This is a genomic window from Pseudomonas sp. FSO-7 (assembly GCF_059579345.1).
Genome location: NZ_CM184193.1, coordinates 6335923 through 6391676 on the forward strand (window position 1 = coordinate 6335923; position 55754 = coordinate 6391676).

The 55754-nt window shown below is 62.1% G+C and carries 55 protein-coding genes and 3 pseudogenes (2 of these 58 only partly in view); 24 read left to right on the top strand and 34 right to left on the bottom strand.

The window, feature by feature from the left end:
- A protein-coding gene (locus tag AC515T_RS27910) for an FTR1 family protein (RefSeq protein WP_496530780.1) crosses the window boundary here: on the bottom strand, nucleotides 1-1620 show its 5' portion. The gene continues 285 nt to the left of window position 1, outside the view; 1620 of the gene's 1905 nt are visible here — the first part of the coding sequence; the start codon lies at nucleotides 1618-1620; its stop codon lies beyond the left edge, outside the window.
- 314 nt (nucleotides 1621-1934) lie between these two features.
- Between AC515T_RS27910 and AC515T_RS27915 the strand changes: the two genes are divergently transcribed.
- The 4 genes from AC515T_RS27915 (at nucleotide 1935) to AC515T_RS27930 (ending at nucleotide 5207) form a co-directional block, all read left to right on the top strand.
- On the top strand, nucleotides 1935-3329 hold the full coding sequence (locus AC515T_RS27915) for a COG3014 family protein (RefSeq protein ID WP_496530781.1): 1395 nt from the start codon (nucleotides 1935-1937) through the stop codon (nucleotides 3327-3329).
- Nucleotides 3330-3347: 18 nt separating this feature from the next.
- Nucleotides 3348-3719 carry a YcfL family putative periplasmic lipoprotein gene (locus AC515T_RS27920; RefSeq protein WP_496530782.1) on the top strand — a complete coding sequence of 124 codons (372 nt, stop codon included), beginning with the start codon at nucleotides 3348-3350 and terminating at the stop codon, nucleotides 3717-3719.
- Between the two features lie 153 nt (nucleotides 3720-3872).
- The gene (lpoB, locus tag AC515T_RS27925) at nucleotides 3873-4460 is read left to right on the top strand and encodes a penicillin-binding protein activator LpoB (RefSeq protein WP_003177333.1); all 588 of its coding nucleotides are present in this window, start codon (nucleotides 3873-3875) and stop codon (nucleotides 4458-4460) included.
- A 3-nt stretch (nucleotides 4461-4463) separates the two neighbouring features.
- Complete coding sequence (locus tag AC515T_RS27930) at nucleotides 4464-5207, top strand: penicillin-binding protein activator LpoB (RefSeq protein WP_496530783.1); 744 nt, start codon at nucleotides 4464-4466, stop codon at nucleotides 5205-5207.
- Nucleotides 5208-5419: 212 nt separating this feature from the next.
- Here the strand turns inward: AC515T_RS27930 and AC515T_RS27935 are convergent, their stop codons facing one another.
- The 3 genes from AC515T_RS27935 to AC515T_RS27945 form a co-directional block, all read right to left on the bottom strand.
- The gene (locus AC515T_RS27935; RefSeq protein WP_496530784.1) at nucleotides 5420-6052 is read right to left on the bottom strand and encodes a LysE family transporter; all 633 of its coding nucleotides are present in this window, start codon (nucleotides 6050-6052) and stop codon (nucleotides 5420-5422) included.
- Nucleotides 6053-6195: 143 nt separating this feature from the next.
- A complete protein-coding gene (locus AC515T_RS27940) occupies nucleotides 6196-6777 on the bottom strand; it encodes a mechanosensitive ion channel domain-containing protein (protein ID WP_496530785.1) in 582 nt (193 codons plus the stop codon).
- Nucleotides 6777-8687, bottom strand: coding sequence for an ATP-binding cassette domain-containing protein (locus AC515T_RS27945; protein ID WP_496530786.1), 1911 nt, complete (start codon nucleotides 8685-8687; stop codon nucleotides 6777-6779). Before AC515T_RS27945 ends, AC515T_RS27940 begins: the two co-directional genes overlap by 1 nt.
- Nucleotides 8688-8737: 50 nt before the next feature.
- On the opposite strand from AC515T_RS27945, the gene AC515T_RS27950 reads away from it, so the two are divergent.
- Nucleotides 8738-9202 (top strand): TIGR02444 family protein, encoded by a 465-nt coding sequence (locus AC515T_RS27950; RefSeq protein ID WP_496530787.1) that lies wholly within the window; start codon nucleotides 8738-8740, stop codon nucleotides 9200-9202.
- On the opposite strand, the gene AC515T_RS27955 is transcribed toward AC515T_RS27950, so the two are convergent.
- Entirely contained in the window at nucleotides 9199-10353 is a 1155-nt protein-coding gene (locus AC515T_RS27955; RefSeq protein ID WP_496530788.1) for an AlgP family protein, read from the bottom strand. The genes AC515T_RS27950 and AC515T_RS27955 overlap by 4 nt on opposite strands.
- A gap of 191 nt (nucleotides 10354-10544) precedes the next feature.
- On the opposite strand from AC515T_RS27955, the gene AC515T_RS27960 reads away from it, so the two are divergent.
- Nucleotides 10545-11210, top strand: coding sequence for an FKBP-type peptidyl-prolyl cis-trans isomerase (locus AC515T_RS27960; RefSeq protein ID WP_496530789.1), 666 nt, complete (start codon nucleotides 10545-10547; stop codon nucleotides 11208-11210).
- A gap of 58 nt (nucleotides 11211-11268) precedes the next feature.
- Here the strand turns inward: AC515T_RS27960 and rsd are convergent, their stop codons facing one another.
- The 7 genes and pseudogenes from rsd to AC515T_RS27995 all read right to left on the bottom strand — a co-directional run bounded on the left by rsd (nucleotide 11269) and on the right by AC515T_RS27995 (nucleotide 17717).
- Nucleotides 11269-11727: a sigma D regulator gene (gene rsd, locus AC515T_RS27965; RefSeq protein WP_496530790.1), complete on the bottom strand. Its 459-nt coding sequence runs from the start codon at nucleotides 11725-11727 to the stop codon at nucleotides 11269-11271.
- 175 nt (nucleotides 11728-11902) lie between these two features.
- A complete protein-coding gene (locus AC515T_RS27970; protein WP_496530791.1) occupies nucleotides 11903-12445 on the bottom strand; it encodes a disulfide bond formation protein B in 543 nt (180 codons plus the stop codon).
- Nucleotides 12446-12732: 287 nt separating this feature from the next.
- Nucleotides 12733-13980, bottom strand: a complete 1248-nt coding sequence (locus tag AC515T_RS27975; RefSeq protein ID WP_496530792.1) for a heme biosynthesis protein HemY — start codon at nucleotides 13978-13980, stop codon at nucleotides 12733-12735.
- Complete coding sequence (locus AC515T_RS27980; protein WP_496533202.1) at nucleotides 13977-15110, bottom strand: uroporphyrinogen-III C-methyltransferase; 1134 nt, start codon at nucleotides 15108-15110, stop codon at nucleotides 13977-13979. The genes AC515T_RS27975 and AC515T_RS27980 overlap by 4 nt, the downstream gene beginning before the upstream one ends.
- A gap of 36 nt (nucleotides 15111-15146) precedes the next feature.
- A pseudogene (locus tag AC515T_RS27985) lies at nucleotides 15147-15893 on the bottom strand (uroporphyrinogen-III synthase); the annotation flags it as partial.
- The gene (gene hemC, locus AC515T_RS27990) at nucleotides 15890-16831 is read right to left on the bottom strand and encodes a hydroxymethylbilane synthase (protein WP_496530793.1); all 942 of its coding nucleotides are present in this window, start codon (nucleotides 16829-16831) and stop codon (nucleotides 15890-15892) included. The gene hemC and the pseudogene AC515T_RS27985, both read right to left, overlap by 4 nt.
- Before the next feature lie 139 nt (nucleotides 16832-16970).
- Complete coding sequence (locus AC515T_RS27995; protein ID WP_496530794.1) at nucleotides 16971-17717, bottom strand: LytR/AlgR family response regulator transcription factor; 747 nt, start codon at nucleotides 17715-17717, stop codon at nucleotides 16971-16973.
- Between the two features lie 462 nt (nucleotides 17718-18179).
- Here AC515T_RS27995 and argH point away from each other — a divergent pair, with 462 nt between their 5' ends.
- Nucleotides 18180-19574 carry an argininosuccinate lyase gene (argH, locus tag AC515T_RS28000; RefSeq protein ID WP_060740099.1) on the top strand — a complete coding sequence of 465 codons (1395 nt, stop codon included), beginning with the start codon at nucleotides 18180-18182 and terminating at the stop codon, nucleotides 19572-19574.
- Between the two features lie 130 nt (nucleotides 19575-19704).
- On the opposite strand, the gene AC515T_RS28005 is transcribed toward argH, so the two are convergent.
- On the bottom strand, nucleotides 19705-20364 hold the full coding sequence (locus tag AC515T_RS28005) for a glutathione S-transferase family protein (RefSeq protein ID WP_496530795.1): 660 nt from the start codon (nucleotides 20362-20364) through the stop codon (nucleotides 19705-19707).
- A 124-nt stretch (nucleotides 20365-20488) separates the two neighbouring features.
- Between AC515T_RS28005 and AC515T_RS28010 the strand changes: the two genes are divergently transcribed.
- The 3 genes from AC515T_RS28010 (at nucleotide 20489) to AC515T_RS28020 (ending at nucleotide 24217) form a co-directional block, all read left to right on the top strand.
- A complete protein-coding gene (locus tag AC515T_RS28010; protein ID WP_496530796.1) occupies nucleotides 20489-20773 on the top strand; it encodes a hypothetical protein in 285 nt (94 codons plus the stop codon).
- 187 nt (nucleotides 20774-20960) lie between these two features.
- Entirely contained in the window at nucleotides 20961-21209 is a 249-nt protein-coding gene (locus AC515T_RS28015; protein ID WP_496530797.1) for a TIGR02647 family protein, read from the top strand.
- 167 nt (nucleotides 21210-21376) lie between these two features.
- Nucleotides 21377-24217, top strand: a complete 2841-nt coding sequence (locus AC515T_RS28020; protein WP_496530798.1) for a class I adenylate cyclase — start codon at nucleotides 21377-21379, stop codon at nucleotides 24215-24217.
- Between the two features lie 13 nt (nucleotides 24218-24230).
- Here AC515T_RS28020 and rnk read toward each other — a convergent pair whose 3' ends face one another.
- The 3 genes from rnk to cyaY all read right to left on the bottom strand — a co-directional run bounded on the left by rnk (nucleotide 24231) and on the right by cyaY (nucleotide 25383).
- Nucleotides 24231-24641, bottom strand: coding sequence for a nucleoside diphosphate kinase regulator (rnk, locus tag AC515T_RS28025; protein ID WP_122567528.1), 411 nt, complete (start codon nucleotides 24639-24641; stop codon nucleotides 24231-24233).
- A gap of 186 nt (nucleotides 24642-24827) precedes the next feature.
- Nucleotides 24828-25046, bottom strand: coding sequence for a DUF1289 domain-containing protein (locus AC515T_RS28030; protein WP_496530799.1), 219 nt, complete (start codon nucleotides 25044-25046; stop codon nucleotides 24828-24830).
- 4 nt (nucleotides 25047-25050) lie between these two features.
- Entirely contained in the window at nucleotides 25051-25383 is a 333-nt protein-coding gene (gene cyaY, locus AC515T_RS28035) for an iron donor protein CyaY (RefSeq protein WP_496530800.1), read from the bottom strand.
- A 185-nt stretch (nucleotides 25384-25568) separates the two neighbouring features.
- Between cyaY and lptM the strand changes: the two genes are divergently transcribed.
- The 6 genes from lptM to AC515T_RS28065 are packed head-to-tail and all read left to right on the top strand — an operon-like array spanning nucleotide 25569 to nucleotide 30170.
- On the top strand, nucleotides 25569-25739 hold the full coding sequence (gene lptM, locus AC515T_RS28040; RefSeq protein ID WP_041024539.1) for an LPS translocon maturation chaperone LptM: 171 nt from the start codon (nucleotides 25569-25571) through the stop codon (nucleotides 25737-25739).
- A 9-nt stretch (nucleotides 25740-25748) separates the two neighbouring features.
- The gene (gene lysA / locus AC515T_RS28045; protein ID WP_496530801.1) at nucleotides 25749-26996 is read left to right on the top strand and encodes a diaminopimelate decarboxylase; all 1248 of its coding nucleotides are present in this window, start codon (nucleotides 25749-25751) and stop codon (nucleotides 26994-26996) included.
- A gap of 4 nt (nucleotides 26997-27000) precedes the next feature.
- Complete coding sequence (gene dapF / locus AC515T_RS28050) at nucleotides 27001-27831, top strand: diaminopimelate epimerase (RefSeq protein WP_496530802.1); 831 nt, start codon at nucleotides 27001-27003, stop codon at nucleotides 27829-27831.
- Nucleotides 27832-27844: 13 nt separating this feature from the next.
- Complete coding sequence (locus AC515T_RS28055; RefSeq protein ID WP_176688937.1) at nucleotides 27845-28567, top strand: DUF484 family protein; 723 nt, start codon at nucleotides 27845-27847, stop codon at nucleotides 28565-28567.
- Nucleotides 28568-28569: 2 nt separating this feature from the next.
- Nucleotides 28570-29469: a tyrosine recombinase XerC gene (gene xerC / locus AC515T_RS28060; protein ID WP_060740088.1), complete on the top strand. Its 900-nt coding sequence runs from the start codon at nucleotides 28570-28572 to the stop codon at nucleotides 29467-29469.
- Nucleotides 29466-30170, top strand: a complete 705-nt coding sequence (locus AC515T_RS28065; protein WP_496530803.1) for an HAD family hydrolase — start codon at nucleotides 29466-29468, stop codon at nucleotides 30168-30170. The genes xerC and AC515T_RS28065 overlap by 4 nt, the downstream gene beginning before the upstream one ends.
- Nucleotides 30171-30394: 224 nt before the next feature.
- Here AC515T_RS28065 and sutA read toward each other — a convergent pair whose 3' ends face one another.
- From sutA to glnK, 4 genes are all read right to left on the bottom strand, one after another.
- Nucleotides 30395-30718: a dormancy-specific transcriptional regulator SutA gene (sutA, locus tag AC515T_RS28070; RefSeq protein ID WP_092204737.1), complete on the bottom strand. Its 324-nt coding sequence runs from the start codon at nucleotides 30716-30718 to the stop codon at nucleotides 30395-30397.
- A gap of 102 nt (nucleotides 30719-30820) precedes the next feature.
- Nucleotides 30821-31246, bottom strand: a complete 426-nt coding sequence (locus AC515T_RS28075; protein ID WP_053127118.1) for a secondary thiamine-phosphate synthase enzyme YjbQ — start codon at nucleotides 31244-31246, stop codon at nucleotides 30821-30823.
- A 212-nt stretch (nucleotides 31247-31458) separates the two neighbouring features.
- Nucleotides 31459-32793, bottom strand: a complete 1335-nt coding sequence (locus AC515T_RS28080) for an ammonium transporter (protein WP_496530804.1) — start codon at nucleotides 32791-32793, stop codon at nucleotides 31459-31461.
- 33 nt (nucleotides 32794-32826) lie between these two features.
- Nucleotides 32827-33165, bottom strand: a complete 339-nt coding sequence (gene glnK / locus AC515T_RS28085) for a P-II family nitrogen regulator (protein WP_002555808.1) — start codon at nucleotides 33163-33165, stop codon at nucleotides 32827-32829.
- 416 nt (nucleotides 33166-33581) lie between these two features.
- Here glnK and AC515T_RS28090 point away from each other — a divergent pair, with 416 nt between their 5' ends.
- On the top strand, nucleotides 33582-33842 hold the full coding sequence (locus AC515T_RS28090) for an accessory factor UbiK family protein (protein WP_496530805.1): 261 nt from the start codon (nucleotides 33582-33584) through the stop codon (nucleotides 33840-33842).
- Between the two features lie 36 nt (nucleotides 33843-33878).
- Here the strand turns inward: AC515T_RS28090 and AC515T_RS28095 are convergent, their stop codons facing one another.
- Nucleotides 33879-34331: a sensor histidine kinase gene (locus AC515T_RS28095; protein ID WP_496530806.1), complete on the bottom strand. Its 453-nt coding sequence runs from the start codon at nucleotides 34329-34331 to the stop codon at nucleotides 33879-33881.
- Nucleotides 34286-34810 (bottom strand): hypothetical protein, encoded by a 525-nt coding sequence (locus tag AC515T_RS28100; RefSeq protein WP_496530807.1) that lies wholly within the window; start codon nucleotides 34808-34810, stop codon nucleotides 34286-34288. Before AC515T_RS28100 ends, AC515T_RS28095 begins: the two co-directional genes overlap by 46 nt.
- Before the next feature lie 215 nt (nucleotides 34811-35025).
- Here AC515T_RS28100 and AC515T_RS28105 point away from each other — a divergent pair, with 215 nt between their 5' ends.
- A complete protein-coding gene (locus tag AC515T_RS28105) occupies nucleotides 35026-36519 on the top strand; it encodes a YifB family Mg chelatase-like AAA ATPase (RefSeq protein ID WP_496530808.1) in 1494 nt (497 codons plus the stop codon).
- 6 nt (nucleotides 36520-36525) lie between these two features.
- On the opposite strand, the gene AC515T_RS28110 is transcribed toward AC515T_RS28105, so the two are convergent.
- The 3 genes and pseudogenes from AC515T_RS28110 to AC515T_RS28120 all read right to left on the bottom strand — a co-directional run.
- Nucleotides 36526-37740, bottom strand: a complete 1215-nt coding sequence (locus AC515T_RS28110) for an aldose 1-epimerase family protein (RefSeq protein WP_496530809.1) — start codon at nucleotides 37738-37740, stop codon at nucleotides 36526-36528.
- 436 nt (nucleotides 37741-38176) lie between these two features.
- On the bottom strand, nucleotides 38177-40153 hold the full coding sequence (locus AC515T_RS28115) for a methyl-accepting chemotaxis protein (RefSeq protein WP_496530810.1): 1977 nt from the start codon (nucleotides 40151-40153) through the stop codon (nucleotides 38177-38179).
- Between the two features lie 186 nt (nucleotides 40154-40339).
- Nucleotides 40340-40708 (bottom strand): annotated as a pseudogene (locus tag AC515T_RS28120) (LysR substrate-binding domain-containing protein); the annotation flags it as partial.
- A gap of 1 nt (nucleotide 40709) precedes the next feature.
- Between AC515T_RS28120 and AC515T_RS28125 the strand changes: the two are divergent.
- Nucleotides 40710-40934: pseudogene (locus AC515T_RS28125) on the top strand (NorM family multidrug efflux MATE transporter); the annotation flags it as partial.
- Nucleotides 40935-41041: 107 nt separating this feature from the next.
- On the opposite strand, the gene AC515T_RS28130 reads toward AC515T_RS28125, so the two are convergent.
- On the bottom strand, nucleotides 41042-42712 hold the full coding sequence (locus AC515T_RS28130; RefSeq protein WP_496530811.1) for a putative bifunctional diguanylate cyclase/phosphodiesterase: 1671 nt from the start codon (nucleotides 42710-42712) through the stop codon (nucleotides 41042-41044).
- 272 nt (nucleotides 42713-42984) lie between these two features.
- Between AC515T_RS28130 and rep the strand changes: the two genes are divergently transcribed.
- Together rep and AC515T_RS28140 are read left to right on the top strand one after the other, a co-directional pair.
- Complete coding sequence (gene rep, locus AC515T_RS28135; RefSeq protein WP_496530812.1) at nucleotides 42985-44994, top strand: DNA helicase Rep; 2010 nt, start codon at nucleotides 42985-42987, stop codon at nucleotides 44992-44994.
- Between the two features lie 55 nt (nucleotides 44995-45049).
- Nucleotides 45050-45622: a xanthine phosphoribosyltransferase gene (locus tag AC515T_RS28140; RefSeq protein WP_122567547.1), complete on the top strand. Its 573-nt coding sequence runs from the start codon at nucleotides 45050-45052 to the stop codon at nucleotides 45620-45622.
- A 107-nt stretch (nucleotides 45623-45729) separates the two neighbouring features.
- On the opposite strand, the gene AC515T_RS28145 is transcribed toward AC515T_RS28140, so the two are convergent.
- The 6 genes from AC515T_RS28145 to dadA all read right to left on the bottom strand — a co-directional run bounded on the left by AC515T_RS28145 (nucleotide 45730) and on the right by dadA (nucleotide 51873).
- On the bottom strand, nucleotides 45730-47664 hold the full coding sequence (locus AC515T_RS28145; protein ID WP_496530813.1) for an acetyl-CoA hydrolase/transferase C-terminal domain-containing protein: 1935 nt from the start codon (nucleotides 47662-47664) through the stop codon (nucleotides 45730-45732).
- A gap of 135 nt (nucleotides 47665-47799) precedes the next feature.
- Nucleotides 47800-48213, bottom strand: a complete 414-nt coding sequence (locus tag AC515T_RS28150; protein WP_072406052.1) for a c-type cytochrome — start codon at nucleotides 48211-48213, stop codon at nucleotides 47800-47802.
- Nucleotides 48214-48396: 183 nt separating this feature from the next.
- The gene (locus AC515T_RS28155) at nucleotides 48397-48945 is read right to left on the bottom strand and encodes a cupin domain-containing protein (protein WP_003206841.1); all 549 of its coding nucleotides are present in this window, start codon (nucleotides 48943-48945) and stop codon (nucleotides 48397-48399) included.
- A gap of 128 nt (nucleotides 48946-49073) precedes the next feature.
- Complete coding sequence (gene alr, locus AC515T_RS28160) at nucleotides 49074-50147, bottom strand: alanine racemase (protein ID WP_496530814.1); 1074 nt, start codon at nucleotides 50145-50147, stop codon at nucleotides 49074-49076.
- A gap of 96 nt (nucleotides 50148-50243) precedes the next feature.
- Nucleotides 50244-50597: a RidA family protein gene (locus AC515T_RS28165; RefSeq protein ID WP_496530815.1), complete on the bottom strand. Its 354-nt coding sequence runs from the start codon at nucleotides 50595-50597 to the stop codon at nucleotides 50244-50246.
- Complete coding sequence (dadA, locus tag AC515T_RS28170) at nucleotides 50569-51873, bottom strand: D-amino acid dehydrogenase (RefSeq protein WP_496530816.1); 1305 nt, start codon at nucleotides 51871-51873, stop codon at nucleotides 50569-50571. Before dadA ends, AC515T_RS28165 begins: the two co-directional genes overlap by 29 nt.
- Nucleotides 51874-52029: 156 nt before the next feature.
- Between dadA and AC515T_RS28175 the strand changes: the two genes are divergently transcribed.
- Entirely contained in the window at nucleotides 52030-52518 is a 489-nt protein-coding gene (locus AC515T_RS28175; protein ID WP_003206849.1) for an Lrp/AsnC ligand binding domain-containing protein, read from the top strand.
- A 153-nt stretch (nucleotides 52519-52671) separates the two neighbouring features.
- Here the strand turns inward: AC515T_RS28175 and AC515T_RS28180 are convergent, their stop codons facing one another.
- The gene (locus AC515T_RS28180) at nucleotides 52672-53025 is read right to left on the bottom strand and encodes a YkgJ family cysteine cluster protein (RefSeq protein WP_003206850.1); all 354 of its coding nucleotides are present in this window, start codon (nucleotides 53023-53025) and stop codon (nucleotides 52672-52674) included.
- Between the two features lie 145 nt (nucleotides 53026-53170).
- Here AC515T_RS28180 and AC515T_RS28185 point away from each other — a divergent pair, with 145 nt between their 5' ends.
- Entirely contained in the window at nucleotides 53171-54484 is a 1314-nt protein-coding gene (locus AC515T_RS28185) for an NAD(P)/FAD-dependent oxidoreductase (protein ID WP_496530817.1), read from the top strand.
- A 140-nt stretch (nucleotides 54485-54624) separates the two neighbouring features.
- Here the strand turns inward: AC515T_RS28185 and AC515T_RS28190 are convergent, their stop codons facing one another.
- Entirely contained in the window at nucleotides 54625-54870 is a 246-nt protein-coding gene (locus tag AC515T_RS28190; RefSeq protein WP_053126531.1) for a DUF1127 domain-containing protein, read from the bottom strand.
- Between the two features lie 179 nt (nucleotides 54871-55049).
- On the opposite strand from AC515T_RS28190, the gene AC515T_RS28195 reads away from it, so the two are divergent.
- Nucleotides 55050-55754: the 5' portion of an aminotransferase-like domain-containing protein gene (locus AC515T_RS28195; protein WP_496530818.1), read on the top strand. It continues 729 nt past the right edge of the window; the window shows 705 of its 1434 coding nt (coding positions 1-705); it begins with the start codon at nucleotides 55050-55052; the stop codon falls past the right edge of the window.

Below are 55754 nucleotides of genomic sequence, written 5' to 3' on the forward strand. Positions count from 1 at the left end.
GGCCAACCCCACCAGCAACACCAGCGCCGTCGCGCCGCCGGCCAGCACGGCGTCATGCCCGGCAGGACCCGCTTGCAACCACAGGGTTTCGTAGAACAGGATCACTTCGAACAGTTCGCGATAGACCGAGAAGAACGCCAGGATCGCAAAACCAAAACGACCGCCGCCACCCACCAGGCTGCTCTTGATGTAATCCTGCCAGGCCGCGGCGTGACGACGGTCGTGCATCCAGACGCCCAGCCACAGCACCATCACGCTGGCGAACAACGCCGTCGCACCTTCGAGCAGCTCGCGCTGGGCGCCGCTGACGTCGATCACATACGCCGCCAGCCCCCAGGTTGCCAGGCCGGCCAGCAGCGCCAGGCCCCAACCGACGTTGACGCTGCGCACCGCCGACTGCTGGCCGGTGTTGCGCAGGAAGGCCAGGATCGCCGCCAGCACCAGGATCGCTTCCAATCCTTCACGCAGCAGAATCAGCAACCCGGAGATGTAGCTCAGCGACCAGCTCAAGCCATCGCCGCCCAGCAGGCCGGCGGACTCCTTCAACTTGGCCTTGGCCGCGTCCAGGCGCTGTTCGGCCTGCTCCACCGGCAAACCATCCTGCAGCGACTGACGGTAGGCCATCAGGGCCTTTTCGGTGTCCTTGCGCACGTTGGCATCGACGTTGTCCAGCGAGCTTTCCACCAGCTCGAACCCTTCCAGGTAAGCCGCTACCGACAGGTCGTAGGCCTGGTCGTGGTCACCGCCGCGATACGCCGCGATACTTTTATCCAGAGTGGCGGCCGTGTAGTCGAGCAACTGCGCCGGGCCACGTTGCACCTGCGGCGGCTGGGCGCGCTGGGCGCGGAATGTCGCCGCCGCTGCGGGGCCTTGCGCGGCGAGCACCTCGGCCGGGGTCTGGCGCGCCAGGTCAGCGAGATTGAAGACCTGTCCGCTTCCACTTTTGGCCGCGGCCGGGTCGGCGCTGAAGCTGGCGATGTAGGTCGCCAGGTCCCAGCGCTGACGGTCGTCGAGCTGATCGGCGAAGGCCGGCATGTCGGTGCCTTCGATGCCCATGCCGAGGGTGTTGTAGATCCCATAGAGACTCAGGCGGTCCAGGCGCTGGGCGTCGCGCAAGTTGGCGGGCGGCGGTTCCAGGCCAACACCGGCAGGTCCGTCGCCGGCACCGTTGGCTCCGTGGCACACCGAGCAATTCTGCGCATACAGCGGCGCGCCGCGGGTGGGATCGGGGGTAATGACCGGTGCCTGGCTGACTTCATACGCCACCGCCAGCCTGGCCCCCAGTTGCCGCGCCAGGCGGGCGACATCACCGCCGTCCTGGCGCTGGGTGATCGCCGTGCGCAAAGTACCGATGCCTTCGACCAGCTCAGTCTTTTCCGGCTTGGCCGGCAACCCGGCGACCAGCCCTTCCAGCGCCTGGGTGAATTCCAGCTGCTCGCGGTATTCCGCCTCGTCGATGACCTTGCCCATCTCGACCGTCGCCGGGTAATCCGCCCCGATGTAATCCAACAAATGCAGTGCCTGGGGGGCACTCTCGAGGGTGTCGGCCAGCAGCGAAGTGCTGCACAGCGCAAGCAATGGCAGTACAAGCCAGGCCAGGAAACGGAACGGCGCAGTCATGAATGACTCTCAGTTGGTAATAAGAAGTAACACATTGTTCACTTCCAATGGCTTCGGCTCAAGGGCGGATGTGGCTTGGGGGTCGATTTTCATCGGATTTTCATGCTTTGGAAGTGATGTCACAAAAACAACATTTAGGCATTGAAAAGCCATTACATAGCCAAGCGCCATGTTTATAATCCCGCCGCCTCTTATCATTCGATGGCATAAAAGCTCCTCTTTTTATGAGGAACCGACAGCGTCCCGACGCTTGTCCGTGGGATCGCTCCAGCCCGACCCGCACACCCCGGCTGCTATCAAGGAAGAAAATGTTCATGGCATCCCGTGCCGTTCTTTCGGTCGCCCTCGGCGCGATCACCTTGTTGTCCGGCTGCTCGGCCTTTCGCAACTACGACAGCGAATTGGCCCAGACCAACCAACAGTTGGCGTCCGGCAACGTCGACGGCGCGTTGACCCTGCTGGAAAAGAACAACGCCAGCCAAGATAAAGACCTGCTGTATTACTTCGAGAAAGGTGAGCTGCTGCGTGCCAAGGGCGACTTGGCCGGCAGCCAGACCGCCTGGAACAGCGCCGACCAGCAGGTGGGCCAGTGGGAAGATGCGGTCAAGCTCGACTCGGCCAAGTACCTGGCCCAGTTCGGCAGTTTTCTGGTCAACGATAAAGTCCGCCGCTACAAAGGCTACGATTACGAAAAGGTCATGCTGACCACGCAAATGGCCCTGAATCTGCTGGCGGTGAATGACTTCGACGGCGCGCGGACCCAGATCAAGAAGACCCACGAACGCGAAGCGGTGATCGCCGACCTGCGGGACAAGGAATACCTCAAGCGCGAGGACGAAGCCGAGAAACAAGGGGTCAAGACCGAATACAAGGACCTCCAGGGGTATCCGGTGGCCAGCCTCGACGCCCCGGAAGTGGTCAGCCTTAAAAACAGTTACCAGAGCGCGTTCAGCCATTACCTGGCCGGTTTCGTCTACGAAGCCCTGGGTGAAAAGGATCTGGCCGCACCGGGTTATCGCAAGGCCGCCGAATTGCGCCCTAACACACCGTTGCTGGAACAGGCCCTGCGCGACCTCGACAAGCCCGCCGCCAAGAGCGATGACAGCGACATCCTGATCGTGGTGCAGAGCGGCTTGGCGCCGTCCCGGGACTCGATCCGCATTCCCCTGCCCTTGCCGATCAGCGGCAACCTGGTGATCACGCCGTTGTCGTTCCCGCTGATCAAGCCGGACACCTCCACGGCCACCTTCGGCCAGATCGGTGTCGACGGCCGCCAGTTGGACCTGACCCAGCTCAACAGCACCACCGCCATGTCCCGCCGGGCCCTGCGCGACGACATGCCGGGCATCATCCTGCGCACCACCGTGCGCGCCGTCACCCGTGGCGTGGCGCAAAAGCAAATCAACGAAACCAACCCCCTGGCCGGCCTGGCTGTCGGCCTCACCTCGGCCGTACTCGAAGGGGCTGACACCCGGACCTGGCGCACCCTGCCCGACTACACCCAGGTGGTGCGCCTGCGCCTGAAGAAAGGCGAGCACCAGGTCACCTTGCCAAGTGCGGTGGGCGGCTCGGTGGTCAAGGTCACGGTCGACCAGCGCTACCAGGTCATCAGCCTGCGGGCGGTGGGTAACCAAGTGTTCGCTGGCGGCCTCGCGGCCCAGGTGATGCCAAGCGCCAACCCGACCGCCATTGCCCTCAAGCAACCTTAAGAACGGAGTCTTGTTCACATGCGTTTAAAACTGATCGCCATCGGCGCCCTGGCCTTGCTGGCCGGTTGCGCCACCCCGCCGCCACCGGAGCCGGGCAGCGCCGCCAGCAAGGTCGTGGCGATGGGCAAGACCAAGAACATCGTGGTCGGCGCCATGCGCGTGGCCCGGGAAAACGGTTACCTGACCGTCAATGTCCAGTTGAGCAACACCAGCTACAACAACAAGACGATGTATTACCGCTTTGCCTGGCTGGGGCCGGAAGGCTTTCCCATCGCCGAGGAAGAAACCTGGAAAAGCCTGACGCTGTACGGCGAACAGACCAGCTTCCTGCCGGCCATCGCACCGACACCCAAGGCTGTGGATTTCCGTTTGGAAATCAATACCCCTTGAAGACGCAAAAACTGTGGGAGCGAGCTTGCTCGCGATAGCGCTGGATCAGCCAGCCATGATGTGACTGACACACGGCTATCGCGAGCAAGCTCGCTCCCACAAAAAGCGCCCGAGTGACGCGTTATCCCTTTTTCAGTTTTCGAGAGCACCCACATGTTCGTACGCATTTCATCCCTCGCCCTCGCCGCCCTGCTGGTCAGCGGCTGCGCCAACAACTCGCCGGTCCTGGGCAACAAGAACATCAGCTACGGCGATACCAAGGCCGTGGAAACCGTAACCAACGAGTTCGGCTCCACCGACCTGCAAATGATCGCCGAGTCCATGACCCGCTCCCTGGCCCAATCCGGCATCCTGCAGGGACGCCCGGTGGTCCAGGTCTATGACGTGAAGAACAAGACCAGCGAATACATCGACACCCGCGAAATCACCACCAGCATCAAGACCCAGCTGATGAAGACCGGCGCTGCCCGTTTCGCCAGCGACAACACCGCCATGGACAGCCAGGTCGACCAGCTCAAGCTGCAGAACCAGAGCGGCCTGTACAAGAAAAGCACCGTGGCCAAGACCGGCAACATGATCGCTGCCAAGTACCGTCTTGAAGGTTCCATCAGCTCGATCGTCAAGCGCAGCAGCGACTACAAGGACGTCTTCTACAAATTCAGCCTGCAATTGATCGACGTCGAGAGCGGTCTGGCCGAGTGGATGGACGAAAAAGAAATCCGCAAGACCACGGAGCGCTAAGCCATGCGCACATGGATAGGCATCATGGCCCTGGCCTGCGCATTCAGCGCGCAGGCGGCCCCAAAAGTCGCGGTGACCGACCTTGCGTACCAGGAGCGGGTGGAGGAATACATCCACACCGTTTCAGCGCAGAGCAACTTCCAGGCGAACCCCTACAGCGCCAGCGCTTCCTCGAGCTACGACGAGATGGAAGCCACCAGCAGCTACATCGAGCAGGGCGAACTGCGCAAGTTCACCGGCGACATCAAGGGCGAGATCCTGCGCAGCGGTATGTTCCAACTGACCCAGGGCACGCCCCACACGGCGGCGTCCAATGGCGACGTCTATGACGTGATCAAGCGCATCAAGGCCGGGAACTTCAAGGGTGCCGACTACGTGCTGTTCGGCACGGTGTCGGACATCGACTTCACCCGCGACATCAACGAACTGGCCAATACCGACAGCTACTCGGCCGTGCTGGCACTGACCCTGGTGGCGGACTTCAGCCTGATCAACACCAAGACCTACGAAATCACCTCGGCCTTTACGGCCATGGGCGAAGGCCAGGACACCAAGTTGTTGAATCACCGGGACGTGCGTATCAGCCTCAACCGACCACGGGTGGTGCGCGAAGTGTCCAAGGCTCTGGGTGAAGACGTGGCACGGCAACTGAGCGAACAGCTTGGTGGCCCGAGCTACGAACAGCCCCGCGAGCCGGTGCAGCGCAACAATCTGCCGCGCGATACCGCACCGGTGATCTTGCGCTGAGTCATACCGTCAGGTAGCTGTTTAGCTGCTCTTTGGGCGGGCTGGATGTTTTTGCTTCTGTGATGAGTTGGATGCTTTTGTGGCGAGGGAGCTTGCTCCCGCTCGGTTGCGCAGCGACCGCAGGATATTGGGGCCGCTTCGCGGCCCAGCGGGAGCAAGCTCCCTCGCCACTAAAGCCAGCTACAAAAGCGACCCCGCTCCAGGCAGTTTGCTTACGCCGTCGCCTTGCGAATCGTCGCGAGCAAACCCGCCGCGCCAATGAACATACCCGCGAAGGCGCGGTTCATCCGCCGTTGCTGTTTCGGGGTGCGCAACAGGCGCAGGACTTTGGACGCCAACCCGGTGTACCCGGCCATGACGATGAGATCGACGGCGATCATGGTGACACCCAGGATCAGGTATTGCTGGATCAACAGTGCATGGGGATCGATGAACTGCGGCAACACCGCCAGCATGAACACCAGCGCCTTGGGGTTGCTGACATTGACCAGAAAGCCGCGAAACACCAGTGCCAGGGGCTTGCCGATGGGCCGCGGGGCCGCATCGTCAGTCATGTCACCGGGAATGGCTCGCCACTGTTTGACACCCAGGTAAACCAGGTAGGCCACGCCGAACCACTTGATCGCATAGAACGCGGTGGCCGACGCCGTGAGAATCGCGCCAACACCGGCGGCGACGATCACGATTTGCAACGCCAGGCCCAATTGCAGGCCCAAGGCGTTCCAGTAACCGCGCCAGAAGCCATACCGCAGACCGCTGGACATCGATGCAATGGCACCGGCACCTGGGGAAAGACTGATCACCCAACAGGCGGCAAAAAACGCCAGCCATGTCTCCAGCAACATTGCACACCTCGGCTCGGATTCGTCGAAACGACTAAGCTAATGCGCCACCACGTCGTTGACCACCGTTTTTTTTGCACAAGCACTTAAGCGGGCATGAACCGTGGCGAGGGAGCTGGCTCCCGCTGGGCTGCGTAGCAGCCCTTCTATTCGACGAGCCCACCCACCGGAAACGCTTCGCTGCCACGCCAGCGCCGCACCGAACGCTGGAAGAACAGGCTGTTGGGCACTTGCACCATCGCGCTACCGGTGCCGAGTTCCTCGGGTTCTATCAGGGTGGTGTACAGCAGATTGATCGCTACCACCCGGCCCTTGATGCCGGGCTTGTCGGTGGTGTCCACCAGCTCGACCACATCGCCCAGGCGAAACGGTCCGACGGTGTAGATCAACACGGCGCAGAACAGGTTGGACAGCACGCTCCAGATGGCGAAGAACGCCACCGCTGCCACCGCGACAAAACCCGACAGAGCCGTCCACAGCACCGTGGCCGAGACGCCCAGGCGTTCGAGCACCACCAGCACCGCAGTGCCCATGATCAGCCAGCGCAGCACGCCCCGCAGGATAATCACCAGTTGGGGTGGGAGCGGGTAACGCTCACCCAGGCCCGTGAGCGCCCGGGCGACGAAACGCTGCGAGACATAACCGGCCACCAGGATCAGCAGGATTTGCACACCGAGCCAGATCGGCTCGATCCACATGACAGGGACAGGCAACGCCAACGCTTCCATCAGGACAACGCCTCCAGCTCCGCTTGCAGGTTTTCCAGCAGTTCCAGCGCTTGCATCCACGCCTCCTCGAGCTCCGCTTCCCGAACCTTCAGCCTGGCCTGTTCGGCCAGAAGGTCACGCAACTCATCCTTGCGCGCCGCCTCGTAGAGACCACTGTCGCCCAGGCTGGTTTCGATTTTCTGCAGCTTTTCATGCAGCTTGCCCAGCTCGACTTCGAGCTTGTCGGCCTCGCGCTTGTGCGGCGCCAGTTGCTGGCGCAATGCGGCGGCGGCCTGGCGCTGGGCCTTTTTGTCGGTCTTGTCCGGGTTGACCGGGGTGCTGCTGACCGGCGCGTTGCGCTGGCGGTATTCCACCAGCCAACGGGCATAGTCTTCCAGATCACCGTCAAATTCCTCGACCTTGCCGTCGGCGACCAGGAAGAAGTTATCCGTGGTGCTCTTGAGCAAATGCCGATCGTGGGACACCACCAGCACCGCGCCACTGAATTCCTGCAAGGCCATCGTCAGGGCCAGGCGCATTTCCAGGTCCAGGTGGTTGGTCGGTTCGTCGAGCAGCAACAGGTTCGGCCGGCCCCAGGCGATCAACGCCAGCGCCAGACGCGCCTTTTCGCCACCGGAGAAATTCAACACCGGTTCGTCGATGCGCGCCCCGCGGAAATCGAAACCACCAAGGAAATCGCGCAGGGTTTGCTCGCGCTCGGTCGGCGCCAAACGTTGCAGGTGCAGCAGCGGACTGGCCTTGGAATCCAGGGAGTCGAGTTGGTGCTGGGCGAAGTAGCCAACGACAGTGTTTTCGCCTCGGGTCAAGCGCCCAGCCAAAGGCTCGAGTTCGCCCGAGAGGTTCTTGATCAAGGTCGACTTACCGGCACCGTTGGGGCCCAGCAGACCGATCCGCGCCCCCGGGGTCAGTTGCAGCTTGACCTTCTCCAGCACGGTCTTGTCGCCATAACCCAGGCGCGCGTCGGACAGGTCGATCAACGGGCTGGAAATCTTGGTCGATTCGCGGAAGACAAAATCGAACGGTGAATCGACGTGGGCCGCCGACAGCTCTTCCATCCGCTCCAGCGCCTTGATCCGGCTCTGGGCCTGGCGGGCCTTGGTGGCCTGGGCCTTGAAGCGGGCGATGTAGCTTTCCATGTGCGCACGTTGCGCCTGTTGCTTCTCGTAGGCCTGCTGTTGCTGGGCCAGGCGTTCGGCACGAGCGCGCTCGAAGGCGCTGTAGCCGCCGCGGTACAAGGTGAGTTTGCGCTGGTCGACGTGGGCCACGTGATCCACCACCGCGTCGAGGAAATCGCGGTCGTGGGAAATCAGCAGCAGCGTGCCCGGGTAACTCTTGAGCCAGTCTTCGAGCCAGATGATGGCGTCGAGATCCAAGTGGTTGGTCGGCTCATCGAGCAACAGCAGATCCGAAGGGCACATCAGGGCCTGCGCCAGGTTCAGGCGCATCCGCCAGCCACCGGAGAAGTCCCCCACCTGGCGGTCCATCTGTTCATTGGTAAAGCCCAGGCCGGCGAGCAATTTGCGCGCGCGGGCATCGGCGGTGTAGCCGTCGGCACTGTCGAGTTCCGCGTGCAGGCGGGCCTGTGCGGCACCGTCGTGGGCCGCTTCGGCCGCCGCCAGGTCGTGTTGCACCTGGCGCAGGCGCAGGTCGCCATCGAGCACGTAGTCCACCGCCAGGCGCTCGAGGGTGTCGACCTCCTGGCGCATGTGCGCGATACGCCAGTCGGCCGGCAGCAGGCAATCGCCCGAGTCCGGGTGCAGCTCGCCCCGGAGCAAGGCGAACAGGCTCGATTTGCCGGCGCCGTTGGCACCGATGAGGCCGGCTTTGTGGCCGGCGTGCAGGGTCAGCTCGGCGTCTTCTAGCAGACGTTGCGGGCCACGCTGTAAAGTCAGGTTCTGAAGTCGGATCATAATGGCGGCGGAGTCTACCAGCTTCGCTCGCAACTGGCGCGAGTAGCACGATGTCCCCTGACCTGTGGAGTTTTTCCCTCGACCTCTATGCCAAGCCTGGCGTAGAGCCTGCGTGCCTGGCGTCACAAGACGCCGGCGCCAACGTCTGCCTGCTGCTTTGCGGCCTGTGGCTGGCGCAACGCGGCGTGACCTGCAATGAGCACAGGCTGCGGCAGCTTCGACAGTTGGCCGAGCCGTGGGAGGCCGAGGTAGTGCGGCCACTGCGTACGCTTCGCCGCCAATGGAAAGCCGGCGCCCTCCGGGACACGGCACTCGATGGCCTGCGTGAACAGGTCAAGCAACTGGAGTTGGCAGCCGAACGGCGATTGCTGGAACGATTGGAAGCGCTGACCAAGGATTGGCCGGGAGCACAACAGAACGACTCAGCCCAATGGCTGCAAGGGCTGGCGGCGAATGCCGACCCAGCGAGCCGCGACGCGCTGCATCAGCTGCGCGTCGCGGTGTCCGGCACTTAGGAAGCGCTGGTTGGGGTGCTGCTGGCGGTCGGCGCAACGGCGGCTGGGCTGGTCGCCGTGGCCGGAGCGCTGGCGGTCGGCGCAGATGTCGCGGTCGGAGCCGGGGCCGGTGTCGCTGGCTTGGCGGCTGGCGCGGTCGCAGGTTTTGCAGCGGCTGGCTTTTTCACGGCCGGTTTCGCGGCAGGCTTGGCAGCAGTTGGCTTCGCGGCAGCAGGCTTGGCCGCGGCCGGTTTGGCAGCGGGTTTAGCCGCCACTTTGGCGGGCGCTTTGGCAGCGACTGGCTTGGCAGTCGTTTTCGCAGCGGGTTTGGCGGCAGCCGTTTTGGTTGCCGCAGGCTTCGCTGCTGGCTTGGCGGCAGCAGGTTTGGCAGTGGATTTTACCGCCGTTTTGGCAGCCGGTTTAGCGGCAGCGGTTTTCGTCGCGGCAGGTTTTGCGGCGGCGGTTTTAGCGGCAGGCTTGGCTACAGCTTTTGCCGCAGGTTTGGCGGCTGGTTTAGCAGCGGCTTTTACAGCGGGCTTGGCGGCGGCAGGTTTAGCGGCCGCCGTTTTTGCGGCGGGCTTGGCAGCAGCCTTGACGGCTGGTTTTTTGGCCGCAGGTTTTGCAGCGCTGGCAGCGACGGGTTTGGCAGCCGGCTTGCTGGCGGCTTTGGCCGGTGCTTTGGCGGCAGGCTTGGCAGCGACTTTGGCCGGTGCTTTTACTACGGCGGGTTTAGCCGCCGGCTTCTTGGCCGATACAGCGGCAGGCTTGGCAGCACGAAGCGACAGCGCCTTGCCCGCGGCTTCTTGCACGCGACCGACACCCTGGGCCAATTTCAGGCTTTCCTGGGCATCACGCTTGAGTTGCAGAATGTAGGCGCGGGTTTCGGACTGACGATCCTTCAAGGCATCGAGCAGGTCTTCGAGTTCTTTCACGACATCTTTGGCCTTGGCTTGTGCCTTGGCCTTGCCGGCGGTGGCTGCGTCTTGCAGTTTGGTACGCGACTTGTGCAGTTTTTCCTGCGCTTTACCGCGTTGTTTTTCCAGCTTGGCGAGCAGTTTCTCAGCATCAGCCAGGGCTTGGGAGCAGGCGTTTTCCAAATGTTCGAGCAAGCTGCCCGAGAGTTGTTGGAGCAAGTGCAACGGAGTATTTACAGGCTTCTTGGTGGCCGACATGGTTTACCTCCTGACTGACGTAAGTGCGGCTCATACTAGACCTCTGCTACAACCGCCGCTAGGGCATGTTGACACTACATAAGACGTTGCGTTGCAAGAGACGAAAAATCTTCTGCGTCAGTACCCAGGCAATCCACCTTTATAGATATCGGCACTGGCATAATTCCTCGATTCGAGGCCGGAGAGCACACATGTCGCGTCACCTGTTTTTATTCCTGTGCTTGGCTTGCGCCACGGCCCAGGCCGTTGAAAAAACCAGCGCAAACGATGCCCACGATTTGGCTTACAGCCTGGGCGCCAGCCTCGGCGAACGCCTGCGCCAGGACGTGCCGGACCTGCAGATCAAAGCCTTGGTCGAAGGTTTGCAACAGGCCTACCTGGGCAAACCACTGGCCCTGAAAGATGAACGCATCGAACAGATCCTGGCCGAGCACCAGGCACAACTGAGCGCGCCATCGGCAACGCCGCAAGCCGAAGCCGCGTTGAAAACCGAGCAGAAATTTCTCTCCGAAGAAAAGAGCCGGCCCGGGGTCCAGCAACTTGCAGATGGCATCCTGCTGACCGAAATCAAGCCAGGCCATGGCGCGAAGGCCGGCCCTCACGGCAAGGTCCAGGTGCTGTATACCGGTCGATTGCCAGACGGCACCGTATTCGATTCAAACCGCCAGGCACAGTGGTTCAATCTCGACAGTGTGATTGACGGTTGGCGCAGTGCATTGCCGCAAATGCCGATCGGCGCGAAATGGCGACTGGTGATTCCGTCATCCCTGGCCTACGGCGCCGAAGGGGCCGGGGATGTGATCCCGCCGAATACACCCTTGGTATTTGAAATCGAGTTGCTGGGCGCGACGACCTGACGCCGGCCCAACGAAAAACGGTGCGCAATGCGCACCGTTTTTTCATGACCGCGAACCCTCAGGCCTGGACCGCAGCTTCTTCCTTGTGGGCGTTGTGCAGCACTTCGATCAGGCAGTCTTCCAATTCGAAACGCTCGTGCAGCAAACCGCCCAGCTCCTTGAATTTTTCCGCTACGCACTTGCCTTCATCGCACAAGTCGTTGAACGCCAGCAGCTTCTCGGTGATGACATCGATGCGCGGATAGATCGTCTCGGCCAGTTCAAGGCCGCGCTTGTCGTTGAAGGCCTTGGCCTCGCCCGTCAGTTGTTCATAGATCTCGAAATGACCGGCAGACACATAGTCGACCAGCACACCGCAGAACTCCTGCAAGGGTTTGCGGCTTTCGCTCAGGGCTTCAGGCTTGTCGCCGAGCGCATCGTAGGCTCGAACCAGCTCGTGACGCTCCTGCAGCCAGCGATCGATCAGCAGATGCACCCCACCCCAGCGTTCCTGAGCATTCTGACAACTTTCGAGCATGGTGATTTCTTCCCTTGTGAGTCATGCCCCCTCGCAGCCCGTGCTTGCCTGATGACCAGGGACAAGCCAGACACAACATGTTCGAGCGGCACAATTCCAATAACACGTGCGGGCCAGATTATGCCCGCACGACAACGGCTTCAAGGTACGCAGGAGATAAAGTTCATACAAGTGTTTAATCCAGGGCCCGGACCAACTGCGACGTCTCGCCGCTGAGCGGTCGTACCAGAGCACTCCAGGCAAGGCGCAGCAGCAGGTACGTCATGGCGCTGGACACCGCGAGAAAAAACAACAGGCTCCACTCCGGGATGCTCAGGTCGAACAACGTCCAGGTGATATTCGCGCAGTCGACGGTGCCGTCGAGGACACGATGCAACGCGCACCACCAGGAACCCGTCGGGCTGAGCTGTGCCACACAGTCGGATAACGGCTCGAACGAGTGGCTTTGCATCAGGACCTGACGCCACGCCAGGGTCATGCCCCCCGTCGCAAAAACCAATCCTGCGGCGCCATAGAAAAGACTGCCCCGTTGGCCCGGACCATGTACACACGCTACGAGGCTGTTCGCCAGGAACAGCATCAGGCACAACCGCTGCAAGACACACAGGTTGCAAGGCGTCAGGCCAACCGAATATTCCAGATACGTGCTGATGCCCAAAGCCAGGGCGGCGGCGATGGAAGCCATGAGAAACAAGAAGCGTGAGCTGGCCAAAGACATGGCGATTCCGTAACAGAAGAGACAAGCAGTTACGGTAGAGGAAAGCCCTCGGGCCTTTCAAGGCAGCCCCGCGCAGACACTTCATCAGGAGTGTAGGGAATTCCCAACAGGTCGAAGGGGATTCAGCGTGATGGGCTGTAGGACTTTGCTGAAGGTATGACCGAAGCCCCACAACCGGGGCGGTATTCGCAATCGCGAATTTGAGGTTTCCACCAACCCGTGGCGAGGGAGCTTGCTCCCTCGCCACAAAGGCTTCATGCACTCTCAGGAATTGAGTGAGGCTCTTCTCACGTGGAAAGCGCCTGGGCCGGAACCGGCAGCGGCGCGGCCAGCAGGCGTTCATCCAACAGCCCCAACCCCTCCTGGAACAACTGGTTGCTGCGCTCGGCATCCCCCAGTTGCGCCAGCAGGCGCGCCAGTTCGGCGCAGGCTTCGGGATTGCGCTGGACCCGCAGACTGCTTTCCAGGTAATCCCGTGCCTTGCCCCACAAGCTGTTCTGCAGGCATAGGCGCCCCAGGGTCAGCAGCAGGCTTGGATCGGCCGGGTGGTCCTTGAGCCAGCCTTCGGCCGCTTGCAACTGGCGGATCGGATCATTGCCGCGAACCAACCCGTACAGGCGCGCCAAGTGGCTGTCGTAGTGACGCTTGAGCGCGCCGCGCAGCACCTCTTCGGCCTCGACCTGAGCGCCCAACTGGCGCAACTGCTCGGCATAGGCCAGCACCAGCGCCGGCTCCTGGCGCTGTGCGGAGGTCAGTTGTTGCCAGGCGCGATTGAGCGACTGCAGACCGACGCTGCCGTCCTCCTCGCGGTGGGCCGCCAGGGTCAGGTTTTCGCCCCAGGCCCGCCGCTCCAGTTCAGCCAGCTCGGCCGGTGGCAGGACTTTATCCTTGCGCAGTTCCGGCAACAGCCGGATCACCGCCGACCAGTCGCCGCGCTGCTGATGCAGCCGTTGCAATTGACGCAGGACCTGAACGTTATGGGGATGACGCTCATGCATGGCCTGCAGTGTGGTCAATGCGCCATCCGTGTCACCTCGATCCGTCTGCAATTGCGCGTGTGTCAGGGCAATGGCCAGTTCCGCCTGGGGCTGACGCTCCAGGGCGCGCTCCAGCAAGCTGTCGCTCTGTTCGTAAAGCCCTTGTTCGTTGGCCGCGCGGGCAGCACCCAGGTAATAGAGCAGCGGCTGGCGCTCGGCTTCGGCGGCACGATGCAGATGGCGCTGGGCACTGGCCCAGCGACCTTCGGCCAGGTCCAACTGGCCGTGTTCGATCGCCACTTGCACCCGACGACTGCGGTTGCGCCGCGACCACGGGTTGACCACGCCGCTGGAGGTGGTCACCAACCCGATCAGCGCCCGCAGGCCTCGCCACACCAGCCAGAGCACCGCCACCAGGGCCAGGGTGACCCACAGGCCAGCTTCATAACGAAAGTTCTTGTACGCCACCAGCACGTAACCCGAATGCTCGGCAATCGCCACGCCCAGCAAACCGGCGGCGGCGATGACCACGAACAGAATCACGTAGAGACGCTTCATGGCGTGGCCTCCTGCGCGCCTGGCGCGGGCAGCGGCTTGACCGATTCCTGGGTATTGAGATTGCGGCGCTCAAGGTAGGCCTGGACGCTGCTCAGCGTGCCCGTCAGGTCCGGGGTGACCACCGTCACCGGTTGCTTGGACAGCTCACCCACGCGTTCGAGCATGATTTTGCTTTGCGGATTGTCCTGGTTGAAGTTGTTCTTCAACACGTCCCGCGCCTCGGTCAGCGCCTGGGTGTAGACCGGCGCCTGACCATTGAGGGCGGCCCATTGCGCCTGCTCCAGCGCCAGGCTCAAGGCCAAGCGTACCTGCACCAGGCTTTGCCCGGCCAGCAGAGGACGGACGTTCTCATCGGCGTTGAAATCGATACGGATATAGCGCGAGATCTGATCCCACCACTGTGCCCACCGGCTGGCACCATCGCCATCGGCGGTCAGGCCCAGCAACGATTCACCGCGGTCCTTGTACTCGGGCGCCAGTTCGGTCAGTTGCAGCACCTGGTCACGCAAGGCGCCCAGTTGCAGGAACAGCCCGGTACGATCCGGTTGTTCGGTGCTGCGCAGCGCAGCGAGAGTCTTGGCCAGTTGCTCGCGGGCGGCGAACGAACCGGGGTCGTTCTGTTCGCGCAGGATTTCGTCAGCGCCCTGGACCAGCGCCTGGGCACTGTTGATGTCTTGCAGGGCGGAAAGACGCAGGCTGGCCAGGCGCAACAGGTGCTCGGCCTCCGCCAGGCGCCAATCCTTGCGGCTGGCACCGAGCACGGTTTCCAGGCGCTGGTTCAAGTGCTGCTGATCAGCTTGCAACTGGGCCACCTGGCGCCGCCGCTCCTCCAGTTCTTCGGCCGGGGGCAATTGCGCCAGGCGCTCGCTCAGGCGTTGCTCGTTGAGCTTGAGGGTCTGGGCCTGATCGTTCAGCGCCTGGACCTGGGCGGACTGCTGCTGGTTATTGGTTTGCAGGTGACGGACCTGCCACACGCCCCAACCGCCCACGGCGACCCCGGCGGCGCCGAGCAGCAAGGCAACAATGGCCAACCCGTTGCCGCGACGCGGCGCCACTGGGGGCGGGGTTTCAACCGGCGCATCGATCGCTGGCTGGTCTAGATCTTCTTTTGGCAAGGCTGTTTCGCTCACGTATCCATCCTTTGCATTAGAAAACGGCACGGAGTGTTCCCGTAACGCCGCCAGCAAAGCCGCGGCATTGGCGCCACGGCAATCCACAACTGTTCGGGCCCCGGCGGCACGCGCCATCTCGGCAACCCTTGGGCTTGGAACAAACAACGGTAACCGCGCCAGGGCCGGCCACGCATCGCCGGCCAGCCGCTGCAGATGCTCGAAGCCCTGCCCACTGCTGACCACCAGTGCGTTCAAGCGTTCCGCTTCGACTTTCGCCGGCAACACCCCTTCGCCGTAACTGGGCAAATGACGTCGGTACAACTCCAGGTAATCGACACTAGCACCTTGCTCGCGCAAACGCTCTGCCAGCAAGCCTCGCCCGCCTTCGCCCCGCACGATCAAAACCTTGGGGTCGGGCCGCGAAACAGCCTGGCGCAAGACCAGGTGCTCCAGCAAGGCTTCGCTGTCGTCACCGTGATCGGGATAAAACACCGTAAGACCGGCATCGACGAGGATCTGTCCGGTGGCCGCGCCCACGCTGAACCAGGGTTGGTCCGGAGGCTGGGGCCAGTATTGGCGCAGCAGTTCGACGCACAGGCGTGCGGCCGGTTTGCTGACCACGATCACGGCAGAGTATTGGTCCAGTGCTTGGAAAATCGCCCGCCCCGCATCGGACAGCGGGACCGGCTCGATCTCCAGCAACGGCAAGCTGCTGCTGTAGACCCCAGCTTCGGCCAAGGCAGCCGCCAGCGCCGACGACTCGTCCGCCGGCCGGGTGAGCAACAGCCGCCAACCCGTCACGCGTGGCCGGCCTCGCCGTAGACCGCCTTGAGAATGTCGGCGGCGCCCTGGCTCAACAAGTCTTCAGCCACCCGCACGCCCAACGCCTCGGCATCCTGGCGCGGTGCCCGGGCTTCGGCGCTGAGCAGCCGGCCACCGTTGGGCTCCCCCACCAGGCCGCGCAACCAGACCTGTTCGCCTTCCAGCACGGCGTAACAGGCGATCGGCACTTGGCAGCCGCCATTGAGGTGTTTGTTCAGCGCGCGTTCGGCGAATACTCGCGTGGCGGTGTCTGCATGGTGCAGCGGTGCCAGCAGGGCGTGGATGTCGCTGTCGGCGCTGCGGCACTCGATACCCACAGCTCCCTGCCCACCGGCCGGCAGGCTGTCGTCGACGCTGATGGCCGAGGTGATGCGGTCTTCGAAACCCAGGCGGATCAGGCCGGCGGCGGCAAGGATGATGGCGTCGTACTCACCGGCATCGAGCTTGGCCAGGCGCGTGTTGACATTACCGCGCAGGAAACGGATTTGCAGGTCCGGACGACGCGTCAGTAATTGGGCCTGGCGACGCAGGCTGGACGTGCCGACCACGCTCCCGGCAGGCAGCGCCTCGAGGCTGGAAAACGTATTGGAGACGAACGCATCGCGCGGGTCTTCCCGCTCGCAGATGCAAAACAGGCCCAGGCCTTCGGGAAAGTCCATGGGCACGTCTTTCATCGAATGCACGGCAATGTCGGCTTCGTTGTCCAGCAGCGCCGTTTCCAGCTCCTTGACGAACAGGCCCTTGCCGCCGATTTTCGACAGCGGCGAGTCCAGCAGCTTGTCACCGCGACTGACCATGGGCACCAGGGTCACGGTCAGGCCGGGATGGGCCGCTTCCAGGCGGGCTTTGACGTATTCGGCCTGCCAGAGGGCCAAGGCACTTTTACGGGTGGCGATGCGGATCTCGCGAGAGGACATGGATCAATCCGTACTTAAAAGATACGGCAGATAATAACAGCTCAGTCAAAACCGCTTTGATTTGAATCACGACCCCAAGGCCTCCCTGGCCGCCAGATCCTGGAAATGAAAACGCGTTGAACGCCTTGGACCGCCAGGCTTAAAGCTGCTGCATCATCTTGCGCACGCCGGCCACGTGCCGTCGGCTGACAATCAGCGCGTCGCCATTGAGGCCTTTGAGGAACAGCTGGAAATGCCCGAGGGGGGTCCGTTGCAAACGCTCGATGCGCTCGCGGGCCACGAGGGCGTTGCGGTGGATGCGTACGAAGCGCTCGCCGAACTCGTCTTCAAGGGCCTTGAGGGGTTCATCCAGCAACACCTCGCCACTCTCATGGCGCAAGGTCACGTATTTATGGTCGGCAATGAAGTAGACCACCTGGTTCAAGGGGATCAACTCGATGCCTTTGCGGGTGCGCGCACTGATGTGGCTGCGTGGGCCACTGCCGCTTTCGGCGGCCGGACGGGTCAGCGCCGCCAGTTGCACTCGGTTGGGGCGCTCGGCCTTGCGCAAGGCGTCGAGCAACGCCTCGGACGTCACCGGCTTGACCAGGTAGCCCACGGCACCGGCCTGCAACACCTCGGGTGGAAAGTCGTCCCGGGTGGTACAGAACACCACGGCGGGCGGCGACTCTCGTTCGCACAACTTCGCCGCCACCTGCAGGCCGTCCAGGCCAGGCATGCGAATGTCAAGCAGCACGATATCCGGCTTGTGGCTGTCAATAAGGGCCAATGCCTCGTCGCCATTGGTGGCGCTCGGCTCCAGGACACTGTAACCCTCGAGCTCGCCAACCATTCGGCTCAGGCGCTCGCGGGCCAGTGGTTCGTCATCAACGATCAGGACATTCATATTGCGCTGGATTCCTGCGTGAGTCTCGCACAAGGATAGCGTAGACAGGGGAAGTGACATCCGTCACCGCGATCCACGCTAAGACTCGTTCGAGGGCCAAAAAGTGCCGCGAGGCGGTTGTCTATCTTTACCAGCGCTTGCCGACCGATGCCCGAGGCCCGTTGTCGCACGGCGTCGCCGTAGGGATTATTCACTCTCGATCTGACCAATATGAGCTCCCCCTTTTTCTATTTGTCCGGTGCGCCATGGATGGAAAAAGCAAAAGTCCTACCGTCCACTGTAGACGGTTGCCGCGACGATATTGCTCAATCGAAAAATATCGTTGTGCGAAAACCTGGTTGGATCCCAGGCTTGGATCGAAAAAACCTGCCGACCAGTGCCAGCGCCAGTCCCGGCAACCCTGCTATCATCCGCCGCAGCCTTTAACCGCTACTTTTTCCACAGCCGATCACGAGCGAATTCATGAGCACTGACAAGACCAATCAGTCCTGGGGCGGCCGCTTCAGTGAACCCGTCGACGCCTTCGTCGCCCGCTTCACCGCCTCCGTCAACTTTGACCAGCGCCTGTATCGCCACGACATCATGGGTTCGATCGCCCACGCCACCATGCTGGCCAAGGTCGGCGTGCTGACCGATGCCGAGCGCGACAGCATCATCGACGGCCTGAAGACCATCGAGACTGAAATCGAGGCCGGCCAGTTCGACTGGCGCGTCGACCTTGAAGACGTGCACATGAACATCGAAGCACGCCTGACCGACCGCATCGGCGTGACCGGCAAGAAGCTGCACACCGGCCGCAGCCGCAACGACCAGGTCGCCACCGACATCCGCCTGTGGCTGCGCGATGAAATCGACCTGATCCTGGGCGAAATCACTCGCCTGCAAAAAGGCCTGCTGGAACAAGCCGAGCGCGAGGCCGAGAGCATCATGCCGGGCTTCACGCACCTGCAAACCGCTCAACCTGTAACGTTTGGGCATCACATGCTGGCCTGGTTCGAAATGCTCAGCCGCGACTACGAGCGCCTGGTGGACTGCCGCAAGCGCACCAACCGCATGCCTCTGGGCAGCGCCGCGCTGGCCGGCACCACGTACCCGATCGATCGTGAATACACCGCGCAGTTGCTGGGCTTCGACGCCGTGGGCGGCAACTCGCTGGATAACGTTTCGGACCGCGATTTCGCCATCGAATTCTGCGCCGCCGCGAGCATCGCGATGATGCACCTGTCGCGCTTCTCCGAAGAGCTGGTGCTGTGGACCAGCGCGCAATTCCAATTCATCGATTTGCCCGACCGCTTCTGCACCGGCAGCTCGATCATGCCGCAAAAGAAAAACCCCGACGTGCCGGAGCTGGTGCGCGGCAAGAGTGGCCGGGTGTTCGGCGCACTGATGGGCCTGTTGACCCTGATGAAAGGCCAGCCGCTGGCCTACAACAAGGACAACCAGGAAGACAAGGAACCGCTGTTCGACGCCGCCGATACCTTGCGCGACTCGCTGCGGGCCTTCGCCGACATGATCCCGGCCATCAAGCCCAAGCACGCGGTGATGCGCGAAGCGGCCCTGCGCGGCTTCTCCACCGCCACCGACCTGGCCGACTACCTGGTGCGCCGTGGCCTGCCGTTCCGCGATTGCCATGAGATTGTCGGCCATGCCGTGAAATACGGTGTGGACACCGGCAAGGACCTGGCGGAAATGAGCCTGGACGAACTGCGCCAGTTCAGCGACCAGATCGAGCAGGACGTGTTTGCCGTGCTGACCCTCGAAGGCTCGGTCAATGCCCGTGACCATATCGGCGGCACCGCGCCGGCGCAGGTCAAGGCTGCCGTGGTGCGTGGCCAGGCGTTGCTCGCCAGCCGCTAAAAGCCAAAAGCATCGCGAGCAAGCTCGCTCCCACAGTGGATCTCCAGTGAACACACATCTTGTGAACATGTAGAGATCCCATGTGGGAGCGAGCTTGCTCGCGATAGCGCCCTTCAGAACACCGAAAAACTCACTTCTTGGCGGCAATCATCGCCAAAAACGCCGGCATCTCTGCCTCCTTGTCCGCAGCGATCCGCTGTACGTTCGAGTTCTGCTCCAAGCGCTCCATCAGCGCCTTGGCCGCCGGCATGTCCGCCAGCCAATCGATATCGAAGACCTTCTTGCCCACTTGCAACGCCAGCGAAACGCTGTAGTAGAAATACAGATCGGCAAGGCTCAGGCTGTCGCCCGCGACGTAGGGCGAGAACTTTCCATGCCGGCCGAGCGAGGCGAACCCCAGCAGCAATTCGACCTTGGACTTTTCCTTGATGGCATCGGCCACCGCCATGCCGAAAAACGCCTCGCCATAGCAGGCCCGCCCTGGCAGCTCGATGTACAGCTCGATTTCCCGGCACAAGGCCAACACCTGGGCGCGCTCGAACGGGTCGGCCGGCAGCAGGGCCTTACCCGGTTGGGTTTGCTCGATGTATTCGAGGATGACGCTGGTCTCGTTGATAAAACCCTGCTCGGTCTTCAGCACCGGCACCTTGCCGCGCGGGCTGATGGCCAGGACTTCCGGGGTCTGGTTGCCAAAGAACGGCACTTCTTCGAAGGGCACGCCCTTCTCCAGCAGTGCCAGCTTGACCATGTTGTAATAATTACTGACAGAGAAACCATAAAGCTTGAGCATTACAAAGCCTCCAGGCCGTGCGGGGTTGGCAGCGTTGCGTTATAGACCGCCAGGGCATTTCTTGCCAGGCGCATCACGCCGCTGAATGCAGGTAAACTGGCGACCTTTCTTACAGGAGCCTGCCATGAGCGAGCCAACCGATATCGATAGCGACGAAGAAGAATTCGCCGAAAAGACGCTGATCGAGGCGATTGAAAACCAGATCGAAAGTGACAACCCGCCAGCGGCCAGGGCCGTTTTAAATAAATTGACCCTGGTGGGTTATGAGCGCGAAGAAATCCTCAACCTGATGGCCCATGTGCTGGCGGTGGAAATCGACGCGATCCTGGAAGAAGACCGGCCGTTCGATACCGAGTGGTACGAAACCGCCTTGCGCGCCTTGCCTGAATTGCCGCCGGAAAAGAACTGAACGACAGGCAAGTTGCTCCTGTGGCGAGGGGATTTATCCCCTCGCCACAGGGTGCGTTTACCTGACAGAACACTGGCACCCCTCACCCAAAACAAAAAAAGCATGACACTGACACTGGACAGCTCGGCCGAGTGCGCTCACCTTAGTGACGCTGTCGACCAAAATTCCTAGAAAGTCTGGAGTCCTTATGTCGCTTACCCCTGAGCTGGTTGCCGAACTGGAAATCCTTGCACTCTTCAACCTGGACAGTTCCCAGGAAGGCCTGAAAATTCATCAGACCGCTGCCCCTAAAGCGATTGCCGCTGCCCAACGCTTGTTCGAAAAAGACCTGATCACCCAGCCCGACGGTGGTTACCTGACCAGCCTGGGACGGGATGCCGCCCAAAATGTCCAAACCGTCCTGACGATACTCAGCGTTCAACAACAAGCCGCCTGATCCTCCTGTCGCCCACGGAAATCTCCTCTACGGGATTTCCGCAGGCGCACTGGCGCCCGGCGTAAAAAACCGGCATCAAAATCCTGTTTTCAGCTTAAGTATTCCCAAGACCGGGCGCTAACCTGCCATCACCCCACGTTCGACGCCGCGAGCCGGTTTGAGCAGACATGACCCGCAATCACGAAATACGCCCCGATCTGGACGAGGGAATCGACCGCAAGGTGCTGAGCCAGTTGCGCGCACGTTTTCTCAAGCTCAACACCGTGCGGCTGGAGCGCGCCCTCGAAGGCCTGTCGCCCCGCCAGCAGGGCGTACTGACGCTGCTGCCGCTGTTTTTTCACGTCAACCATCCGCTGCTGCCCGGCTACGTCTCCGGCAGCACACCCGCCGGGCTGTCGAACTACGAGCCTGACGCCAACGTCCTCGCCGAAGCCCAGCGCCTGACCCGTTCGTTTTCCTACAAGCCCCGGCACGGTAGCAACCCGCCGCGGCCGATCCTTGGCCTGTTCCTGATGGGCAGCCTCGGCACCCTGGCCCAGGCCGACCAGAGCGACATGGACGTGTGGGTGTGCCACGGGCCGGACCTGAGCGACGATGAACTGGCCGAGCTGCGCAAGAAATGCCAGTTGCTGGAGATCTGGGCCGCGACCCAGGGCGCCGAAGCCCACTTTTTCCTGATCGACCCGGAGCGTTTCGTGCGGGGCGAGCGGGACAACCAACTCAGTTCCGACGATTGCGGCACCACCCAGCATTACCTGCTGCTGGACGAGTTCTACCGCACCGCGATCTGGCTGGCCGGGCGTACGCCGATCTGGTGGCTGGTGCCGGTCTATGAAGAAGAGAACTACGAGCAGTACACCCATACGCTGATGTCCAAGCGTTTCATTCGCGCGGATGAAACCCTGGACCTGGGGCACCTGGCCTACATTCCGCCGGGCGAATTCGTCGGTGCCGGGCTCTGGCAGTTGTTCAAGGGTATCGAATCGCCCTACAAGTCCGTGCTCAAGCTGCTGCTGACCGAGGTCTATGCCAGCGAACACCCGAACGTGCGCTGCCTGAGCCTGCGCTTCAAGCAGGCCGTGTTCGCCAATCGCCTGGACCTGGAAGAGCTGGACCCGTACATGCTGGTTTACCGCCGCATCGAGGAATACCTCACTGCCCGTGGCGAACCCGAACGCCTGGAGTTGATCCGCCGCGCGCTGTACCTGAAGGTCAATCGCAAACTCACCGGCCAGGCGCGCAGCAGTGGCTGGCAACGGGTACTGCTTGAGCGATTGGCCCGGGAATGGGGCTGGGACCAGCGTCAGTTGGCGTTGCTGGACAGCCGCAGCCAGTGGAAAGTCCGCCAGGTCAGCCATGAGCGGCGCGCACTGGTCAACGAACTCACCCACAGCTACCGCTTCCTGACCCAGTTCGCCCGCACCGAGAAAACCGTCAGCCTGATCAACAAGCGCGATCTCAACGTGCTGGGCCGGCGCTTGTACGCCGCCTTCGAGCGCAAGGCCGACAAGGTCGAATTCATCAACCCCGGCATCGCGCCGGACCTGGCCGAAGACACCTTGACGCTGGTCCAGTCACCCAACAAGAAAGAACCGGGGCAGAACCAGTGGGGCTTGTACAACGGCAGCCTCAACGCCCTGGAATGGGAGAACTTCGCGCCCATCAAGCGTTGCCGCGAGTTGCTGGAACTGTTGACCTGGTGCCACCGCAACGGCGTGATCGACAGCAGCACGCGCCTGGCGCTGCACCCAGGTAGCAGCGACCTGAGCGAGTTCGAACTGTTCAACCTGCTGGGCAGCCTGCAACAGTCCATCGCCCTGCCCCTGGTCACCGTGGATGAAGCGCAGTTGTTGCGCGCCAGCGTGCCCAGCGAAGTGCTGATCCTGGTGAACGTCGGCGTCGACCCGCTCAAGCACCACCGCGACTTGAACATTCTGATGACCACCGAGCGCACCGACTCCCTGAGCTATGCCGGGGTCCGGGAAAACCTGGTGCTGACCCTCGACCAGGTCACGCTCAACAGTTGGAATGAGGTGCTGGTCAACCGTTTCGACGGCGAACACGCTCTGCTCGATTGCCTGCGCGACTACCTCAACGACCTGCCCGTCACCCAGCGTCAGCCGCGCTTGCAGGTGCGCTGCTTCTGCCACAACCGCGCCCAATTCATCGCGCGGCGCGTCGAAGACGTCATCGAAACGGCGCAGACCCTGCTGTTGAGCAGGCTCAATCACCGCTACCTGCTCCAGGTCCAGCAGCACTATCACGTGCTGGAGCTGGTGCCCGGCCAGGTCAATCACGTGGCCTTGGGCAGCTTGTCGGCGCTGATGGATTATCTGGGCGAGGAGCTGACAGCCTACAGCCCCTTGCACCTGGACCCGATGGCCCTGGAAGACCACGACCTGGCGCTGATCCTGCCCATGGGCCAGCCCGAGTGCATCCAGGTGTTCTACCGGACCAACGAGGACGAAGCCGATCTGTACGTGCTCGATGAGTTCAACGCGCTGTGGCAACAACACGTGCCGTATCACGACGAACAAAGCCTGTTGGTGCCGCTGCAGCGCTTTCTGCAATCGGTGCTGTATCGTCGAGACGCGCTGCTGCCGCTGGATGCCGCCCAGCCACTGACCCTGGAAACCCTGTACTACCAGTTGCTGCCGTCAGGCGGTCGGGCGCGCCGGATCGAAGCGCGACAAGCGCCACAGACCCCGGTCAACAAGCCGTTCTATGACGTGCAGGCGATCATCGGTAAAGCCGCGCACGGGCAGGTGCACGTTACCCTGTACTGCGATCAGCAGGAGTTTTCCGAACTGGAACATGGCGACCAACTGTTCCGTGTGGTCGCCAGGGAGATCGTCGAACAGCGCCGCGAAGCCCAGCGCTATCGCTGCTACATCACCGACCTGGACCTCTCGGGGCTGGTGGGCGGCGGGGCCTGCTCAAGCAATTTGTACCTGCGCTACAAGGCCGACCTGGAACGCGCCCTGAACGAGGCGCTGGCCCTGGTCTGAAGCGCCCGGGCACTCAGAGGTGGAAATCACCGCCGGCTTCAGGCTGGTATTCGACGGCCAGCAAGGTCAGCTTCAACGTCTTGCCACCCGGGGCCGGCCAGTCGATGTGCTGGCCGACCTTCAGGCCCAGCAAGGCACTGCCCACCGGTGCCAGGATCGAGATCCGGCCTTCGTCGGCATTGGCGTCCTGTGGATAAACCAACGTCAGGTGATAGTCCTTGCCGCTGCTTTCTTCGCGGCAGTGCACGCGTGAGTTCATGGTCACGACATCGGCAGGCACTTCTTCGTGGCCCACCACGTTCTCGGCGCGATCCAGTTCGGTTTGCAACGCGATCACGCCCGGCAGCGTCTCATCAAGGCTGTCGATCAGGCGTTCCAGACGCTGTACGTCCAGGCGGGTAAGGGTGATGGAAGGTGCGGTCATGATCCAGGCAGACTCCTTTCTTCTGCACAAAAAAAGCAAAACCCCGCCACAAAAAGGCGGGGTTTTCACGGGCCTCGACGAATTGAGGCGTAGCCGGACACTATCACAGCTCAATAAATAAACAAGTCAGGCAGGATTTGCCCTGCCCATGGACAGCCACAAAGCGCCTAACCATCCGGTGAGTGGTTATTTCAGCGATCTGCGCTTGAGCGCCTCGGCACAGATGACGCGCCGGCGCTCATCATCGGCCGCGCGCCATTCGCGGATATCTTCCACATGACGGAAACAACCGAGGCAGACCTTCTGCTCGTCCAGCTTGCACACGCTGGTACACGGCGATGGCACGGCGGGGCTGACGTTGCTGTAGAGCGGCTTGGGGGGCCGTGGCGGCGCGGTCTGGTTCACGCCGTCACAGGCCTTCGAACTCGAGTTCCACGCCAGCCTGCTGCTTGACAATGCGTTCGAGCATCTCACCCAGTTGCTCTTCGCTCTTGTCGCACATCCAGCGCTCGCTTTCCTCGTCGTAGTCGAAATGAAAGCCACCGGAGACCGCCGCCAGCCACAGCTGCCGCAACGGCTCCTGGCGACTGAAGATCAATTGGCTGCCGTTTTCGAACTTGACGGTGAGTACACCGGCGGAGATTTCCAGGTCAATGTCCAGGTCGCTCTCGTCGAACACATCCTCCAGCGTTTGCTGGGTCGCATCGACCAGGTCGTGGAAACGGGCTTCAGTCAAACTCATTGCGGCAACCTCGAAAATGTCTGCTCATGCTCAAGCGCCGCAAGATACGGACGCTTCCCGGCGATTGCAAAGGATATACCCACTGACGACGACCAGCGCCGCCGGACGGGCGCCCCGTTGCATAGGCAAGCTGACGGGTGGCCGGTATACTCCGGCGCAATTAACGCATTTTCAAGGATTTCGCCATGAAGCGCCTGATCTCTTCCCTTGCTGCGCTCGTCGCGGTTGCCTGCCTCGTGACAGCCTGTGGTCAAAAAGGTCCGCTGTACCTGCCTGATGACAGCAAGTCCCCTGAAGAACAGGCCAAGTCGTCGCAATCCAAGTCACACTCGCACGACACCCACACCACTTACTAAGGGAACGCCATGGACGCTTTTAACTACCGTGGCGGGGAGCTGTTCGCGGAAGGGGTTGCCCTGTCCGCGATCGCCGAACGTTTCGGCACGCCGACCTACGTCTATTCCCGTGCCCACATCGAAGCCCAGTACCGCACGTTCGCCGATGCCCTCGACGGCATGCCGCACCTGGTGTGTTTCGCCGTCAAGGCCAACTCCAACCTGGGCGTGCTCAATGTCCTGGCGCGCCTGGGTGCCGGTTTCGACATCGTCTCCGGTGGCGAGCTCGAGCGTGTGCTGGCCGCTGGCGGCAGCGCCGACAAGATCGTGTTCTCCGGCGTTGGCAAGACCCGTGAAGACATGCGCCGCGCCCTGGAAGTCGGCGTGCACTGCTTCAACATCGAATCCACCGATGAGCTCGAACGCCTGCAGGTTGTCGCCGCCGAACTGGGCGTCCGCGCGCCGGTTTCCCTGCGCGTGAACCCGGACGTCGACGCTGGCACCCACCCGTACATTTCCACCGGCCTGAAAGAAAACAAGTTCGGCATCGCCATTGCCGACGCCGAGGACGTGTACGTACGCGCCGCCCAGTTGCCGAACCTGGAAGTGCTGGGCGTCGACTGCCACATCGGCTCGCAACTGACCACCCTCGAACCCTTCATCGATGCCCTCGATCGCCTGCTGGCGCTGGTTGATCGCCTCGGCGATTGCGGCATCTACCTGCGTCACATCGACCTGGGTGGCGGTGTCGGCGTGCGCTATCGCGATGAAGAGCCGCCGCTGGTGGCCGACTACATCAAAGCCGTGCGCGAGCGCCTCGAAGGCCGTGACCTGGCGCTGATGTTCGAGCCCGGCCGCTACATCGTGGCCAATGCCGGCGTGCTGCTGACCCAGGTCGAATACCTCAAGCACACCGAGCACAAGGATTTCGCCATCGTCGATGCGGCGATGAACGACCTGATCCGCCCGGCGCTGTACCAGGCGTGGATGGACGTCACCGCCGTGCGCCCTCGCGACACCGCAGCCCGCCCCTACGACATCGTCGGACCGATCTGCGAAACCGGTGACTTCCTGGCCAAGGGTCGGGAGCTGGCACTGGAAGAAGGCGACTTGCTGGCCGTGCATTCGGCCGGGGCCTACGGGTTTGTCATGAGTTCCAACTACAACACCCGCGGCCGCTGCGCCGAGGTGCTGGTGGACGGTGATCAGGCATTCGAAGTGCGTCGCCGCGAGACGGTAGCCGAGTTGTTCGCCGGCGAAAGCCTGCTGCCGGAGTAAAACCATGCTGCTGCGTTTTACCAAGATGCACGGCCTGGGCAATGACTTCATGGTCCTCGACCTGGTCAGCCAGCACGCGCATATCCTGCCCAAGCATGCCAAGCAATGGGGCGACCGGCACACCGGTATCGGTTTCGATCAACTGCTGATCGTCGAGGCGCCCAACAATCCGGACGTGGATTTCCGTTATCGGATCTTCAACGCCGACGGGTCGGAAGTGGAGCAATGCGGCAACGGCGCGCGCTGCTTCGCCCGCTTCGTGCTGGACAAGCGCCTGACCGCCAAGCGGCAGATCCGCGTCGAGACCAAGAGCGGCATCATCGAACTGGATGTGCGCAGCGACGGCCAGATCGGCGTCAACATGGGCGCCCCGCGCTTGGTACCGGCTGACATCCCCTTCCAGGCACCGGCCCAGGCCTTGAGCTATCAGGTGGACGTCGACGGCGCCACGGTGGAACTGGCAGCGGTCTCCATGGGCAACCCCCATGCCGTGCTGCGCGTAGCCGATATCAACAGCGCCCCGGTGCATGAGCTGGGGCCGAAAATCGAACGCCATCCGCGCTTCCCCGCACGGGTGAATGTCGGTTTCCTGCAAGTCATCGACCGTCACCGCGCACAATTGCGCGTCTGGGAACGCGGCGCCGGGGAAACCCAGGCCTGCGGTACCGGCGCCTGTGCCGCTGCCGTCGCTGCGATCAGCCAGGGGTGGATGGATTCGCCATTGTTGATCGACCTGCCCGGCGGGCGCCTGTCCATCGAATGGGCAGGCCCTGGCCAACCGGTGATGATGACCGGCCCGGCGGTGCGCGTATACGAAGGACAAGTTCGTCTTTGAGTGAGCCAAACCCATGACCGATCAGCCACAGGTTCCAGCCCCACAGCCCGACGAATCTCCCAGCCTTCCAGAAGCCGCGGCCGTGACCGCTTACCTGGAGGCCCATCCGGACTTCTTCGTCGAGCATGAAGAACTGCTTGCGACGATGCGCATTCCCCACCGGCGCGGCGACACCGTGTCGCTGGTGGAACACCAGATGAAGATCCTGCGCGAGCGCAACATCGAAATGCGCCATCGGCTTTCGCACCTGATGGACGTGGCCCGGGACAACGACCGGCTCTTCGACAAGACCCGTCGGCTGATCCTGGCCCTGATGGACGCCAGCACCCTCGAAGACCTGGTCATGAGCGTCGAAGACAGCCTGCGCCAGGATTTCCAGGTGCCCTTTGTCAGCCTGATTCTGTTTGGCGACAACGCCATGCCGGTGGGCCGTTGGGTGACCCACGCCGAAGCGCAGACGGCCATCGGCGGGCTGCTCACGGAAAACAAAAGCGTCAGCGGCAGCCTGCGCGAGCATGAGCTGGACTTCCTGTTCGGCGAAGAACAGCGCAAGCAGATCGGCTCCACCGCCGTCGTCGCCATCGCCCACCAGGGCGTGCACGGCGTGCTGGCCATCGCCAGCCGCGATCCGCAGCACTACAAGAGTTCGGTGGGCACGCTGTTTTTGAGCTACATCGCCGAAGTCACCGGCCGGGTGCTGCCACGGGTTGCCGGTTCGCTGCGCTCGGTACGCTGACGATGGAACGGCAACTGGACGCCTACTGCGAACACCTGCGCAGTGAGCGTCAGGTGTCGCCCCACACGTTGTTGGCCTATCGCCGTGACCTGGAAAAAGTGCTGGGCTGGTGCCAGAAGCAGAACATCGGTAGCTGGTCGGCCCTGGACATCCAGCGCTTGCGCAGCCTGATCGCCCGCCTGCATCAACAGGGGCAATCCTCCCGCAGCCTGGCCCGCCTGTTGTCGGCGGTGCGTGGGCTGTATCACTACCTCAATCGCGAAGGCCTGTGCGATCACGATCCGGCCACCGGCCTGGCACCGCCCAAAGGCGAACGCCGGCTGCCGAAGACCCTGGACACCGACCGCGCCCTGCAATTGCTTGAAGGCGCCGTCGAGGATGACTTCCTGGCCCGGCGCGACCAGGCGATTCTCGAGCTGTTCTATTCTTCCGGCCTGCGCCTTTCAGAATTGACAGGGCTTAACCTGGATCAACTGGACCTGGCCGACGGCATGGTCCAGGTGCTCGGCAAGGGCAGCAAGACCCGCCTGCTGCCCGTCGGCCGCAAGGCCCGTGAAGCCCTGGAACTGTGGCTGCCCCTGCGGGCCCTGGCCAACCCCGCCGACGACGCGGTATTTGTCAGCCAACGCGGTCGGCGCCTCGGCCCGCGAGCGATTCAGCTACGGGTCAAGGCCGCCGGCGAACGCGAGCTGGGGCAGAATCTGCACCCGCACATGCTCAGGCACTCCTTCGCCAGCCATCTGCTGGAATCCTCCCAGGACCTGCGCGCCGTTCAAGAACTGCTGGGGCACTCGGACATCAAGACCACACAGATCTACACCCACCTGGACTTCCAGCACCTGGCGACGGTCTATGACAGTGCCCACCCCAGGGCCAAACGCATCAAGGGCGACGAATCATGACCATCGAGCTCATCACTTTCGACCTGGACGACACCCTGTGGGACACCGCCCCGGTAATCGCCAGCGCCGAAGCCGTACTCCGCCAATGGCTGACCGACAACGCACCGAACCTGGGCGGCCTGCCGGTGGAGCATCTTTTTTCGATTCGCGAGCAGGTGTTGCGCGAAGAGCCCAACCTCAAGCACCGCATCAGTGCGTTGCGCCGACGGGTGCTGTTCCGTGCCTTGCAGGAAGCCGGCTACGACCAGTGGCAAGCCTCCGAACTGGCGGACCAGGCCTTCGAGACGTTCCTGCACGCCCGTCATCAACTGGAGATTTTTCCCGAGGTGCAGCCCACCCTGGAAATCCTGGCCAATCATTTCGCCCTCGGCGTGGTCACCAATGGCAACGCCGACGTGCGACGCCTGGGGTTGGCGGATTACTTCAAGTTCGCCTTGTGCGCCGAAGACATCGGCATCGCCAAGCCTGACGCCCGGCTGTTCCACGAAGCCTTGGAACGCGGCGGCGCCACGGCACAGACCGCCGTGCACATTGGCGATCACCCGGGCGACGACATTGCCGGCGCCCAACAGGCCGGCCTGCGCGCGGTGTGGTTCAACCCGGCAGGCAAGCCCTGGAATGCCGACCATGCGCCGGACGCGGAAATCCGCAGCCTGACCGAACTGCCGGGGCTGTTGGCGGGATGGCATAGCCAGCCCTGAACCCCGTGGGAACGGTGTACCGCGGCGCTATGCCAGGCACAAATCCTGTGGGAGCGGGCTTGCTCGCGAAGGCGGTTTCATACTCGATAAATGAGCGGACTGATACACCGCTTTCGCGAGCAAGCCCGCTCCCACAGAGACTGCGCCTGGCCCGGGAATAGAATCGCGCCCATGAAAAAGCCCGCAGCGACGGCGGGCTTTTTCAGCAAGCAAGAAACCGATACTCAGATAGGGCGGCTGCCGTACTTGTTGTCAGGCTTCTTGGGCGGATCAGCGACCACGTTGGCTTCCACTTCCTGCACCTTACCGCCTCTGGCCAGGAACTCCTCCATGGCCTTGGCGAGCGCATCACGCTCCTTGTTCTTGGCCTCTACGCTCGGCAACTCGTCGACCGACACCGCAGCCTTGGCCTTGCCTTTGGCGGTAGGTGCCGGAACGTCGGCACCATCGTCGTCGGCAACGTCTTCAGCCACCGCTTCAAGGCCTTCTTCGGTCTCGTCTTCGTCGCCTACTTCGAGGTCGTCGTTTTCCAGATCATCGTCGCTCATGTTCTACCTCATGACTTGCGAAAAGCAGATTAGTTATAGCCCAGCTTCGCCATCTGTTCGAAGGCTGCCAGAAAAAATTCAACATCCGCTGGCAATCAGCGGTTATGCCCCTTCACCGTACAAGGTGGCGAGGACTTTACGAGCACCGCCGTGATCACGGTGCTCGCCCAGATAAACACCTTGCCAGGTTCCCAATGCCAGCCGTCCCGCCGTCACCGGCAGGCTGAGCTGGCAACCGAGCACACTGGCCTTGAAGTGCGCCGGGAGGTCGTCCAAGCCTTCGTCGTTGTGCTCATAGCCGGCGGTTCCTTGTGGGATCAGCCGATTGAAAAATCGTTCGAAGTCTCGACGTACCGCCGGATCGGCGTTCTCGTTGATGGTCAACGAGGCCGAGGTATGCTGCAGCCACAGATGCAACAGACCGACTCGACACGCCTGGAGTTCAGGCAGGCCGGCCAGCAACTCGTCCGTCACCAGATGAAAGCCCCGGGACCTTGCCCGCAGGGTTATCAGCGTCTGTTGCCACATACAGATCTCCGCACGTTCGGCGCGCATTCTAGCGCGCTCTGGGAAAAAACAAAGGCCCTAATATTCTTGCTTCGATGTAAGCCTTTGGCGGTATAAAAACCCATGTCGCATCCACAACAAAAGGCGTCGGAAAAACCTCCGCACCTTCTGAGCAATGACAAATTCCAGACAAAAAAATGCCCGGCGAACCGGGCATTTTTTATTGTGCGTGCTTACAGGTTGTAGCCACGCTCGTTGTGCTGGGCCAGGTCCAGGCCGACAGCTTCTTCTTCCTCGGTGACACGCAGACCCATGACGGCGTCCAGGACCTTGAGGATGATGAAGGTGACGATCGCGGTGTAGACCACCGTGAAACCTACGCCCTTGAATTGAATCCACACTTGCGCGCCGATATCGGTCACGGTGCCGAAGCCACCCAGGGCTGGTGCGGCGAACACACCGGTCAGGATCGCGCCGAGGATACCGCCGATGCCATGCACGCCGAAGGCGTCCAGGGAGTCGTCATAACCGAGCTTGCGCTTGAGGGTGGTGGCGCAGAAGAAGCACACCACGCCCGCCGCCAGGCCGATGACCAGGGCGCCCATCGGGCCCACGGTGCCGGCAGCCGGGGTGATTGCAACCAGGCCGGCCACCACGCCCGAAGCAATGCCCAGCGCGCTTGGCTTGCCGTGGGTGATCCACTCGGCAAACATCCAGCCCAGCGCCGCCGCAGCGGTCGCGATCTGGGTCACCAGCATCGCCATGCCGGCAGTGCCGTTGGCAGCGACCGCGGAACCGGCGTTGAAGCCGAACCAGCCGACCCACAGCATGGCCGCGCCCATCAGGGTGTAACCCAGGTTATGCGGCGCCATTGGCGTGGTCGGGAAGCCTTTGCGCTTGCCCAGTACCAGGCACGCCACCAGGCCGGCGATACCGGCGTTGATGTGCACTACGGTGCCCCCGGCGAAGTCCAGCACGCCCCAGTCCCACATCAGGCCGCCGTTGCCGGACCAGACCATGTGCGCAATCGGTGCATACACCAGGGTGAACCACACGCCCATGAAGATCAGCATGGCGGAGAACTTCATCCGCTCGGCAAATGCACCGACGATCAGGGCTGGGGTGATGATGGCGAACGTCATCTGGAAGGTGATGAACACCGCTTCAGGGAACAGCGCCGCCGGGCCGGTCAGGCTGGCTGGTGTGACACCCGCCAGGAAGGCTTTGCCGAAACCGCCAATGAAGGAGTTGAAGTTGACGACACCCTGCTCCATGCCGGTGGTGTCGAACGCGATGCTGTAGCCATAGATGACCCACAGGATGCTGATCAGACCGGTAATGGCAAAGCACTGCATCATCACGGAAAGAATGTTTTTCGAGCGGACCATGCCACCGTAGAACAGTGCCAGGCCGGGAATGGTCATGAACAGTACAAGAATCGTGGCCGTGAGCATCCAGGCGGTGTCGCCGGAGTTCAGGACGGGGGCTGCCACTTCTTCTGCCATGGCCAGGCCAGGCATTGCGAAGGACAACAGGGCTCCTAGCCCTGCGAATTTACGCAGAGTCATATTGTTTTCTCCTGGGGCGTTGGGTTTGGCGGCTTAGATAGCGTCGGTATCGGTTTCGCCGGTACGGATGCGGATAGCCTGTTCCAGATTGACCACAAAGATCTTCCCGTCACCGATCTTGCCGGTGTTGGCGGCCTTGGTGATTGCCTCGATCACCCGGTCAAGATCCTTGTCGTCAATGGCGACATCGATCTTCACCTTGGGCAGGAAGTCGACCACGTATTCCGCGCCGCGATACAGCTCGGTGTGACCCTTCTGCCGACCGAAGCCTTTGACCTCAGTAACGGTAATGCCCTGCACGCCGATCTCGGACAGCGACTCGCGCACGTCGTCCAACTTGAACGGCTTGATGATGGCAGTGACTAGCTTCATGAAACTTTCTCCCGAATTGGTGGACTTGCCCCAGGAAAACAAACCCGACTCAAGTCTAAGCGCAGTGCCTGGCTTTGTAACGCGTCGTCGGCCCAAGTTGCCCGACAGGTGCCAGTTAACCGATCCTGACGAAACTCCCCGTTCCGCCTGCTGCACTGCATTCGTCACAGCGACTGCATCAGTGCATGGGTCATCAGGCTCTAAGCAGAAACCTTGCCATCTGCACCCAAACCCTCTGATTTCAGCCCCTTGGCCACCGGCTCGACGTGCACCCGCACCACGAACCGCAGCGATACGCACAACAACAGTGCAGCACCGCCCAGGCCCATGCGCGAAAAGCGTGCATCCCTGGCTCGCCAATTGACTATAGACACTGCGTGGTACACTGCCCGCCATCGTTTCCAGGACACCTGCACATGCTTGCGCCCAAAGACCTCCTCGACGCCCTGAGCGGCCACGCCTCCCGTATTTTGAGTGGCGACACGCCGCTGCCCAAAAGCGAAATCGAAAGCCAGTTCAAGGCCCTGCTGCAAAGCGGCTTCAGCAAGCTGGACCTGGTCAGCCGTGAAGAATTCGACAGCCAGATGGTCGTGCTGGCCCGGACCCGGGCACGACTCGAAAGCCTGGAGGCCAAGGTCGCCGAGCTGGAAGCGCGACTGGCTCCGGCACAGGATTAAGCCCCCCAGCTCACGTTACCGGCTCTGGCGGGCCCCTCAGGCATTCGCCGCCCGCTGAGCCTGCTCCGGAGTGAGTGCCAGCGGCAGCTCCAGGATAAACAGCGCGCCCCTGCCCGGCCCGGCGCTCTGCGCGGTCAGATCGCCACCCATCTCGTGCGCAGCCAGAATGCAGCTGTGCAAACCAAAGCCGTGGCCGTCGACACGTGTGGTGAAGCCGTGCTCGAACACCCGCGCCAGATTGTCCTGCGTAATCCCCTCGCCATTGTCCTCGACCTCGACCCGCACGCGCCCATCGTCAACGACCTTCAGGCGCAGGATGATCTGCGGCGGTCGGTTCGTACCCGCGTCCAGCGCCTGCTTGGCGTTGTTGATCAGATTGACCAGAATCTGCAGCACTCGGTGCTTGTCCAGCGGCATTTGCGGGACATCACTGAACGCCTTGATCAGCGTGATGTGGTGGCGGGCCAGGGATACATCGCAAATGCGCACGACATCCTCACATTGGTGGCGATCTCCGCCATGCCGGCCCGGCGCGCCGTGGTCACCAGTTCGGCCTGTGCCTCGCGCAACTCGTCGTTGACCCTGGCCAACTGCCGCGGGCTGGGAATCTTCAGGGCCGCCGGCACCAGCCGGACCAGCAGGATGGCAGTGATCACCGAGGCAATCGCGGTGATCACCTTGACCAGCGCCGACAACCAATAATAAGGCTGCCAAATGGTCAGGATTTCCATCACGTGGCTGGTCCCGCAGGCCAGGATAAACACGCCAAAGGCCGCCAGCATCCAGTCGAACGGCACGTCCTTGCGCTTGTGGATAAAGTACAGGAGCGTGAAGGGAATGGTGACGTAGGACAGGGTGATCAAGCCATCGGCAATGACGTTGGTCCACAGCAAATCCGGCCGCCACATGTAGCAGTGCCCATGGGGCATGAAGCGCTTGTCGGTTAACAGAGCCAGCAGATCGTTCATGGCCACTTCCTCCCTGTGCCGTTGATACCGCCAAGTGCCGACTGGGCAAAACGGAGTCTAGGTCGGTCCTGGGCATTTCGCTTGGGCGGGTGGTCACTGGCTGTCGAAACATCCTGCCAAATTTTCTCCCCTCAATCGCCGCGCCCAAGTTCATCCCCACGACTAACCTTCAAGAGCCGCAGGACGCGGCGCCCCCTTCACTCAAGGAACGATTCATGTCGCTCGCCATTGTCCACAGCCGCGCCCAAGTCGGGGTCGAGGCTCCTGCCGTTACCGTTGAAGTCCACCTGGCCAATGGCTTGCCGTCGCTGACGATGGTTGGCCTGCCGGAAGCGGCAGTAAAGGAAAGCAAGGATCGGGTGCGCAGCGCGATCATCAATTCGGGGCTGAATTTTCCGGCGCGGCGCATCACCCTGAACCTGGCGCCGGCGGACCTGCCAAAAGACGGCGGCCGCTTCGACCTGGCCATCGCCTTGGGGATCCTGTCGGCCAGCGTACAGGTGCCGACCCTGACGCTGGACGACGTGGAATGCCTTGGTGAACTGGCGTTGTCCGGCGCGGTGCGACCGGTGCGCGGGGTATTGCCTGCGGCGCTGGCGGCGCGCAAGGCCGGGCGCACGCTGGTGGTGCCACGGGCCAATGCCGAGGAAGCTTGTCTGGCGTCGGGGCTGAAGGTGATCGCCGTGGATCATCTGCTCGAAGCGGTAGCGCACTTCAACGGTCACACGCCGGTCGAGCCGTTCGTTTCCAATGGGCTGCTCTCGGCCAGCAAGCCTTACCCGGACCTGAATGAAGTACAAGGCCAGGCCGGGGCCAAGCGGGCCTTGCTGATTGCCGCTGCGGGGGCTCACAACCTGTTGTTCAGCGGGCCACCCGGCACCGGCAAGACCTTGCTGGCGAGCCGTTTGCCAGGGCTGTTGCCGCCGCTGGCCGAGAGCGAAGCCCTGGAGGTCGCGGCCATCCAGTCGGTGGCCAGTTGCGTGCCGTTGAGCCACTGGCCGCAACGCCCGTTTCGCCAGCCACACCACTCGGCTTCCGGCCCGGCGCTGGTGGGCGGCGGGTCAAAACCGCAGCCGGGGGAGATCACCCTCGCCCACCATGGCGTGCTGTTTCTCGATGAGTTGCCGGAGTTCGACCGCAAGGTGCTGGAGGTCTTGAGAGAACCGCTGGAGTCCGGGCACATCGTGGTGTCTCGCGCCCGGGACCGAGTGCGCTTCCCCGCGCGTTTCCAGTTGGTCGCGGCGATGAATCCCTGCCCCTGTGGCTATCTTGGCGAGCCCAGCGGCCGCTGTGCCTGTACACCGGACATGGTGCAGCGCTACCGCAACAAACTCTCCGGCCCGCTGCTGGACCGTATCGACCTGCACCTGACCGTCGCCCGGGAAGCCACGGCGTTGAACCCCAAGCGCGACCCCGGGGACGATACGGCCACGGTTGCCGCGCGCGTAGCCGAAGCCCGGAAACGCCAGCACGAGCGCCAAGGCTGCGCCAACGCCTTTCTCGATCTGCCGGGGTTGCGCCGGTATTGCAAGTTATCCACAACCGATGAAACCTGGCTGGAAACCGCCTGCGAGCGGCTGACCCTGTCGTTGCGCGCCGCCCACCGCTTGCTCAAGGTCGCCCGGACACTGGCGGACCTGGAACAAGCGGGGAACATTCGCCGCGAACACCTGGCCGAAGCGTTGCAGTATCGACCGGCTACGGCTTGAACCGCTTTACGGTTTGCTCAGGTCGACCAACGGTGTATCCCGAACCTCGGTTTTTTGACCGTTCTGGATCGCATCGATGCGCTTGAGCGCGTTATCCACAGCGCCCTTGTCTGCCAACAGGCTGTAGTGGATCTGGAATTGCTTGTGCTCCTTCGGCCCGATCGTAGGCACCAGACCCAGGGGGCGCTGGTATCGGCGGTTGTAGGAAAAACTGGTGCCAGGCTCCAGCCCGGTCACGTAGCCCTGGCCTTGGGTATCGGTGTTTTTCCACAGGGAGAACACAGGCAGCGTGTGGGTGTTGAAGCCTACCGACACACCGAGGCTGCCGGCCTTGTTGTGCAGCACGGTGAGGGTGTCGCCCTTGGCATCGGCATAGGGCACGACGTTGTAGACGGTTTCGTCGTAATCCTTGGTGGGGGCCCGGTAGGTTTGCCAATCGGGCAAGTCGCCCTTGGCCTTGTCGTTGAACGGCGAGACCTGCTTGACCGGGGCCGCGAAACGAGCGCCTTGCTCCAGGAAAGGCGTGCTGAAATTGCTGTGGTAGAGCGCTTGGTATTCCTTTGGGTAATCGCCGTTGTTGGTCAGCGTATCGTTGAGCGCGAACGTCACGCTGCCGGGCTCGGTGACCAGTTCGGTCTGCACCGAGAAATCGACCTTCTTGAACGCCTGCTCCTTCAACTCGCCCCGCAGGGTGATGGCGTAGGGTGGTTTTTCATCGATGTGCAAAGTGACTTTGTTGGCCGGAATATTGGCAGCGCGACCATGCAGGGTCAGCAGCTCGCCATTGTCCATGCCAGGATGGCCCACCCATTCGTAGCCGCAGCGGGTGACCAGCTCGTTGAAGCCTTCCAGCCAGCCCAGCCCGCCTCGACCGTTGAGCTCGATGAACGCCGGGTTGACCACTTCCTTGACGGGTGAGTCCCAACCCATGCGCACATCACCGACTGACGCCTGCAGCACATTCATGCCACGGGTCGGGACGACTGAAAGCTTCAGGGTGCCGTTGTCGATGTCGACCACACTGACGCCTTCCTGTCGACCACCGTGCAGGGTGCGCATCGTCACGGAAAAGGGCTTGTCGGTTTTCACGCCGAGTTGCTGGCTGGTGATTTGCCAGGGTTGGGCGGCTTTATCGGTATCCAGCAGGACGTAATCCCAAGCCATCGCCTGGGAGGCAGCGCCCAGGGCGCCAAGGGTAACGAGGAGTTTGAGCGGAGTCATGGACGCGACCTTTTATTGGAGTTGTGCGGTTTTTATAGTCTTGAAGAAACGTTTCAGCAAGCTTAAAAACAGCAATAACCTTAAAAAGGCACGACTACACGATCGACAGCTTTTTGTGGGAGCGAGCTTGCTCGCGATGACGTCAGCTCGGACAACCCAGAACCCATGGCGAGGGAGCTTGCTCCCGCTCGGCTGCGCAGCAGCCGCAGAACCGGCTAATGGAGTCTCTGCTGGGGCCTGCTTCGCAGGCCAGCGGGAGCAAGCTCCCTCGCCACAGGAAAGGGATTGGCTTGAGGTCAGCGGTGGGCTGAAAGGACTGGGGTGAATGCTCGCGATGGCGGTGGGTCAGCTGGCAGGGATGTAGCTGGAAAGCCGCCTTCGCGAGCAAGCTCGCTCCCACAGGGAATCTCTGGGAGCAGGCTTGTGACGGGACGCTTCAGCGGAACCGATCGACCTCTTGGCGCAGGTCCTGGGCCAGTTTTTCCAGCTCCTTGGCGGTGAGGGCCAGGTTCGAGACCACTTGGCGCTGTTCGCTGTTGGCCATGGCGATGCTCTGCAAGTTGCTGCTGAGCAGGGTCGCGGTGCTGCTTTGCTCCTGGGTGGCGGTGGTGATCGCCGCGAATTGCTGGCCAGCCGAGCGACTCTGCTCGTCAATGCGCGCCAGGGCCGAGGCCACATTGGCGTTGCGCGACAGGCCTTCCTGCATCAACAGGTTGCCCTGCTTCATCGTGCTGATGGCATTGCCGGTTTCCTGCTGGATGCTGTTGATCATGCTGGAGATTTCATCAGTGGCCTGGCGGGTACGGGACGCCAGGCTGCGAACTTCATCGGCCACCACGGCGAAACCACGGCCTTGCTCGCCGGCGCGGGCGGCTTCGATGGCGGCGTTCAAGGCCAGCAGGTTGGTCTGCTCGGCAATCGAGGTGATGACCCCCACGATGCCGCCGATTTCCTGGGAGCGCTGGCCCAGGGTATTGATGACCGTGGCCGTGCTGTTCAGCGCACCGGCGATTTGTTCCAGAGACGACGACGCTTCGTCCATCGAGGTCCGACCAATATGGGTTTGTTGGGCGTTTTCCTGGGCCAGGCGCTCGGTGTTGCCCATGTTGTCGGCAATGTTCAAGGAAGTCGCACTGAACTCTTCCACCGCGCCAGCCATGCTGGTGATTTCGCCGGATTGCTGCTCCATGCCTTCGTACGCCCCGCTGGACAACCCGGACAGGGCCTGGGCGCGACTGTTGACCTCCTGGGAGGCCTTGCGGATGTTCTCGACCATGGTCGACAGGGCCTGGCTCATCTGGTTGAAGGCGCGGGCCAACTGACCAATTTCGTCATGGCTCGACACGTTCAGGCGCACGCTCAGGTCACCGGCGCCCAACGCTTCGGCCTGGCGTACCAGATCACCCAGCGGTGCCAGTTTGCTACGCAACAACCACATTGCCGAACCGACCGCCAACAGCATCGCCAACAGGCTGCCAATGGCCAGTTGCGTGCCGACGCTCCAGGTCACGGCGCGGATCTCGGGTTTCGGCATGCTCGCCACCACCGCCCACGGCCCACCCTCGAACGGCACGGCAACGCTGTAGAAGTCTTCAGCGGTATCGGCCCAGAACGCGCCCTTGCCCGGCTTTTTGATCAAGGCCGTGGTGGCCGCGGTAGCGTTGTCCAGCGCCTGTACGCCGGCGGGCGGCACCAGCCATTTGTTTTGTTCGTCCAGCAGCGCCAGGGAACCGGTCTGGCCGATACGGAAACGCTTGAGGTTTTCGAACTGCGCATTCTGCGCATCGGTGTAGTCAAAGCCTACGTACAACACGGCAATGATCTTGCCGCTGCTGTCGCGTACGGGCGTGTACTGCGACATGTAGAAGCGCCCGAAAAGCAGGGCCCGACCGATGTAGCTCTGCCCACTGATCACCGGACCGTAGGCCGGGCCGGCGCGGTCGAGCACGGTGCCGATGGCCCGCGTACCGTCCTGTTTGCTGACGGAGGTACTGACGCGGATGAAATCGTCGCCGCTGCGCACGAATACCGTGGCCACCCCGGCGGTCATCGCTTTGAAGTCGTCCACTTCCTTGAAGTTGTTGTTCAACACTTCGCTGCCCAGGTTCAAGCCTGGGGTTTGTACGCCCGCCACCGTCACCGGCTGGTCCGGATGCACGCTCAGGCCCGCGCTGAAGCGCTTTTCGAACAGACCGGCCAACCGCTGGGTGCTCTCGCGCAGGGTGCTGTGGAAGGTATTGAGCTGGTCGGCCATCAGACGCGCTTCGCTGGCCAAGTGTTCTTCACGGGTGGCAAGGTTGGCAGTGTCCAGCGAACGCAAGGCGAAGACGGTACTGCCGGAGATCACGATCGCCAGTATCACGGCGAGGGCAAGGCCTAGCTGTGAGGCGATCCGGGCGCGGGGTTGAGACATGACGGCTCCTGGCCGAGAGACCGGATCATCCTGATCACGTCGCACGCTCGGCATTTTATTCGGGTGAGGTGTAAGTAGACCCTTTCTGAACGAGGGTTCCATCTTCACGGATTCGGCGGCAAAGCCAAATACTTGAGCGGTTTGGACGGATTAATGTCAAGTGGCTAGCACGCCAACTTCAACGTTTCAGCCCAGGCGCTGTACATCGGGCAATTGCATGGCCTTGACCTCGCCCTGGAGAAAGTCGCTGAGCCGGCGCAAACGTTCACCTCCCGGCCGGGTTTTCGGCCAGACCAGGTAATAGTGTTCACCGCTGGCGACAGCCGTCGGCCAGGGCAGGCTCAGGCGCCCTTGGGCAACGTCCTCGGCCACCATCAGGAGGTCACCCATGGAGACCCCATAGCCACGTGCCGCCGCGATCATGCCCAACTCCAGGGTATCGAATACCTGTCCCCCCTTGAGCGAGACCTTGTCGGACAGGCCCATGCGTTGCAGCCAGTTGCGCCAGTCCCGGCGATCCGGCGTCGGGTGCAGCAGTTCAGCACTGGCCAAACGCGCCACCTTCCTGGTGGGCCTGGGTTGCTATTGGCTGATCGGCGCGCCGTCGGCGTGGTGGATGGCGTTCCACCTGAACTGGGGACCGACCGGTGTCTGGTGGGGCCTGGCCCTTGGGCTGGCCTGCGCGGCCGTGAGCTTGACCTTGGCGTTTGAATGGAAGATGAAGCGGATGATCAGGCGTGAACCCGGGCAACAGGGTTTCGAGGTCGTTCAGACTGAATGAGCTTCCCTTGCGGGAGCGAGCTTGCTCGCGATGGCGATAGGCCTGTCACATCGACTTTGACTGACACACCACTATCGCGAGCAAGCTCGCTCCCACAGGGTTTTGGGTCAGCTCATTTCCAGTATGGACTGCTGATCGCCGTCAAATGTCAGGTACTCCACCAACTCCAGCAACGGCAACGGCTTGCTGATCAGGAAGCCCTGCACCTGGTCGCAACCGAAACCGCGTAGCAGGTCCAGTTGTTCCCGGGTTTCCACACCTTCGGCCACCACCTCCAGGTTGAGGTTGTGGGCCAGGTTGATCATGGCGTGCACCAGTTTGCGGTTCTCTTCGCGCTGCTCCATGCCGCCGACGAAGCTCTTGTCGATCTTGAGCAAGGCGATTGGCAGGCTGTTGAGGTGCACGAACGAGGAGAACCCGGTGCCGAAGTCGTCCAGGGAGAAGCGCACCCCCAGGCGGCCCAGGGCATCCATGGTCTGCTTGACCAGTTCGCTGCGGCGCATGACGGCGGTTTCGGTGAGTTCGAACTCCAGCCATTGCGCCTCGACCCCCCGCTCGGCAATCAGCCGGCTCAAGGTCGGCAGCAACTGGCTGTCCTGGAACTGCCGGAACGACAGGTTGACCGCCATGTGCAACGGCGCCAGTCCCCGCTCGCGCAGGGCCTGCATGTCCCGTAGCGCCCGGGAAATCACCCAGTAGCCCAGCGGCACGATCAGGCCGCTCTGTTCGGCCAGCGGCACGAACTCACTCGGTGGCAGCAAGCCGCGTTCGCCGTGACGCCAGCGCACCAGGGCTTCGAGGCCGACGATGTGACCGCCATCGAGGTCCAGACGCGGTTGGTAATGCAGTTCCAGCTCGTCGCGGCGCAGTGCCCGGCGCAGTTCGCTTTCCAGGTCGGCAAGGCTGCGGGCATTGCGATTGATGCGCTCGTTGAAGATATGAAAGGTGCAGCCCTGGGTACTCTTGGCCTGCTGCATGGCGATGTGGGCATGCCACATCAGCGGATCGGCGCCAGCCTGGGCGCGCGCATGGGCAACACCCAGGCTGCAGCCGATCAGCAGGCTTTCGCCGTCCACCCAATAGGGTTCGGCCAAAGCTTCGGTAATCCGCTCGGCCATCCACTCGGCCCGCTGCGGTGCGCGACGGGTGTCGATCAGCAAGGCGAATTCATCACTGCCCAGCCGCGCCAATTGATCGCCAGCTTCGAGCGAACCCTTGAGCCGCGACACCACTTGCAAGATCAGGCGGTCGCCGGCCTGGTGGCCGAGGGCGTCGTTGGCGTGGCGAAAGTTGTCCAGGTCCAGGTGACCGAGCGCCAGGCCACGGCCATCGTTTTCCGCCAGGCGCGCCGCCAGCAAGGTCTGAAAGCCCTGGCGATTGGCAATGCCCGTCAACGGGTCCTGTTCGGCGAGGCGCTGCAAGGTGTTTTCCAGCACGCCGCGCTCGCGCACATGGCGCAGGCAACGACGCAGGGTCGCACTGTCGAGCACGTCGCGCACCAGCCAGTCACTGACGCCGTCGGGGGCAGCCGCCGGCTCGTGCTCAAGCAGCAGGATGGTCGGCAGGCTGCAACGGCCCGGCGCCGGTTGCAACGCCGCAACGGTCAACAACACCGCGTTGCGATTGTCTTCGAACAGGCTGCTGACTGACTCCCAGTTCGGGGCGCTGATCAACACGACCGAGGGCCCCAAGGGCACCAGGCACTCGCGCAAAATTGCTGACCACTCTGGCTCATGGGCCAATAACAGCAAACGCAAGGGTTCGACAGGCGTTGACAAGCTGACTCCCTAGACTCTGCAAGGTGGTAGGCGCCGGGCATTATGACCTGCCGATGGGCAATGACCAATGCCAATGGTTCTCAAACACGTGCTTTCGGCGGTTTTTTCAGCTCGAAATGCTACGCAAGACCCCATAGGCTCCACATCCTGCGTGAAAGTGACAGAAGCGGCAAATGACAATCCCGTGTGCGTCACAAGTCGGACAGAGCAGCACAATTCTCTGAGCCTGTTAAAATGCCGGCCCATTTCGCAAACGACTCCCTGACTCTGTCATGTCCCGACTCAATCCCCGGCAGCAAGAAGCCGTGAACTATGTCGGCGGCCCTCTTTTGGTGCTCGCCGGTGCAGGCTCCGGCAAGACCAGCGTAATCACCCGCAAGATCGCGCACCTGATCCAGAATTGTGGCATCCGCGCCCAGTACATCGTCGCCATGACCTTCACCAACAAGGCCGCCCGGGAAATGAAAGAGCGGGTCGGCGGCCTGTTGCGCGCCGGCGAAGGCCGCGGCCTGACGGTGTGTACCTTCCATAACCTGGGCCTGAACATCATCCGCAAGGAGCATGCGCGGCTGGGCTACAAACCGGGCTTCTCGATTTTCGACGAGACCGACGTCAAGGCCCTGATGACCGACATCATGCAGAAGGAATACTCGGGCGACGACGGCGTGGATGAGATCAAGAACATGATCGGCGCCTGGAAAAACGACCTGATCCTGCCACCCGAGGCCCTGGAAAACGCCCGCAATCCCAAGGAGCAGACCGCCGCCATTGTCTACACCCACTACCAACGCACCCTCAAGGCGTTCAACGCGGTGGACTTCGACGACCTGATCCTGCTGCCGGTCAAGCTGTTCCAGGACCACGCCGACATTCTCGAAAAATGGCAGAACAAGGTCCGCTACCTGCTGGTGGATGAATACCAGGACACCAACGCCAGCCAGTATTTGCTGGTGAAGCTGCTGATCGGCAAACGCAACCAGTTCACCGTGGTGGGCGACGACGACCAGTCGATCTATGCCTGGCGCGGCGCGCGGCCGGAAAACCTGATGTTGCTCAAGGACGACTACCCGTCGCTCAAAGTGGTGATGCTGGAGCAGAACTACCGCTCCACCAGCCGCATCCTGCGCTGCGCCAACGTGCTGATTTCCAACAACCCCCACGAGTTCGAAAAACAACTGTGGAGCGAGATGGGCCACGGCGACGAGATCCGTGTGATCCGCTGCCGCAACGAAGACGCCGAAGCCGAGCGCGTGGCCATGGAAATCCTCAGCCTGCACCTGCGCACCGACCGGCCGTACAGCGATTTTGCGATCCTGTACCGCGGCAACTACCAGGCCAAGCTGATCGAGCTGAAATTGCAGCATCACCAGATCCCCTATCGCCTGTCGGGGGGCAACAGCTTCTTCGGGCGCCAGGAAGTGAAGGACCTGATGGCCTACTTCCGCTTGATCGTGAACCCGGACGACGACAACGCCTTCCTGCGGGTGATCAATGTGCCGCGCCGGGAAATCGGGTCGACCACCCTGGAAAAACTCGGCAACTACGCCACCGAGCGCAAGATCTCGATGTACGCCGCCACCGATGAAATCGGCCTGGGTGAGCATCTGGACAGCCGTTTCACCGATCGCCTGGCGCGCTTCAAGCGCTTTATGGACAAGGTTCGCGAACAGTGCGCCGGGGAAGATCCGATTTCAGCGCTGCGCAGCATGGTGATGGACATCGATTACGAGAACTGGTTGCGCACCAATAGCTCCAGCGACAAGGCTGCCGACTACCGCATGGGCAACGTCTGGTTCCTGATCGAAGCGTTGAAGAACACCCTGGAAAAAGACGAAGACGGCGACATGACGGTCGAGGACGCCATCGGCAAACTCGTGCTGCGGGATATGCTCGAGCGCCAGCAGGAAGAGGAAGAAGGCGCCGAAGGCGTGCAGATGATGACGCTGCACGCGTCCAAGGGCCTGGAGTTTCCCTACGTGTTCATCATGGGCATGGAAGAAGAAATCCTGCCGCACCGCTCCAGCATCGAGGCCGACACCATCGAGGAAGAACGGCGCCTGGCCTACGTCGGCATTACCCGGGCACGCCAGACGCTGGCCTTCACCTTCGCCGCCAAGCGCAAGCAGTATGGCGAAGTGATCGACTGCGCCCCCAGCCGCTTTCTCGATGAACTGCCACCGGACGACCTGGCCTGGGAAGGCAACGACGACACGCCGACGGAAGTCAAAGTCGTTCGTGGCAACAGTGCCCTGGCGGATATACGTGCGATGTTAAAACGCTAGAATTGATTACTTTTTTACCGACTTCAGGCGCTGACGCGTCATCAGAGGAGGCTTCATGGAAGCCCTGCACCAGAAAATTCGTGAACAAGGCATCGTGCTTTCCGATCAGGTCCTGAAAGTCGACGCTTTCCTGAACCACCAGATCGACCCGCAATTGATGAAGCTGATCGGCGACGAATTCGCCGCGCTGTTCAAGGATTCGGGCATCACCAAGATCGTCACCATCGAAGCCTCGGGCATCGCTCCGGCAATCATGACCGGGCTGAACCTTGGCGTGCCGGTGATCTTCGCCCGCAAGCAGCAGTCCCTGACCCTGACGGAGAACCTGCTGTCGGCCACTGTGTATTCGTTCACCAAGAAAACCGAAAGCACCGTCGCTATCAGCCCGCGTCACCTGACCAGCAGCGACCGGGTGCTGATCATCGATGACTTCCTGGCCAACGGCAAAGCCTCCCAAGCGCTGATTTCCATCATCAAGCAGGCCGGCGCCACCGTCGCAGGGCTGGGGATCGTGATCGAGAAGTCGTTCCAGGGTGGCCGCGCGGAACTGGATGCCCAGGGTTATCGCGTCGAGTCGTTGGCTCGGGTGAAGTCGCTGGCGGACGGCGTCGTCACCTTCATCGACTGACCCAGTACCCTCTGTGGGAGCGAGCTTGCTCGCGATAGCGGTGCATCTGTTACAAAAAATGTGTCTGACAGATCGCTATCGCGAGCAAGCTCGCTCCCACAGGGGCTTCAGGTTGGTTGTTGTTGCGCAGTGGTCTTGAGACCGGCGAGCAACAACCGCTGGGCCACCTCTTCTTTCAGTCCTTCAGGACTGGTCAGTTGCATCCGCTCCAGATGCCCGGCAAATTCCCATGGCTCCGGCGCATCCAGCGCCGCCTTGCCCAACTCCAGGATCTCGGTGAGCTTGAACTTGCTCTTGAGCCAGTTCAGCGCCCGCAACAGATCCCGCTCTACCGCGTCGAAATCACAACCCAGCGGGTACTCCGGAAACAGATTCGAATGCCGTGCCTGGAGAGCCTGCAAGCGTTCGGAAGTGTTGTCGGCGAACCGCGGATCGAGACGGAAATCCTTCGGCAATTTGCCGGCCTTTTGCGCCTGCTCGATCAGCCCGGGCTGGAAGCGTGAGTCGCTGATGTTCAGCAACGCCTCGATCACCGCCGCGTCGGTCTTGCCGCGCAGGTCGGCGATGCCGTATTCGGTCACCACGATATCGCGCAGATGCCGGGGAATCGTGCAGTGGCCGTACTCCCAGACAATATTCGAGCTGATCTCGCCCCCGGCCTCACGCCAACTGCGCAGCAGCAGGATCGAGCGCCCGCCTTCCAGCGCATGGCCCTGGGCAACGAAGTTGTACTGCCCGCCCACGCCGCTGAGCACCCGCCCGTCTTCCAACTGATCGGCCACCCCGGCCCCCATCAGGGTCATGGTGAAGACGGTGTTGATGAAACGGGCATCGAGGCGCTGCAGGCGCTTGAGTGGCTCCTGGCCGTACAGCTCGTTGATGTAACTGATGCGCGTCATGTTGAATTCGCGCAGACGACTCTGCGGCAACTCCCGCAGGCGCTCGTAAAAACTGCGCGGGCCGAGGAAGAATCCGCCGTGTATGCAGATGCCGTCGGGTTGCGCCGCCTCGTCGAGGGTCCCGGCGTTGGCCCGTTCCTGGGTTGGCTCGTCGGGGTAGACCTTGCGCCGGATGATCCCGGCTTCGGCCAGCACCAGCAAACCGTTGACGAACATTTCACTGCAACCGTACAACCCTTTGGCAAATGGCTCGACCCCGCCCTCGCGCTCGATCAGTTGCGCCCACTGGCTAAGGTTCAGGTCCGTCAGCAACGCCTGGTAACCGGCGTTATCGGCCTGGCGCGCCAACAGCGCCGCCGTCAATGCATCGCCCATGGAGCCGATGCCAATCTGCAACGTTCCGCCGTCGCGCACCAGGGTACTGGCGTGCAGGCCGATCAGATGGTCCTGGAAGCCCACCGGCATGTTCGGCGTGGAAAACAACGTGTGGCTGTCCTTCTCGTCGATCAACAGGTCGAAAGCGTCGATGCCGACTTCGGCGTCGCCCGGCATGTAGGGCAAGTCGTTGTGCACCTGGCCGACCAGAAGAATGGTCTCTCCGGCCGCTCGGCGCTTGGCGATCATCGGCAGCAGGTCGAGGGTGATATCCGGGTTGCAGCTCAGACTCAGGCGATCCGGGTGCTCCGGGTCGCTCGCCACCAACTGCGCCACCAGGTTCAAGCCGGCGGCGTTGATGTCCCGGGCCGCGTGGCTGTAGTTGCTGCTGACGTAGTTCTGCTGGGCCGAAGCACTGTGCAGCAGGCTGCCGGGCTGCATGAAGAACTGCTCGACACGTACGTTGGCCGGCAGGTTGTCCTGGTGCAGGTCGGCCAGGTAATCCAGCTCGAGGTAATCACCGAAGACCCGTTCGATAAAGGGTTCGAGGAAGCGCTTCTGCAAACCATCGCCCAGGTTAGGCCGGCCCAGGCTCAGGGCGGTGTAGATCGTCAGCTGCCGCTCGGGCAGTTGTGCGATGCGCCGGTACAGCGCGTTGGCGAACAGGTTGGGTTTGCCCAGCCCCAGGGGCATGCCGAGATGAATATGCGCGGGCAGGCGCTCGATCACGTCATCCACCGCCTGTTCGATTGAACACAACTGCACCATCGGACCCTCCAGGACATTCCATGAATGTGGGTTGGACCGAGCTTGCCGGGTCTTGGTTGCGATGAACAGTCCCGAAAAACCCCAGGCGTAAAAAAGCCGCTCGTGAGCGGCTTTTTTATGAAGGATGCCGGCGTATTACAGGCCAGACATCTCTTTGATGGCGCCCTTGAGGTCGTCATCCGAGCAGTCGGCGCAGGTGCCTTTTGGCGGCATGGCGTTAACGCCGGTGATGGCCTTGGCCAAGATGCCGTCAAGGCCGCCCTGGTGATCGGCGCGCTCTTTCCAGGCAGCCTTGTCACCGATTTTCGGCGCGCCCAGCAAACCAGTACCGTGGCAAGCATTGCAATGTTTTGCAATCACGTCTTTCGGCGCCTTGGCGCCGCCAGCGCCGCCAGCCGAGGCCACGACCTCCATACCCTTGCATTCCTTGCCCTGGACGCAGACCTGGCCGACGGGTTCAAGGCGCTTGGCGATTTCGTCGTTGGGCGCCGCTTGAGCGGTCGCAGCCCATAGGGCCAATACGGTTGCTGGTGCAGCCAGCATTTTCATAATTAGGTTCACGCGTACACCCTCAATGGTGGCTAGTCACGCCTGCGGCCACGGTTTGCAGGCGGGCGCAAGTATAGCGGTAAGCCTGTCACTCTGAAACAACCCCAAAGTCGCAAGGGTCTTGTTTGGCATGACAGCCCAACGAGCGGGCGCCTTTGCCACGCGGGCCTGGCGCCTCTTGGTCTAGAAATTGGCCGGCGTGGCTGCGCTGATCAGTCGCGCCGGCACGTCGAACGGATTACGGAAACGGTGGGGCTTGGTGCTTTCGAAATAGTAGCTGTCGCCGGCTTCGAGCACGAAGGTTTCGACGCCGACCACCAGTTCCAACCGCCCCTCCACCAGGATCCCGGTTTCCTCGCCCTCATGAGTGAGCATCTCTTCACCGGTATCGGCACCCGGTGGATAGATTTCGTTGAGGAAGGCAATCGCCCGGCTCGGGTGTGCCCGGCCCACCAGCTTCATGGTCACGGCACCATCGGAGATGTCGATCAGTTCGTTGGCTTTGTAGACGATCTGGGTCGGTTTTTCCTGAAGGATCTCTTCGGAGAAAAACTCGACCATGGACATGGGAATCCCGCCAAGGACCTTACGCAGCGAGCTGATCGAGGGGCTGACGCTGTTCTTCTCGATCATCGAAATAGTGCTGTTGGTGACGCCCGCACGCTTGGCGAGTTCACGCTGGGAAAGGCCTTTGAGTTTACGAATGGATTGCAGTCGTTCACCGACGTCCAATGCTGGAGCCTCCAGGGAATCAGGTTGTGAGGAAAGTGAGCGTTATCATGGCGACAGCGTTCAGTATTTACAACACTTTGACCCGAATCCTGTGCGGTGAAGCGACTTTCGGTAGCTGGCGCTTCGCCTCAGCCCCCGGAATAGAGCCGTGGCACTCGCCGCAGGTTGCAGAAAATCTGATAGGGAATCATGTCGGCGGCCTTGGCGACATCACTGGCGAGGATGTTCTTGCCCCACAACTCCACGGTCGAGCCGAGCCCGGCCTGGGGGACATGGGTCAAGTCGACAGCCAGCATGTCCATCGACACCCGCCCGACCAACTGGCTGCGTTGCCCCTCCACCAGCACCGGAGTACCGGTGGGCGCCTGGCGCGGGTAGCCGTCGGCATAACCCATGGCAACCACGCCAACCCGAGTCGGTTGCGTAGTGACGAAGCGGGCGCCATAGCCCACCGGTTCGCCGGCAGGCAATTCGCGCACGCTGATGATCTTCGACTCCAGCGTCATCACCGGTTGCAGGCGCGAGGCGACGGCATTGGGCTCGTCAAAGGGCGTAGCCCCGTAGAGCATGATGCCCGGGCGCACCCAGTCACTGGGTATCTGCGGCCAGCCCAGCACCGCCGGCGAGTTGCGCAGGCTGATCTGCGCCACCAGGCCCTGGCGGGCTTTGTCGAAGACCGCCAGTTGCTCGGTGCTGCTGGGATCGTGCAGTTCATCGGCACGGGCGAAGTGGCTCATCAAGACAATCTTCGCCACTTTGCCGCTGGCGAGCAGGCGACGGTAGGCCCCCTGGTAATCCGCCGGATGCAGGCCGACCCGGTGCATGCCGGAGTCGAGCTTGAGCCAGACCGTGATCGGCTGGCTCAGCGCGGCTTTTTCAATCGCTTCGAGCTGCCACAACGAATGCACCACGCACCAGAAATCATGCTCGACAATTAACGGCAGTTCATCGGCTTCGAAAAACCCCTCCAACAGCAGTATCGGCCCACGGATCCCACCGGCCCGCAGTTCCAGGGCTTCTTCGATGCAGGCCACGGCGACCCCGTCCGCCGTGTCCTGCAGCGCCTCGGCACAACGCACCGCGCCGTGCCCGTAGGCGTCGGCCTTGATCACCGCAAGGGCCTTGGCCCCCGTGACTTCGCGGGCCAATTGGTAGTTGTGACGCAGGGCTTGGAGATCGATCAGGGCACGGGCAGGACGCATGGCGGCAGGCTTCTAGGCGGTCATGAATAAAAAACCGGCGCGGGCTGGCAGGGTGGACCACCCACAGCGCCGGGAGAGGGATCGTTTGGGCCGGTATTAAGGCCGCGCAGCCACGACGGACAGCTCCACCAGAATCTGCGGCTCACACAGCTTGGCTTCCACCGTGGCCCGGGCCGGGGCGACGCCTTTGGGCAACCAATTGTCCCAGACGGCGTTCATGCCTTCGAAGTGGGCCTCGATGTCCTTCAGGTAGATCGTCACCGATAACAGCCGCGTCTTGTCGGTCCCCGACAACTCCAGCAAACGCTCGATATTGGCCAGGCATTCGCGGGTCTGCTGTTCAATACCGGCGTTCATGTCGTCGCCGACCTGCCCGGCCAGGTAAACGGTGCCGTTGTGCACGACAACCTGGCTCATGCGGTCATTGGTGAGCTGGCGCTGGATTGACATGTTTTGCAGACTCCTGGGGTTTGCTGCCATAACGGGAAATATCAAGGCCTTCGGCGCTGATCTGCGGCTTTTTCTTCGCCATCAGATCGGCCAGCAGGCGACCGGAACCACAGGCCATGGTCCATCCGAGGGTACCGTGGCCGGTGTTCAGGAACAGATTCTTGAAGGGCGTGCCACCGACGATGGGCGTGCCGTCCGGGGTGGTCGGGCGCAAGCCGGTCCAGAAGCTGGCCTGGGCCAGATCGCCGCCCTGAGGATAAAGGTCGTTGACGATCATCTCCAGGGTTTCGCGCCGACGAGGATTCAGGGACAGGTCAAAACCGGCGATTTCCGCCATGCCGCCCACCCGAATGCGATTGTCGAAACGGGTGATCGCGACCTTGTAGGTTTCGTCGAGAATGGTCGAGGTCGGGGCCATCGCCGGGTTGGTGATCGGCACGGTCAGGGAGTAACCCTTGAGCGGATACACCGGTGCACGGATCCCGAGGGGCTTGAGCAATTGCGGCGAGTAGCTGCCCAGGGCGAGCACATAGCGGTCGGCGGTTTCCAGCTTGCCGTCGATCCAGACACCGTTGATGCGATCACCGGCAAAGTCCAGGCGCTGGATGTCCTGGCCGAAGCGGAATTGCACACCCAGCTTCACCGCTATTTCCGCCAGGCGCGTGGTAAACATCTGACAGTCGCCGGTCTGGTCGTTAGGCAGGCGCAAGGCACCGGCCAGGATGTCGGTGACATTGGCCAAGGCCGGCTCGACGCGCGCGATGCCTTCGCGGTCGAGCACTTCGAACGGTACGCCGGATTCTTTCAGCACGGCAATGTCTTTTGCCGCGCCATCGAGCTGGGCCTGGGTGCGGAACAGCTGGGTTGTCCCGAGGCTACGACCCTCATAGGCAATGCCGGTTTCGGCGCGCAGCTCGTCGAGGCAGTCACGGCTGTACTCGGATAGGCGCACCATGCGTTCCTTGTTGATGGCATAGCGGCTGGCAGTGCAGTTGCGCAGCATCTGCGCCATCCACAGGTATTGGTCAATGTCGGCCGTGGCCTTGATCGCCAGTGGCGCATGGCGTTGCAACAGCCACTTGATGGCCTTGAGCGGCACGCCCGGCGCGGCCCACGGTGAGGCATAACCCGGCGACACCTGGCCGGCGTTGGCGAAACTGGTTTCCATGGCAGGCGCTGGCTGACGGTCGACCACCACCACTTCAAACCCGGCACGAGCCAGGTAATAAGCACTGACGGTACCGATGACGCCGCTACCCAAGACCAGAACGCGCATGTTGATGCCCTCATCGCGGATGAACCGCTGACGTTTGTTGTACATAGCTTTGATGGGCGCAGTGTAAAAAAGATCAGCCAGTGCTTTTCACTATATAAACACCTATATTTGGCGAGAATTCTCGGCAAAACCCCTTTTCATGGAGGCGCATCACCTGTGCGTACCAACACCCAGACCAAACGCGAGCTGGACAAGATCGACCGCAATATCCTGCGGATCCTCCAGGCGGACGGACGGATCTCCTTCACCGAACTGGGGGAAAAGGTCGGCCTCTCCACCACGCCCTGTACCGAGCGGGTCCGACGCCTGGAACGCGAGGGCATCATCATGGGCTACAACGCCCGGCTCAATCCGCAGCACTTGAAGGGCAGCCTGCTGGTGTTTGTCGAGATCAGCCTCGACTACAAATCCGGCGACACCTTCGAAGAGTTCCGACGCGCCGTGCTGAAATTGCCCCACGTGCTGGAATGTCACTTGGTGTCAGGGGATTTCGACTATCTGGTGAAGGCGCGGATTTCCGAGATGGCGTCGTACCGCAAGCTGCTGGGGGACATCCTGCTCAAGCTGCCCCACGTGCGCGAATCCAAGAGCTACATCGTGATGGAAGAAGTGAAGGAGAGCTTGAATCTGCCGATTCCGGATTGAGCCTGGCTCAAGGCAATGGTGGTCTGGACGGCCGCTTTCGCGAGCAAGCTCGCTCCCACATCGCGCGGCAGTGAATACCTTCTTGTGAGCAATGAAGATCCATTTGTGGGAGCGAGCTTGCTCGCGAAGGCCGCGACTCGGTATCGCTGCCTGCTAGACCAACACCTGCCGAGTACTGGCCATGTACTCATGAATCTGCTTCTCGACCCGCGGATGAATCAGCTCCACCGGCCGCCGGCCATTGGGACACGGCAAGGTCGCCGTGGTGCCGAACAGCCGGCAGATCAACGGTCGCTCGTCGTAGACGGTGCAACCGTTGGGCCCCAGGTGCACGCAGTCCAAGGCTTCCATGGCCGCGTCCTGTTCGGCGCGGGTCTTGCGGGGCAAGCGGGCCATTTCCTCGGGCGAGGTGGTGACCGGACCGCAGCAGTCATGACAGCCCGGCACACACTCGAACGAGGGAATCTGCTGGCGTAGGGTGCGGATTTTTTGACTGTTGCAGCTCATCGAGACAGCTACCGAGAGGGACAAACCGGGATTCTGCCTTAAAGGCCGCGTGCCAGACAGCGCCAACCGACCGGTGTTGCCCAGGAAGGAATCCCCGGCTTATGCTCCGTAAAATTTCTCAAACACAAAAATCAGGATTACGCACATGAACGCCCGTGTTCAGCAACCTGTCCCGAACCACGCGCACGCCGCCTCTTACTACGCCGCCAGCAGCCTGCCGCAACCGGACCATCCGCTGCTGCAGGGTGAGTTGCGGGCGGATGTCTGCGTCGTCGGCGGCGGGTTCTCCGGGTTGAACACGGCGATCGAACTGGCCGAACGCGGCATGAGCGTGGTGCTGCTGGAAGCGCACCGGATCGGCTGGGGCGCCAGCGGGCGCAACGGCGGGCAATTGATCCGTGGCGTCGGTCATGGCCTCGACCAGTTCGCGCCGATCATCGGCACCGATGGCGTGCGCCAGATGAAACTCATGGGTCTTGAGGCCGTGGAAATCGTCCGACAGCGCGTCGAGCGTTTTCAGATCCCGTGTGATCTCACCTGGGGCTACTGCGACCTCGCCAACAAACCCAGCGACTTGGAAGGCTTCGCCGAAGACGCCGAAGAATTGCGCAGCCTGGGTTATCGCCACCCGACCCGACTGCTGCAAGCTGACGAAATGCACAGCGTCGTGGGTTCGGATCGCTACGTCGGCGGACTGATCGACATGGGCTCGGGTCATTTGCATCCATTGAATCTGGCCCTGGGCGAAGCCGCCGCTGCGCAGCAACTGGGGGTCCGACTGTTCGAACAATCGGCGGTCACACGCATCGACTACGGCCCCGAGGTGAAAGTGCACACCCATCACGGCTCAGTCCGCGCCAAGACGCTGGTATTGGGCTGCAACGCCTACCTCAATGGGCTCAATGCGCAACTCGGCGGCAAAGTCCTGCCGGCTGGCAGTTACATCATCGCCACCGAACCCTTGAGCCAGGCCCAGGCACAGGCGCTGTTGCCGCAGAACATGGCCGTCTGCGACCAACGGGTGGCACTGGATTACTACCGGCTTTCGGCGGATCGCCGCTTGCTGTTTGGCGGGGCCTGTCACTATTCCGGCCGCGACCCGCAGGACATTGGCGCCTACATGCGCCCGAAAATGCTCAAGGTGTTCCCGCAACTGGCGGATGTGAACATCGATTATCAATGGGGGGGGATGATTGGCATCGGCGCCAACCGTTTGCCGCAGATCGGCCGGCTCAAGGACCAGCTCAATGTGTATTACGCCCAAGCCTATTCCGGCCACGGGGTGAATGCCACGCACCTGGCCGGCAAATTGTTGGCCGAAGCCATCAGCGGGCAGCAGAGCAGCGGTTTCGACCTGTTCGCCCAGGTGCCACATATGACGTTCCCGGGTGGCAAGCATTTGCGCTCACCGCTGTTGGCGCTGGGGATGTTGTGGCATCGGTTGAAAGAGTTGGTTTAACCCCTGAATACCCAGCAGTGGAACCAGACACTTATCAGTGTGGCGAGGGGATTTATCCCCGCTGGGGCGCGAAGCGGCCCTAAAACCTGACACCGGGGAGTGTCAGGTAGATTGCCTTGCCACAAGGTCCTACGCGCGCTTCAAAGCCGCCAGAACGGTTTCAACCCCTCCTCCCGCGCCTGCTCCCGACTCAGCCCGACGTCACGCAACTGTTCGGGTGTAAGTTCCAACAAGGCCTTGCGTGTATGCAGACGATGCCAGAACAGGGCCCAGCGGCTCAGGCCGGACGGCGCATTGCGCAATGTCGCGCTGCGCAGCCCCTTCTCCTGCCCTGCCGCCAGTTCCTGACTGTGTAACGTCAGCCGCACATCGCTCAAGCCGTTCATTTTGATCGCTCCTGTTTACTTGGGTAGCCAGAGGTTTCATGATGCGCGGACGGCCAAAAGCGATACAGATTCAACCTATTTATTTTATAAGCATACAGATTCGGTATTTCCACCACTGAATTGTCATTTTCCAACCCAACTGTATTGGTGGCAGTTGTCCACCTCATCGGGAGTGCACCATGACCCTCTACGTGAACCTCGCCGAACTGCTCGGCACCCGCATCGAACAGGGCTTCTACCGCCCCGGCGACCGGCTGCCATCTGTGCGGGCATTGAGCACGGAACATGGGGTCAGTTTGAGTACGGTGCAGCAGGCCTATCGCGTGCTGGAGGACAGTGGACTGGCGATGCCGAGGCCCAAGTCCGGTTATTTCGTACCCGTGGGCCGCGGATTGCCGGACCTACCGGTGGTAGGCCGGCCAGCCCAGCGTCCCGTGGATATTTCCCAGTGGGACCAGGTGCTGGAACTGATACGCGCCGTACCGCGCCCGGATGTGGTGCAACTGGGACGTGGCATGCCGGACATCAACTCACCGACCATGAAGCCGCTGCTGCGCAGCCTGGCGCAGATCAGCCGCCGGCAAGACATGCCCGGCCTGTATTACGACAACATCTACGGCAACCTCGCGCTGCGCGAGCAGATCGCACGGCTGTCGCTGGACTCCGGCTGCCAACTGGGCCCTAATGATTTGATCGTCACCACCGGCTGCCACGAAGCCCTGTCGGTCAGCATCCGTGCCACCTGCGAACAAGGCGATATCGTCGCGGTGGACTCACCCAGCTTTCACGGGGCCATGCAAACCCTCAAGGGCCTGGGCATGAAGGCCTTGGAAATTCCCACCGACCCACTCACCGGCATCAGCCTGGAAGCACTGGAACTGGCC

Coding starts and splice junctions, on each gene's coding strand:
- AC515T_RS27935 (WP_496530784.1), bottom strand. CDS start 6,052: ATGTTGCTGGAGACATGGCTGGCGTTTTTTGCCGCCTGTTGGGTGATC.
- AC515T_RS28075 (WP_053127118.1), bottom strand. CDS start 31,246: ATGTGGCAACAGACGCTGATAACCCTGCGGGCAAGGTCCCGGGGCTTT.
- hemC (WP_496530793.1), bottom strand. CDS start 16,831: ATGTCCTCTCGCGAGATCCGCATCGCCACCCGTAAAAGTGCCTTGGCC.
- AC515T_RS27950 (WP_496530787.1), top strand. CDS start 8,738: ATGTCCCCTGACCTGTGGAGTTTTTCCCTCGACCTCTATGCCAAGCCT.
- AC515T_RS28015 (WP_496530797.1), top strand. CDS start 20,961: ATGTCGCTTACCCCTGAGCTGGTTGCCGAACTGGAAATCCTTGCACTC.
- lpoB (WP_003177333.1), top strand. CDS start 3,873: ATGTTCGTACGCATTTCATCCCTCGCCCTCGCCGCCCTGCTGGTCAGC.
- rsd (WP_496530790.1), bottom strand. CDS start 11,727: ATGCTCGAAAGTTGTCAGAATGCTCAGGAACGCTGGGGTGGGGTGCAT.
- AC515T_RS28110 (WP_496530809.1), bottom strand. CDS start 37,740: ATGACTCCGCTCAAACTCCTCGTTACCCTTGGCGCCCTGGGCGCTGCC.
- rep (WP_496530812.1), top strand. CDS start 42,985: ATGTCCCGACTCAATCCCCGGCAGCAAGAAGCCGTGAACTATGTCGGC.
- dadA (WP_496530816.1), bottom strand. CDS start 51,873: ATGCGCGTTCTGGTCTTGGGTAGCGGCGTCATCGGTACCGTCAGTGCT.
- AC515T_RS28165 (WP_496530815.1), bottom strand. CDS start 50,597: ATGTCAATCCAGCGCCAGCTCACCAATGACCGCATGAGCCAGGTTGTC.
- AC515T_RS28010 (WP_496530796.1), top strand. CDS start 20,489: ATGAGCGAGCCAACCGATATCGATAGCGACGAAGAAGAATTCGCCGAA.
- AC515T_RS28090 (WP_496530805.1), top strand. CDS start 33,582: ATGCTTGCGCCCAAAGACCTCCTCGACGCCCTGAGCGGCCACGCCTCC.
- AC515T_RS28100 (WP_496530807.1), bottom strand. CDS start 34,810: ATGAACGATCTGCTGGCTCTGTTAACCGACAAGCGCTTCATGCCCCAT.
- AC515T_RS28180 (WP_003206850.1), bottom strand. CDS start 53,025: ATGAGCTGCAACAGTCAAAAAATCCGCACCCTACGCCAGCAGATTCCC.
- xerC (WP_060740088.1), top strand. CDS start 28,570: ATGGAACGGCAACTGGACGCCTACTGCGAACACCTGCGCAGTGAGCGT.
- AC515T_RS28140 (WP_122567547.1), top strand. CDS start 45,050: ATGGAAGCCCTGCACCAGAAAATTCGTGAACAAGGCATCGTGCTTTCC.
- cyaY (WP_496530800.1), bottom strand. CDS start 25,383: ATGAGTTTGACTGAAGCCCGTTTCCACGACCTGGTCGATGCGACCCAG.
- AC515T_RS27975 (WP_496530792.1), bottom strand. CDS start 13,980: ATGAAGCGTCTCTACGTGATTCTGTTCGTGGTCATCGCCGCCGCCGGT.
- rnk (WP_122567528.1), bottom strand. CDS start 24,641: ATGACCGCACCTTCCATCACCCTTACCCGCCTGGACGTACAGCGTCTG.
- glnK (WP_002555808.1), bottom strand. CDS start 33,165: ATGAAGCTAGTCACTGCCATCATCAAGCCGTTCAAGTTGGACGACGTG.
- AC515T_RS28145 (WP_496530813.1), bottom strand. CDS start 47,664: ATGGTGCAGTTGTGTTCAATCGAACAGGCGGTGGATGACGTGATCGAG.
- AC515T_RS27995 (WP_496530794.1), bottom strand. CDS start 17,717: ATGAATGTCCTGATCGTTGATGACGAACCACTGGCCCGCGAGCGCCTG.
- dapF (WP_496530802.1), top strand. CDS start 27,001: ATGCTGCTGCGTTTTACCAAGATGCACGGCCTGGGCAATGACTTCATG.
- AC515T_RS28005 (WP_496530795.1), bottom strand. CDS start 20,364: ATGCTCAAGCTTTATGGTTTCTCTGTCAGTAATTATTACAACATGGTC.
- AC515T_RS28115 (WP_496530810.1), bottom strand. CDS start 40,153: ATGTCTCAACCCCGCGCCCGGATCGCCTCACAGCTAGGCCTTGCCCTC.
- AC515T_RS27940 (WP_496530785.1), bottom strand. CDS start 6,777: ATGGAAGCGTTGGCGTTGCCTGTCCCTGTCATGTGGATCGAGCCGATC.
- AC515T_RS27920 (WP_496530782.1), top strand. CDS start 3,348: ATGCGTTTAAAACTGATCGCCATCGGCGCCCTGGCCTTGCTGGCCGGT.
- AC515T_RS27960 (WP_496530789.1), top strand. CDS start 10,545: ATGTCGCGTCACCTGTTTTTATTCCTGTGCTTGGCTTGCGCCACGGCC.
- AC515T_RS28080 (WP_496530804.1), bottom strand. CDS start 32,793: ATGACTCTGCGTAAATTCGCAGGGCTAGGAGCCCTGTTGTCCTTCGCA.
- AC515T_RS27915 (WP_496530781.1), top strand. CDS start 1,935: ATGGCATCCCGTGCCGTTCTTTCGGTCGCCCTCGGCGCGATCACCTTG.
- alr (WP_496530814.1), bottom strand. CDS start 50,147: ATGCGTCCTGCCCGTGCCCTGATCGATCTCCAAGCCCTGCGTCACAAC.
- sutA (WP_092204737.1), bottom strand. CDS start 30,718: ATGAGCGACGATGATCTGGAAAACGACGACCTCGAAGTAGGCGACGAA.
- AC515T_RS27930 (WP_496530783.1), top strand. CDS start 4,464: ATGCGCACATGGATAGGCATCATGGCCCTGGCCTGCGCATTCAGCGCG.
- AC515T_RS27945 (WP_496530786.1), bottom strand. CDS start 8,687: ATGATCCGACTTCAGAACCTGACTTTACAGCGTGGCCCGCAACGTCTG.
- AC515T_RS28150 (WP_072406052.1), bottom strand. CDS start 48,213: ATGAAAATGCTGGCTGCACCAGCAACCGTATTGGCCCTATGGGCTGCG.
- AC515T_RS27955 (WP_496530788.1), bottom strand. CDS start 10,353: ATGTCGGCCACCAAGAAGCCTGTAAATACTCCGTTGCACTTGCTCCAA.
- argH (WP_060740099.1), top strand. CDS start 18,180: ATGAGCACTGACAAGACCAATCAGTCCTGGGGCGGCCGCTTCAGTGAA.
- AC515T_RS28190 (WP_053126531.1), bottom strand. CDS start 54,870: ATGAACGGCTTGAGCGATGTGCGGCTGACGTTACACAGTCAGGAACTG.
- AC515T_RS27970 (WP_496530791.1), bottom strand. CDS start 12,445: ATGTCTTTGGCCAGCTCACGCTTCTTGTTTCTCATGGCTTCCATCGCC.
- AC515T_RS28020 (WP_496530798.1), top strand. CDS start 21,377: ATGACCCGCAATCACGAAATACGCCCCGATCTGGACGAGGGAATCGAC.
- AC515T_RS28055 (WP_176688937.1), top strand. CDS start 27,845: ATGACCGATCAGCCACAGGTTCCAGCCCCACAGCCCGACGAATCTCCC.
- AC515T_RS28185 (WP_496530817.1), top strand. CDS start 53,171: ATGAACGCCCGTGTTCAGCAACCTGTCCCGAACCACGCGCACGCCGCC.
- AC515T_RS28065 (WP_496530803.1), top strand. CDS start 29,466: ATGACCATCGAGCTCATCACTTTCGACCTGGACGACACCCTGTGGGAC.
- lptM (WP_041024539.1), top strand. CDS start 25,569: ATGAAGCGCCTGATCTCTTCCCTTGCTGCGCTCGTCGCGGTTGCCTGC.
- lysA (WP_496530801.1), top strand. CDS start 25,749: ATGGACGCTTTTAACTACCGTGGCGGGGAGCTGTTCGCGGAAGGGGTT.
- AC515T_RS28105 (WP_496530808.1), top strand. CDS start 35,026: ATGTCGCTCGCCATTGTCCACAGCCGCGCCCAAGTCGGGGTCGAGGCT.